Below are 55,787 nucleotides of genomic sequence, written 5' to 3' on the forward strand. Positions count from 1 at the left end.
GTGCGGACGCTGTCGAACAGGCCGCCCGCCCAGGACGGCGGCGCGGCGGCGAGGAAGCCGTCGCCCCAGCGGGCGACGCGTTCGAGGGCGCGGGGCTGGAAGCCGCCGAAGAGCGCCGAGTCGGTCGTGCTGTCCGGGTCGGTCCGCAACCCGAGCGACGGCGACTGCCCCGCCCTCCTGAAGATGACCAAGGTGACCGTGACGCTCGCGCGGCCGCTCGGCGACCGGGTGCTGCTGGACCCGGTCACCGGCCGCCCGTTGCCGTACCACAACGGGCCCGGCGCGCAGCCGGGCTGGGACTGATGCGTCTCAATCCGCCTCGCGGGCCCGGGCGATGAGCAGCGCCACGTCGTCGTGGTTGTCGGGGTGGTGCAGGGTGCGCACCAGCAGGTCGCACACCTCGTCCAGCGGGCGGGTCGGGCCGTGCAGCAGGGCGAGCAGGGTGTCCAGGCGCTCGTCGAGGGAGTGGCGGCGGGTCTCCACCAAGCCGTCGGTGTACAGCACCAGTTCGTCGCCCGGGCGGAAGTCGACGGTGGTCGTCGTGAACGCCACGCCGCCCACGCCGAGGGGCGCCCCGGTGGGCAGGTCCAGCAGGACGGGGTCGACTCCCCGGCGCACCAGCGCGGGCGGCAGGTGGCCCGCGTTGGCGATCCTCAACTGCCGGAGCGCCGGGTCGTGGACGGCGTACTGGCAGGTGGCGATCGCCTGGTCCAGGCCCGCGGTGATGCGGTCGAGGTGCTCCAGCAGCAGCGCGGGGTCCAGGTCGAGTGCGGCGAGCGTGGTGGTGGCGGTGCGCAGCCGGCCCATCGTCGCGGCGGCCGAGATGCCGCTGCCCATCACATCGCCCACCACGAGGGCGGTCTTGCCGCCGTCCAGCGGGATGACGTCGAACCAGTCGCCGCCGACCTCGGTGGTGGCGCCCGCCGGCTGGTAGCGCGAGGCGACCTGGAGGCCTCCCGTGACCGGCGGATGGCTGGGCAGCAGGCTGCGCTGGAGGGTGAGCGCGGTGTCGCGGGCGTTCTGGTACCAGCGGGCGTTGTCGATCTGCACGGCAGCGCGGGCCGCCAGTTCCCGGGCGAGCAGCACGTCGTCCTCGGTGAACGGCAGTGGGTTGCGGGTGCGTTTGAGGTCCAGGGCGCCCAGCACCTCGCCGCGGGCGATGAGCGGCACGGCGAGGTAGGAGTGGACGCCGGCGCGGGCGAGCAGCACGGCCGCCTCGGGGGAGCGGGCGATCCGGGGCAGGTCGGCGGCCTCCACGTGCGGCAGCAGCACGGGACGCCCTGAGCGGACGCACTCGGTGACCAGCCGGTCGGGGCCGTAGCGGGCCACCTGCCCGGGCGGGTCGGCCGCCTCCAGGGCCAGCGGTGAGCGGTCGGCGCGCACGGCCAGCGCCCGGATCACGGCGGGCTGGGCCGGGCCGAGACTGGTGCGCCGGCCCGCCACCACCGCGTCCAGCAGATCCACCGCCGCGACATCGGCCAGCTCCGGCACGGCCACGTCCGCCAGCTCGCCCGCCGTGCGGTCCAGCTCCAGTGTGGTGCCGATCCGGGCCGAGGCGTCCGCGATGAGGGCCAGCCTCCGCCGGGCCGCCTCCGCCTCTACCCCCGCCCGGTGCTGCTCGGTGGTGTCGACCACCGACACGGCGACGCCGAGGACCGTGCCCAGGGCGTCCTCCAGCCGGTACAGGGACACGGACAGGACGTGCTCCTCCTCCGGGTCGGCGGGGATCCGGCCCACGACCGAGCGGTCCACCACGGGCCGCCCGGTCTCCAGCACCTCCCGCGCCGCGCTGTGCAGGCCCTCCACGTCGATGTGCGGCAGCACCTCGCGGGCCGTGCGGCCCAGGTGCCGCTCGGCGGGCACACCGTGGATGCGCTCCAGCGCCGGGTTGACGGAGACGTACCGCAGGGACGTGTCGAGCACCGCCAGACCGATGGGGGACTGGGCGACCATACGGGTGGACAGCGCCACGTCCCGCTCCAGCCGGCGCACCGTCGACTGGTCGGCGCACAGGCCCAGCGCGTAGACGTCGCCCCGGTCGTCCAGCAGCCGCATGTTGCGGAACTCCACCAGCCGGGTCGAGCCGTCCTTGTGGCGCACGGGGAAGGCCCCCGCCCAGCCCTGGCCGGTGGCCATGACGTCGGCGAACAGCTTCACGACCACGTCCATGTGCTGCTCGTGCACCATGATCTGGGCCGCGTACCGGCCGAGCGCCTCCTCGGCCGTGTAGCCGAACAACTCCTCGGCCTGCGGGCTCCAGAGCACGATGCGGCCCGCGTCGTCCAGGACGATCGAGGCCACACCGATGACGTCCAGCAGTCCGCTGGGCCGCACCGGACCGCGGGCCGGTTCGCCGCCCGATGTCACGGGAGGTCCGGCTGCACCCATCGCACGCACCGCCTTCGCCCGTCCTCACGGCACGCCGTCCCCCGTGCCGACTCCCCATGCCGTACCACGCTCAACCATCTCTCTTACGCCACCGCGTCCCATACCACCATCCCTCAGGACCGGTGGAGTCGTCCTGGTCTGGGATCCGGCGCGTCGGTCGTTTTGGTCTGTACATGACCATCAGCTCGGTTCACACTGTGCGCCGAGCGGAACTCCACCCCCCTACCGAGGAGCCGACGCGATGCGCCCGTGTGCCCGGCAACGCCGTCTCGCCCTGCTGTCCGCACTCGTAGCCCTCACCACCGCAGTCGTCATGTCCGCCGCCCCGCCGGCCGCGGCCGCGGACACCTGGACGGAGGCCGGCTCCGACCGCGCCCGTCCGCTGACCGAGAGCCAGGGCCTGACGTCCGTCGAGGTCCCCGCCGGCAGCCCCAACCGCTACACCGGCATCGGCACCATCCCGATGGGCGTCTCCAGCCGCGGCTGGAACCACGTCGGCGACCCCGACGCCTCCTACGACGGCTTCTACGTCGAGCCGTACCAGCGCGATTCCGGCGGCGCGAAGATGTTCCGCGTGCAGGCGCCCGGCGGCGCCTGGTCGGAGTACGTGCACACGCTCGCCCCCGGCGAGGCGGCGAACAACTCCTGGGTGGCCGTCTCCCCGGACGGCCGGTGGATGCTGGCGGGGGAGTGGGGCACCATGACCCGCCTCCTGGTCTTCCCGACCCCCGGCGTCAACCCGGCCACCTCCCCCTCGGCCGACCTCCGGCTGGTGGCCACCGTCCACCTCGACCACGCCATACGCGACCTGCAGGGCTGCGACTTCTCCGGCCCCACCACCCTGCTCTGCTCCTCCGACGACCCCGAGGGCACCCTCTTCGGCCTCACCAAACCGCTCCTGCAGATCGACCTCTCCGCCCAGGCCGGCCCCTCGGACGTCACCGGCCACGTCACGGCCCTCAGGCAGCTGCCCCTGCGCAGCGGCTGCTCCGGCTCCTTCGAGACGGAGGGCGTCGACTACGACCGCCGTACCGGAACCCTCCGGGTGATCGTGATGTCCCCGGGCTTCTGCATCCTCACGGACAGCAAGACCTACCGATTCGTGCGCGGCTGAGCGGGGTACCCCGAGTGCGGGCTGCGCCGCGGGGCGCGAGCTGTCACGGCGCGCCCGCGGCGCGGGGCGGAAGAATCAGGGCGGCTCGGGGGCGCATCTCTCGCGCTCAAGAGGGAAATCGGTGCTTTTCTAGGGATGTGCCCCGCACGAGAGGAGCGACCATGATGGACCGCGAGCGACCGCACGAGGAGTCCGTCTCCGTCGAGATCAGCGGCTGCAGCAAGGAGGACGCCCGCATCGTCTTCGACGCGCTCAGCACCTGCTTCGAGTCGGACCGCGGCAGCGACGAGGTGCCGCAGCAGCTCCACGAGACCCGCCCCATGGTCTGGCTCGGCACCTTCGAGGTCACGGACGCCCGCACCTGCCCGCCTCCCGCCCGGCTGTCGTCCACCGTCGAGGTCGACGCCCAGGGCGGCTACTGGGCGATCGACCGGCTCCGCAAGACCCTGGACCCCCTGTTCACCGTGCGCGACCTGTCCACCGCCTCCGGCGACCAGGAGCGCGAACTGCACGTCCTGCTCGAAGGGCGGTGACCTCGGCCACAACACCCCCGGGCCTCTTCTGCAACTAGTTGCATAATCCGTGCGCGGTCCTCTACAACTACGAGGACGACACCGCGCACGGAGGGTCCGATGAGCCGTTTCCCCCATCTGCTGAGCCCGCTCGACCTGGGCTTCACCACGCTGCCCAACCGCGTCCTGATGGGCTCGATGCACGTCGGCCTCGAAGAGGCCGAGAACGGCTTCGAGCGCATGGCGGCGTTCTACGCCGAGCGCGCCCGCGGCGGCGTCGGCCTCATCGTGACCGGCGGCATCGCCCCCAACGAGGAGGGCCGCCCCTGGGGCGGCGGCGCCAAGCTCACCACCGAGGCCGAGGCCGGGGAGCACCGGGTCATCACGGACGCCGTGCACCGCGAGGGCGGCCGCATCGCGATGCAGATCCTGCACTTCGGCCGGTACGCCTACCACGAGGACCTGGTCGCGCCCAGCCCCCTCCAGGCGCCCATCAGCCCCTTCCCGCCCCGCGAGCTGACCGACGCCGAGGTCGAGCGGACCATCGACGACTACGCCCGCACCGCCCGCCTCGCCCAGCAGGCCGGCTACGACGGCGTGGAGATCATGGGCTCCGAGGGCTACCTGATCAACGAGTTCATCGCGCAGCAGACCAACCGGCGCACCGACCGCTGGGGCGGCTCGTACGAGAACCGCATGCGCTTCCCGGTGGAGATCGTGCGGCGCGTGCGCGAGGCCGTCGGCGAGAACTTCATCCTGATCTACCGGCTGTCGATGCTGGACCTCGTCCCCGGCGGCTCCACCCTCGACGAGGTGATCACCCTCGCCAAGGCCGTCGAGGAGGCCGGCGCCACGATCATCAACACCGGCATCGGCTGGCACGAGGCCCGCATCCCCACCATCGCCACCTCCGTGCCGCGCGGCGCCTACACCTGGGTCACCAAGCGGCTGATGGGCGAGGTGTCCGTCCCGCTGGTCACCACCAACCGCATCAACACCCCCGAGCTGGCCGAGCGGTTGCTCGCCGACGGCACCGCGGACATGGTGTCGATGGCCCGCCCGATGCTCGCCGACGCCGAGTTCGTGAAGAAGGCCGCCGAGGACCGCTCCGCGGCCATCAACACCTGCATCGGCTGCAACCAGGCCTGTCTGGACCACACCTTCAGCGGCAAGATCACCTCCTGCCTGGTCAACCCGCGCGCCTGCCACGAGACCGAGCTGGTGCTGTCCCCGACCCGGCGGCGCAAGCGCGTCGCCGTCGTCGGCGCCGGCCCCGCGGGCCTGGCCTGCGCGGTGTCCGCCGCCGAACGCGGCCACGACGTCACGCTGTTCGACGCCGCGAGCGAGATCGGCGGGCAGCTCAACGTGGCCCGCCAGGTCCCCGGCAAGCAGGAGTTCGACGAGACGCTGCGCTACTTCCGCCACCGCCTCGCCGAGGAGAAGGTGGACGTACGCCTCGACACCCCCGTCTCGGCGGCCGACCTGGACGGCTACGACGAGGTCGTCGTCGCCACCGGTGTCACCCCCCGCACGCCCGACATCCCCGGCGTCGACCACCCCAAGGTCGTGGGCTACCTCGACGTCCTGCGCGACCGGGTGCCCGTCGGCGAGAAGGTCGCCGTCCTCGGCGCGGGAGGCATCGGCTTCGACGTGGCCGAGTTCCTCACCGACGGCGGCGACAAGGCGAGCGAGGACCCGGAGACCTACTTCCGGCACTGGGGAGTCGACATGGACTACCAGGCCCCCGGCGGCCTCGCCGCCCCCGAACGGCCCGCCCCGCCCCGCCAGGTCCACCTCCTGCAGCGCAAGCCCAGCAAGGTCGGCGCCGGACTCGGCAAGACCACCGGCTGGATCCACCGCGCCGAGCTCAAGCACCGCGGTGTGACCATGGTCCCGGGCGTCCGCTACGACCGTATCGACGACGCCGGACTGCACATCACGGTCGGCGAGGAGAGCACGGTCCTGGACGTCGACACCGTCGTGCTGTGCACCGGCCAGGAGCCCCGCCGCGACCTGTACGAGGAGCTGGTCGCGGCCGGCCGCAGCGTCCACCTGGTCGGCGGCGCGGACGTGGCCGCGGAACTGGACGCCAAGCGCGCCATCAAGCAGGGCACCGAGGTCGCGGCCGCCCTCTAGAACCGGCCTACCCGGCAAGGGGGCGGGACGAGGGGATGCCTTGCGCTCGGGCGGGCCGGGGCCGCGGGACTCCCGCGCAAGGGGGGGTCGGGCCCGGTTCGGCCGGCCCTCACGTGCGCGGCGCGGAAAACGCCTCGCATGTGCTCGCCGGCCCCGAGGGCAACGAGTTCTGCCTGCCCAAGGCCCGCCTCGACCCGCCTCGACCCGCTCTGACGGCTCCGTGCACCCCCGTGCGGCCCTAGGGCGCGTCCCCGTGAGACCCGTCCCTAGGATGACCCCATGTCACTCCCGCACGCGATCCTGACCGCCCTGCTGGAAAAGCCGTCGTCGGGGCTCGAGCTGACCCGCCGGTTCGACCGGTCGATCGGCTACTTCTGGTCCGCGACACACCAGCAGATCTATCGCGAGCTGGGAAAGCTGGAGGCCGAGGGGTACATCCGGGCCCTGCCGAGCGATCAGCCGGCCCGCGGGCAGAAGAAGGCGTACGAGGTCCTGCCGGCGGGCCGCGCCGAACTGGCCCGCTGGACCGCCGCGCCGCAGGGGCCGAAGGCGCAGCGCGATCCGCTGCTGCTCAGGCTGCGCGCCGCGGCGGTCGTCGGCACCGAGGGCATCGAGGCGGACCTGCGGCACCATCTGGACCTGCACCGGGAGCAGTTGGCCCAGTACGAGAAGATCGAGAAGCGTGACTTCCCGCCCGGGAAGGACAGCCCGCAGGACCGTCTCCAGCATCTGGTGCTGCGGGCCGGCATCGAGCTGGAGACCTTCTGGACGCGGTGGCTCGCCCACGCCCTGGAGGAGTTCGAGCGGCTGCCCGAGGCGGACTGAGGCGGCCTCAGAGGCGGTACGGCTTCGAACGGCGGCGCAGGAACCACACCGTGGCCCCGGCACCCGCCGCGACGAGCATGCCGCCGCCGACGAGGGTGATCGTGCCGTAGTCCCGGGAGCCGCCGCCCAGACCGCCCATCACACCGCGCGACGGGGACGCCGTGGCGGAGATGGTCGGCGTGGAGGCGGCCGAGACGATCACGGACTGGGTGCCCGCGGTGGAGCCGTTGGCGCACACCACGATCACCGTGTAGGTGCCCGGGCTGACGCCCGACCACGCGGCCGACTGCAGGGCGCTGCTGCCCGACAGTGCCACCTGCCGGCCCTGGGCGAAGTTGGCCTGGCTGCCGGTGAGCAGCGAGGCGTTGCCCCAGCTGCCGTTGATCTGCTGGGCACACGCGCTGGTGGTGACCGACACCGTCGAGCCGCTGGTGCTCACCGAGATGCCGGTGGCCGCCTCGGCGGGCCCGGCGGCGAGGGCGAGCGGCAGCGCGGCGGCGGCTGCCGCGGTCAGACCGCGCAGAAGGGGCGTTGATTTCGGCATGGAAGTGTCCTCCAGCGGCACGGTTGGCGGTACATCCCTTGCGCCGCCGGGGGTCGGGGAACGCCCGTGCTGCCTCAGGGTCAGCCAATGCCGCCGCTGCCCCCACCGCACTCCGAACGCCGCCAGGCAGGTGACGGGTTGACCCGTCCGGGTCACCTGCCCGCCGCTGAGCGGGCCGCCCCCGTGGTCACCGTGCGCTCCGCCGACAGCGCCCCCCACGTCCCGTCGGGCAGCCGGGCCCGCAGACGGACCCGGTGGGTCACGCCCGCCGTACGGCCGACGTAGAAGCTGTAGGAGGCCCGGTCGCTCGGCGGCCGGCCGCCGAAGACGAGGGAGGTGGCCGCGCGGCCGTCCAGCCGGACCTCGTACTCCGTGACCAGCCCGTCGGTGCGCGGCGGCAGCCAGGACAGGTCGAGGTAGTACGCCCCGTCCTTCGCGCGGTGCGTCACGGCACGGAAGCCGGCCGGGGCGGTCGCGGCACCGCCGTCGGCGCCCGGCGCGGTGGTGAGCCGTACGGCCTCGCTCGCGGGCGAGAGGTTGTCGGCGGCGTCCCGGGCCCGGACGGTGAAGGTGTAGCGGGTGCCGGGCCGCAGCCCGGTGAGCACCGTGGCGGTCTGGTCCCCGCCGACGCTGTGGATCTTCGCCCCCGACTGGTAGACGTCGTACGACACCACCTCCCGGTCGTCCGTCGAGGCGCCCCACGACAGCTGGGCCGCGCGCCCGCCGACGGCCTTCGCGCGCGGGGAGCCCGGCCGGGACGGAGCGGAGGTGTCGGCCGCGACGGCGGCGGGGGTCGTCGCCCGCACCGCGCGGCTGCTCGGGCCGAGCCGCCCGTCGCCGTGGCGGGCGCGCACCGTGAAGACGTAGGACGTGCCCGGCCGCAGCCGCGTGACGTCCACCATGTGCCGGTCGCCGGGTACCTCCTGGACCTTGCTGCGGCCCCGGTACACCTCGTACGCCGTGACCGGCGGCTCACCGGCGACCCGGTTCCACATCACATGCACGCTGGTCGCGCTGCCGGCCTGCGCGGTGACGCCCGTCGGCACCCCCGGCGGCCGTTCCGCGCCGGTGCCCTGCGCACAGGCGCTCACCAGGGCCAGCGTGGCGCACACCAGCGCGGCGGGAACGGGAACGCGTCGCACGGCTCTGCCTCCAGGGACCGGCACGGCGGCAATGGTACGGACCAATATGGCCCGACTGGCGCGCTCACATCAAGAGGGGTGTTGGCGGGCCCGCCCGGCGATTACGTATGCTGTGCCTTCTTGCGCCCGAACTCTCCGCACAGGAACGGGAGTTCGGGCCTGTGGCGCGGAGCCGCTGTCGTCGCTGATCCCCGCGCCGGCGGCCGGGGCCCGCGGCCGTTTCAGGGTCGCGGGCGCCCGGTTCCCCGCCGGACCCGCCGGACCCCGTGCCGTGCGCCCCGTCCGGCCCCCTCGGAATGGCCGCGTATCCGAAACGGCATCAGATTGGGCTGAGTGCCCGTCAGGCCGTCCAGGAAGAGGGACCCTTATCGTGCGTGTCCAGTCGCTGACGCTGGCCGCGGCGAGCGCCGCTCTGCTCGCCCCGACGACGCAGCCCACCGCAGCCACCGTCACCGCCCCCGCGCCCGTCGGCCTGCCCGGACCGCCGGGGGTGCACGCCGACGCCCCCGTGCGGGCCGCCGACCTGCTGGACCGGGTGCGCGGCTGCGAGCCCGTCTCCCGCGGCCGCTACCGCACCGACAGCGGCGCGCCCGCCACGGTGCCCGTGTGCGGCACGAAGGAGGCCGTCTTCTGGAAGGCGGACATGGACATCGACTGCGACGGACGCCCCACCAGCCGCTGCAACAGCCGCACCGACCCCTACTTCTCGCCCGGCACCGCCTACCCGCAGTCCGACGGCCGCCCGCTGGACGCCGAGCGGCTGCCGTACGTCGTGGTGCCGGCGCCCAGCCGCATCTGGGACCACCGCGACCACGGGGTGCGCGGCGGCGCGGTGGCCGCGGTGATCTACCGCGGCCGGGTGCAGTACGCCGTCGTCGGCGACGCGGGCCCCCACGACCTCATCGGCGAGGCGTCCTACGCCACCGCCGAGGCCCTCGGCATCGACCCCGACCCGCACGGCGGCGGCACGCCATCCGGCGTCACCTACATCGTCTTCAAGGACTCCCGCGCGACCCCCGTCGAGAGCCGGAAGGCGGCCGAGGAGACGGGGGAGCGGCTGGCCCGGCAGTTCGTGCGCGGGGCCGGGGACCGGGAGTGATCCCGGCCCCCCGCCCGCGTGCGCACCTCACGCCTTGCGGTAGTCGTACGCCTCCCCGGCCGCCGCCGCGACCGCGTCCAGGCCGGCCCCCGTCGAGGCCGTGACCACCGCCGCGACCGCGCCCTCCACGAACGGGGCGTCCACCAGCCGCGTGCCCTCGGGCAGTTCGTCGCCCTCGGCGAGCAGCGCCTTGACCGTCAGCACGGCGCTGCCCAGGTCGGTGAGCACGGCGACCCCGGCGCCCCGGTCCACCGAGGCGGCCGCGGCGGCGATCAGCTCGGCACTGGTGCCGAGGCCGCCGTCCTCGGTGCCGCCCGCCGCGGCGAGCGGCACCTCCGCGCCACCGCCGGCCAGGCCCCGGGCCAGCTCGGCCACCGACGCGGCCACCTGCGCACTGTGCGAGACCAGCACGATCCCCACCAGTCCGTCGTCACTCACCGGCCGCCTCCACGAGCTCCGCGATCAGCAGGGACGCCGAGGTCGCCCCCGGGTCCTGGTGCCCGATGCTGCGCTCCCCGAGATAGCTGGCCCGGCCCTTGCGGGCCTGGAGCGGGGTCGTCGCCTCCGCACCCTGCTCGGCGGCCGTGCGCGCCGCGGCGAACGACTCACCGAGCGCGTCCACCGCCGGCAGCAGCGCGTCGATCATCGTCTTGTCGCCCGGCGCGGCACCCCCGAGCTGCATCACCGCCTCCACGCCCGCACGCAGGGCGTCGGCGAACTCCTTCTCACCGACCTCCGGCGCGTCCCCGAGCGCCTTGCCGGTGCGCCGCAGCAGCGTGCCGTACAGCGGTCCCGAGGCGCCACCGACCGTCGAGATGAGCTGCCGCCCGGCCAGGATCAGCACCGCCCCGGGCGTACCGGGCGCTTCCTGCTCCAGGGCGTTGGCCACGGCCCGGAAGCCGCGCTGCAGATTGCTGCCGTGGTCGGCGTCCCCGATCGGGGAGTCGAGGGCCGTGAGCCGCTCCGCCTCCCGGTCGACGGACACGGCCGTCGCCGTCATCCAACGGCGGAAGAAATCGGCGTCGAGCACTTGATCTCCTTGCCTGATAGGTACGTTGTCCGCTAGCTACGTTGTCCGCGTCTCACATGCCCCAGCGCAGCGCGGCCGTGCTGACCGGCGCGTCCCACAACCGCAGCAGCTCCTCGTCGATCTGGCACAGCGTCACCGAGGCGCCGGCCATGTCGAGCGAGGTCACGTAGTTGCCGACGAGCGTGCGCGCCACGGCGACACCCCGTTCGCCGAGCACCCGCTGCACCTCGGCGTTGAAGCCGTACAGCTCCAGCAGCGGCGTGGCGCCCATGCCGTTGACCAGCACCAGCACGGGATTGCGCGGCCGGAGATCCTCCAGCACGGCATGCACCGCGAAGTCGGCGATCTCCCCGGAGGTCATCATCGCCCGCCGCTCGCGGCCCGGCTCGCCGTGGATGCCGATGCCCAACTCCAGCTCGCCCGGCGGGAGGTCGAAGGTGGGACTGCCCTTGGCGGGCGTGGTGCACGCGCTGAGCGCCACACCGAAACTGCGGGAACTCTCGTTCACCCGGCGGGCGATCGCCTCCACCCGCTCCAGCGGCTGCCCCTCCTCGGCGGCCGCGCCCGCGATCTTCTCCACGAACAGCGTGGCACCGGTGCCGCGCCGGCCGGCCGTGTACAGGCTGTCGGTGACCGCCACATCGTCGTCGACGAGCACCTTGACCACCTGGACGCCCTCGTCCTCGGCGAGTTCGGCCGCCATGTCGAAGTTCAGCACGTCACCGGTGTAGTTCTTCACCACGAACAGCACGCCCGCCCCGCTGTCCACGGCCGCCGCCGCCCGCACCATCTGGTCCGGCACCGGCGAGGTGAACACCTCCCCGGGACAGGCCGCCGACAACATCCCCGGCCCCACGAACCCCCCGTGCAGCGGCTCGTGCCCCGACCCGCCCCCGGACACCAGCGCCACCTTCCCGGCCACCGGGGCGTCGCGTCGTACGATCACGCGGTTCTCCACGTCCACGGCCAGCTCGGGATGCGCGGCGGCCACACCCCGCAGCGCGTCGGCGACTACTGTCTCGGGGACGTTGATGAGCATCCTCACGGGTACCTCCTGAAGCGATGGCAGGCAGGCCCTGCACCTGTGTTTTTCCAGGTCAGAGCGTATAAGGTCAGTTTTCGATCGTGGCGGTTCGTGGCGGTCCGGGGCGGTTCCTGACGGTACTGATGCCGACCCGATGCCGACTTCGGCGACGGGCCGCCAGGTCCTGCGGGTGATCGGTCGTGTGGCGACTGCAGCTCCTGTTGACGGCAGTATCGGCCTCGCGGCAGCGAAGGTCACGCGGCTGGTGCCCGGGCGGCGACGGAAGGCCGATCAACAGTGGTCCGGCCTCGTTTCCACCCGTGGGTCATGACGATCGTCCTGGGGTCTGTGTGAAAGCCGCGCACAACTGGGTTGTTTGAGGCGGCTTTTCATGCCTGCGCCTGGAGGGGGGCTGCACGGCATTGAGCGGTCGCTGCCGGAGCCGGCCGTGCGGATCGCGGTGCAGGAGGCCGGGCGCCTCGGCCATGCGCTCGACGTGGCGCCGAGGGGCGCTGGTGGACCGAGTGGCATCGGCGGACGCTGCCGACGACGACGCCCGCTTGGGCACATCGCCCTGCCGGTGTTGCCCGAGGCCGCCGTGACGGCCTGCGTGGCGGCCACCGGATCCGTCGTCGTCGGGCTCCTCGGCAAGACCGTCCTTGCTGTGCCGGGCGGTCCCCTTGCGCCCTGAGTGACACGCGGCGCGGCACCCCGTAACCGGCGGAAGGCCGTCGTGTGACGTGAGTGGCGGACGTGTGCCAAGTGACTTAGTAGTATCCCAAGAGGCCGAGCAGGGAGATCAGGTTGAGCACGAGCGGGCGGCTGCGGGCAGGCGGGGCCTTCGGGTATCTGCTGCTCGTCATCATGCTCACGCTGGGCGTGTTCGCCATGCACACGCTGGGCCACCCGGAGGAGTCGTCCGGACACGCCATGGGCGGCGGCGCAGCCGTTGCGCACCAGGACGGTACGGCTCACCACGCCTCGACCGAGAAGGCTCCGGCACAGCACGACCGGATGGCCCAGCGGGAACCCGTTGCTCCGGCTGCCGCGCTGCCGGTGCACGAGCTTCCGGGCGGCATGGACCCGATGTCCGTGTGCGTGGCGGTGCTCGCGGCAGGGCTGCTCGCTCTGTTCCTGAAGGCGGCGGTGCTCCGTCGGTGGGTGGAGCGGTCGACCGCCCTGCTCGCGCGATCGATCGCCCTGGCCCGCCCTGTCGGCCCACCTCCCAGGCCCCTTCTGGCCCAGTCGTCAGTACTGCGGATATAGGCGCGCCGCCGCGCGGCCCGTTCAGTGCCGCCGCGCAACCGCGTACGCCACCGCACAGAACTGACACATGAGGTGTTTCGCACATGACTGCCCACAAGCACGCCCTGAACCGCTCCTTCCGCCGCCGTCTCGCGATCGTCGGTGTCGTCACGGCCGGCGGGCTGCTGCTCGCCGCCTGCGGCGGGGACGACATGGAAGGCATGGACCACGGGAGCGGCAGCTCCTCCTCCGCCGCGTCGACCCAGGAGGCGAAGGACAACCCGGCGCCCGGCGCGTTCAACGCCGCGGACGTCGCCTTCGCGCAGGGGATGATCCCGCACCACGAGCAGGCACTGGAGATGTCCCGGCTCGCGGACGGCCGCGCCTCCGACGCGGAGGTCAAGACCCTGGTCGCCGCCATCCAGAAGGCCCAGGACCCCGAGATCCAGACCATGAAGTCCTGGCTGAAGGCCTGGGGCAAGCCGGAGTCGGCCGAGGAGATGCCCGGCATGCACCACGGCTCCGAAGGCGCGGACCACTCGGGCATGGCCGGAATGATGTCCGGCGAGGACATGAAGAAGCTCGAAGCCGCCCGGGGCACCGAGTTCGACCGGATGTTCGCCGAGATGATGATCGCCCACCACAAGGGCGCCATCACCATGGCCGAGGACGAGCAGAAGAACGGCCGGAACGCGACGGCGCAGCAGCTCGCCGCCGACGTGGTGAAGAACCAGTCCGCCGAGGTCGAGAAGTTCGAGAAGATCCTCGACCGCCTCTGATCCGCAGCGCCCGCTGACCGCCAGGGCTCCCCGGTACACACCCGAGGGGCCCTGGTGGTCCTCTCCCCATGCCGCCGACGCCGTGAGCCGCAGTCGCCGCTCCGGCGCATCCGTACGTCCTCGAGGAATCATGAACAAGCGCCCCGCCGCCGTGGCAGCCACGGCCCTCGCTCTCGCCCTCGCCCTGGCCGCATGCTCCGACAGCGGAGACCCGACCGGCTCTTCCGCCGTCTCCGGGACGACGGTGAGCCACATCCACGGGCTCGGCCTCGACTCCGCCGACCAGCGCCTCTACGTCGCCACACACGAGGGTGTCTACACCCCTGACGCGCAGGGAGAACCAGAGCTGGTGGGCGACAGCAAGGACGACTTCATGGGCTTCACGGTGGCCGGCGACAAGACGTTCTACGCCAGCGGCCACCCCACCTCCGGCGGTGACAAGGGGCTCGTCCGCAGCACCGACGCAGGCAGGACCTGGACCTCCCTGTCCCTGTCCGGCGAGTCCGACTTCCACGCCCTGGACTTCGCCGGCGGCACCGTCTACGGCTACGACGCCGGCCAGGGTCTGCTGCGCACGACCGAAGACGGCGTGTCGTGGAAGGACGGGGCGCGGCTGGAAGCCCTCGACATAGCGGTCGGCCCCACCGACCCGGACGTCGTCCTGGCCACCACCGCTGAGGGAGTCGCCCGGAGCGTCGATGGAGGAAGGACGTTCACCACGGGACGGAGGCCGGTGATGGCCTTGCTCTCCTGGCCCGCGAAGGATGCCCTCTACGGCATCGACGTCTCCGGCGGCCTGAACCGCAGCGCGGATGGCGGCACCACGTGGAAGAAGGTCTCCACCGTGCCTGGCGGCCAGCCACAGGCACTCACCGCGGTCGGCGCCGAGCACGTCCTCGCCGCGACGCAGACCGGGGTGTTCGAGTCGCAGGACGGGGGCAGGACCTTCAAGCAGCGCATGGCCGTCACGTCGAGCGGCGGCCACTGATCCACGGCGGCCTCTCAGGCGGCCATCGTCATCAGCATGGCCCCCATCGTGCCGCTCATGCCGATGTGGGCGGTAAGGGCGGCGGCCGACGATGTGCCGGGCGGACGGCGGCGGCTCCTCGCGCCGCCAGGTCCGTGTCGTGATGGCCGTGGACCCCTGGGTGATGAGGGCGTAGGTCTCGCGTACCGCCTCGAGCCGCGCACGCGCCCCCGTCGGTCCGGTCCCGAACCTCCGCGAGCCGGGCGAGGTGGCCGGTGATCTCACGGCGTGCCACGCACCATGGCCCGCAGGGCCGCCAACCCGGCGGCCGAACCGTGGTCCGTGCGCAGCCTCTCTCCTGTGCTGCACTCCGTCCTGGCGCTGACCGTGCTGGTGCCGGCCATGATCCTCGCGGTGTGCAAGCCGCGGGGGGTCACTCCGTACGGCAGCGCCGGTGGCGGGCGGACCGAGCGGGAGGCAGGACGCCGGGGGCGGTGCCGGTGTCTCGGAGGTGAGTGCACTTTCGGATCGTCCCGCGTTCCGGCCGGACGCCCGCGAGGATCATCCGACGGTGGGGAGGCAGCCGAACAGCAGCGGGATCACCGGCACCACCGCAGCTGCGGCGGCCATCGATCCTCGGATCGCAGGATGCGGCCGCCGCGGCGGATCGAGCACGCGCCGCAGCCGGAGCAACGTGCTGGGGCCGCCCACCGCGAAGGCGCCTGCGGGGGCGGCCTTGGCTGCCGCCATCTCGTACATGGCCGTCGCGAGCACCTCGCGGGACTGGCGGCGCAGCGCCCGGTCGTCGGCGATCATCTCCAGCAGCACGCCGGCCTGTTCCCTGGCGTGACGGGCGAGTGGCAGACGCGGAAAGGCGCGGGCGAACGCCTGAGTGGCCGCCAGCGCCAGGTGGTGGCGACCGGTGATGTGCGCCCGCTCGTGTTCGAGTACGGCCTCCAGCTGGTCCGGGGACAGCAGCCGCACAGCACCGACGCTGACCACGACGCGCGGCCTGTGTCCGGGCAGGCAGTAGGCGGCGGGCAGATCGTGGTCGAGGACGGTGGCGCACAGACGGGTGGAACGTCGGCCCACCATGTCCAGGATCGTTCGGTGTCGAGAGCGAGCGCGCCGGCCGCGGAGCACTTCGAGGGCGAAGCGGCCGAGGACGAGGAACACCACGGCGAGTGGAAGGACGATCGCCAAGCGGTCGGCCGTCGTGGGGTGGGACGTGGCGAGGCCGCAGGTACGGAGCACGCCGATCAAACCGATATGGAGGTGCCGGGTGGGGGCGGCGAGATGATGCGCGGCGAGTGCGGCGGCAAGGGTGAAGGAAACGGTCAGCCCGAGCCACACCGTCAGGGCCAGGACCGGCGCACGATGCGGCCAGGCGCTGCGCAGCAGCAGTTGCGGTGCGAGGAGACCGACTCCCGCCGCGTAGCCGAGCAGCGCGGGCACCGCGTTCACGACTCGCCCCGCCGTCCCGCGGCGCGCAATGCCTTGCGCAGCGCATCGATCTCGTCGGGACCCATCTGCCGGACGAAGTGGGTGAGAGCCACAGGGCGGTCCTCACTCGCGCCGAGCGCGTCCTCCATGAGCGCCGCCGCGTACTGTTCGCGGCTGCGGACCGGTGTGTACACCCAGGCGCGGCCTTGCTTGCTGCGGACCAGCCAGCCCTTGTTGTAGAGGATCGTCGCGACCGTCATCACGGTCGTATAGGCGAGCGGCCGTTCTCTGTTGATGTCGTCGACGATCTCGCGCACCGTCGTCGGCCGCTGCCACCGCCAGAGGCGGTCCATGATCTCCGCCTCCAGGTCCCCCAGCCGCCGCATGATCGCTCCCTCTCAGCCCCAGTACGCTGCGCCATAGTAGGTCGTGTCGGCCCCGGGTTCTCAAGCCGGAGCAGGGACGTACGGCATCCGCCTGAGCGGAGGGTGCGTTTCTGCGGGGGCGACAGCGGAGAGGCCGGCGTATCCGGCCCCCGTTCGGGCCGAGCCGACGAGTCGTAGCCCGCCTCGTCGACAGCAGCCCGAACGGTCTCTTCGCCGAGCGGGGCGAGGGAGGTGACGGTCACCTCGCCGGTCTTGGCGACGGCCTTCACGGAGGTGACCCCTCCTGCGCGGAGATCTCCCCGGAGACCGAGCCCTCGCAGTGGCCGCAGGTCATGCCGGACACCTTGTGGACGACCGTCGTCCCAGTGCCCTCGGTGTCGGCCGCGGCGCCGGAGCGGCAGGAGCCGTCGGTGGAGCAGCAGGAGCCGGAGTTGTTCCGGTCGGTCATGGCTTCTTCCTCAGTTGTCGATGCGCGGGACACTGGCGACCGCTCGTTCTTCGAGCGCCCTGCCCTGGGCGGCTATGCACCCCCGGGGGGTACCTGGGTGTAGACCGGCAAAGCGCTCGACTCGCCCCGCACCGTCAGCCTGTGCGGCGGCCCGCGAACGGGCTCGGGCCGGTCGGACCCACTGGCCGGCGACCGGGGTCGCACGCGACGCGCGGTTTCGGCCAGGTGCGCACTCACCCGGGACGGGCACGAAGCTGGTCCGTCTCTCGGATGCCAGGGCGGTGTGAGGCTGCTCTGTCGTGGTCGGCCTGTCCGGCTCGTCAGCTCTCCGGCAGCACGAGCGTGCATGTCTCTCCGGGCGCGACGGTCACGGCCCGGTCGGCCAGCACCACGCGGATCGGTGACTCCTCGGAGTCGGGCACGTGGATCTCCAGCTGTCCGCTCCGCCGCTGTATGCCGACGCCCCAGTGGCCGCGGTAGCGCAGGGAGAACCCGTACTCCGACAGCGCGGGCAGGGGAACCGGATCCACGCGCAGGGCGTCCCCGCGCGTCTCCAGCCCGGTCAGGCCGCGCTGCACCAGATCCAGGGTCCCGGCCATGGCACCCAGGTGGATGCCTTCACCGGTCGTGCCGCCCTGGATGTCGGCGATGTCCGCGTCCAGGGCCTCGTGGACATAGCTCCACGCCTCCGCTCGTCTGGCCCGGGCCAGGACGAGGCCGTGGACGAGGCCGCTGAGTGTGGAGCCGTGGCTGGTGCGCCGAAGGTAGTAGTCGACGGTCCCGCGCCAGACCTCGTCGTCGACGTCGTAGCCGAGGCGATGGAACAGGGCCCGCAGCTCGCCGGGCGAGAAGAGGTGACCGAGCATCAGGACGTCGGCCTGTTTGGAGGCCTGGTAGCGGTTCACCGAGTCACCCTCGGCCTCCAGGATCCGGTCCAGCCGCCGGATGCTTGCGTAGCGGGTGCGGTAGGCGTCCCAGTCCAGTTCGGTGAGGTCGCCGTAGCCGTCGAACTGGCTGATGACGCCCTGGTGGAACGGCACCCGCAGCCGCCGGGAGACCTCGTCCCACTTCGGGAGTTCGCCGCTGTCCAGTTCGATGCGATCGAACAGCTCCTGCCGGCGCCATGCCGGCATACGCCGCACCAGGTCCAGGGCGCGGCTGAGGACCCAGGCGGCCGTGACGTTCGTGTACGCGTTGTCGTCCAGGCCGGGCCGGGCGGCGTCGGGGTAGCCGTCGTGGTACTCGTCGGGGCCGACCACGCCGCGGATACGGTAGCGGCCGAGGCCGGGGGCGAATTCCGCGCTGTCCGCCCAGAAACGGGCGATCTGCAGCAGCATCTCCGCGCCCTTGGTGTGGAGGTACTCGGTGTCGCCGGTCGCTTCGCAGTACTGCCACACGTTGTAGGCGATCGCCGAGCCGACGTGGTGCTGGAGCCGGGAGTTGTCCGGCAGCCAGCGGCCCGAACGGGGGTTGAGGTGCAGTTCCTGGGTCTCCTCACGGCCGTCGCTACCGGACTGCCACGGGTACATCGCCCCGGCCCGGCCCGCGGCACGGGCCGCGCGGCACGCCTGTGGCAGGCGCCTGTGACGGTAGTTGAGCAGGGCCCGCGAGACCTCCGGGAGATGCAGGTTCAGATACGGCAGCACGAACAGCTCGTCCCAGAAGACATGGCCCCGGTACGCCTCGCCGTGCAGCCCACGGGCCGGCACGCCCACGTCGAGGTCCGCGGTGTGCGGGGACAACGTCTGCAGCACATGGAACAGATGCAGTCGCAGGACACGGCCCGCCTCGCCGGGCACCTGGACGTCCGCGCCCCGCCACAGGCGGGCCCAGGCCGCGGCATGGGAGTCCATCAGCGCCGGGAAGCCCGGGGCCGTGGCCACCCGGTCCAGCGCCGCGCCGAGCGGGTCACTGATCGCCGGGTCACGGGAGGTGTGCACGGCCACGGTCTTGTCGACGACGGCGGGCCGGCCCGGCCCGACCGGTACCACCAACCGGTGTACGGCACGGCGGTGAGACGGACGAAGCTCCGACGACGTGGGCGGCTGCCCGACGGCGACCGTACGGGCCGCCATGCCGATCCCGATGTCGGACGTGCTGGTGCGGCAGCTCAGCCACGTCACGTCGGCCGTGGACGCGCCCGTCCGCACATGGAGCAGGTGGCGCCGGTTGAGAGACCGGTAACGGTGCACGTTGCCGTTGATCACGTCCCCGTCGAGGACGGACTCCAGCTCGAGCTCGCCGGACCACTCCTCGGCCGTGACAACGGTCCGCAGTGCGGCCAGATGAGGATCCGCCATGTGCACCAGCCGGACCTGCTCCACACTCACCGTCCCCGCCTCGTCGTCCCGGAACCGGAACGTGCGCGTGAGCGTGCCCCGGCGCAGATCCAGGATGTGCCGGTGGTCGAGCGGCTGCCGCCTGTCGGGCGAGAACCACGGGCCCGCCGATCCGTCCGCGAAGCGCAGACGGAAGCGCAGGAGCAGCCAGTTCGGGAGATTCACCAGGTCCTCGTTCACCACCCGCCGCCCCGCAACCGTGGACTCGAGGCGGTTGTAGACCCCGGCCGCATAGGTGGCCGGGTAGTGCACCAGGCCCGCCCTGCTCTCGGGTACGGCTCCGCGGGTGGCGAAGTAGCCGTTGCCGAGCGTGCACAACGACTCGCGCAGGCGCTCCCCGTCCGCGTCGTAACCCTCGTACTCCCAGGTCCACTCCGACATCCGCCGGCCCCTCCTCTGTCCGCTCACGCTACGGGCGGGCGTACGGGGTCATGCCCGTTGCGGGACCACGGCCACCGGACACTCGGCGGGATGCAGCGGGGTGTGCGCGACCCGGCCGAGCGGCGGACCGGCACGGCCATGACGCCTGCGCGCACCCACGACCCCCGGGTCGGCGCCGCCGGACGCGTCCAGGAGGACCTCGTGGGCGGGGCCTTCGAGACCACGATCACCGGGCACACGGCACGGGCGGCCACCGCGAGGCTGACCGATCCCAGCAGCATCCCGGCCATCTCTCCGCGGCCACGGGAGCCGGTGGACAGGGCGAAGGACTCCGCAGCCGCGTGCAGCAGCACGGACACGGCGTCCTCGGGCAGGACGTCGCTCGACACCTTCACCTCCCGGTTGCGCCTCCGGGCGCGTTCCACGCAGGAGGCGGTGATGCGCTCGGCCACGACCTCCTCGGCCGGACGGCCGGTGCCGAGCGACGGGCGGCCTCCCTCGTACCGCTCCCGCAAAGAGGCGTGGACGAGCCGCAGAGACAGCCCTGGGGCGCGCCGCCTCGTCCACCGCCTGCACGCCGGAATCCGATCCGTCGACCCCCGCGACCAGCAAGAGCTCCACGGTCACCACCACCTTCCGGCCCGGCCACTGCCGCAGGCCCCTGCCCATACCGTCGCACCGCTCGGCTTCCGTCGCGACATCGAGGCACAGTCGAGCGCCGCGGGCGAACGAGCCCTCGGCCCAGGTTGCCTCGCGTCGATCTGCGACGATCGTGCTTGCCGGGGCCGGTGTCCTCCCGAGGCCTGACGACAAGGATCGCGGTGCCTGAGCCCCCGCACATCGGCAGCGATGTGATGACTCGGACGGTCGTGGCCGTCGGACGCGACGCCCCCTTCAAGGACGCGCACACCATGGGACCAGTGGAAGGTCGGTGCGATGCCGGTCCTGGAGGGTGAAGGGCGTGTCATCGGCGTCGTCTCCCAGGCCGGTCACACTGCGCGGGCACATCCATGACACCTCGCTCATCTCGGTCGCCGTGCGCCTCGTACGCGCCGTCGAGGGCGTCGTCGACGTCGAGCCCCACCTCACCGCCCCTGGCCTGTGGACGCCTACTCCTCGGCCGGGACGATGCGCCGGCCCGTGAGGCGCGTGGGCCGGATCGAGACCCACATCTCGCGTGCACCGCCCGCCCATGGTTCGGTGTGGGCGCGCTGGGCGAGCCTGCGCACGGCGTCGGGCTCGGTGACGACGCTCGCGGGGCCGACGGCGAGCACACTCCAGCCCTGGCTCATCGCCTCGTCCACATGGTCGACCTCGAAGGCGACCTCCGTTCCGACGGCCGCCGCGGGCACGGAGTCGGGTGCGGTCCGGAAGACGATCGCGTCGTCCATCACCTCGTAGTTGACCGGGACGACGGCAGGGTGGCCGTCGGGCGCCGACACGGCGATACGTCCCACGCCGTGGGTGGACAGCAGGCGGCGGCACTCCTGCGGGCCGAGGTCCACCAGCTGGGGATGCAGCAGCGCGTGGCCCTGACCGGGCGGCAGGTCGACTCCCGCCCCGCGCAGCGCCGTGACGGTGGTGCCCAGCGCGGCTGCCAGGCCGAGGAGAGTCGCCAGGGTCGGGTCGGCCGGCTGTTCCTCCAGGTACGCGAGATAGTCCGGCGAGATGCGGGCGCGGTGTGCCGTTTCGCTCCGGCTCAGCCCGCGCCTTCGGCGTTCGGCGGCCACGCGCCGGCCGATGTCGCCGGGGTTGGGTGTCCCGGTCGCCGGAGCCACCGCGGGACCGGCCCCTGCCTCACCCGGGTCCGGCCGGGAAGACCCGCGGGTGGTCATCCGCCGCTGCTCATGCTCCACATGCCGGATGTGTGCGTCGGGCCCGGGGAACACCAGCGTCACTTCGTCGGTGTCCGACCAGCGCACGTCGTAGGGGGGCGTTCCGTCGTCGTGGTGAAGTCCGACGATCTCGCCGTCGCGCCTGGTGGCGCCGGTCGCCGGGCTTTCGATGACGAGCTGGTCGCCGAGGTGAGCTCGCATGGTCGCCGCCCTCTCCTCAGAATGGTGCTGTACCCAACGTGCCACGCGCGGCACGCCGCCGCACGGGACGACCGGCCCCTTCCCGGGCCCGGGCCGAACCGGCCGGATGTCGAGCGGTCACACCCTGGACGGGAGAGGCGCCATGCATCACCGAACGGTCGCGGAGCTCATGACCCGGGACGTCGTCAAGGCGCGGCCCGACCTGCCGTTCAAGGAGATCGTCAGGCTGCTGGCGGACAACGACGTCACCGCCGTACCCGTCGTGGACGAACTGGACCGCCCGGTCGGTGTGGTGTCCGAGGCGGACCTGCTGCGCAAGAGCGCGGACCAGGCCGACCCGTCGAGCAGGATCCCCGCTGCGCACCTGGAGGCACGGGAGCGGGCCAAGGCCGAGGGTTCCCGCGCCGAGGAGCTGATGTCGGCTCCCGCCGTGTGCGCACGTCCGGAGTTCAGTGTGGTGGAGGCCGCGCGCCTGATGGAGGCCCATCAGGTCAAGCGACTGCCCGTCGTGGACGAGACGGACAGACTCCTGGGCATCGTCAGCCGCAGCGACCTGCTGCGGGTCTTCCTGCGCCGTGACGACGCCATCCGCGACGAGATCACCGAGGATGTGCTGCGGCGCACGGTGAGACTTGCTCCCTCGGAGGTGACGGTCGAGGTGCGCGACGGGCGGGTCGACCTCAGAGGCTCGGTCGAGTACAGGAGTCTGATCCCCGTCATCGAGCGACTGTGCCGGGGCGTCGACGGCGTGGTCTCGGTCGCCGAGCACCTGGCCTACCGGACCGACGACGCCCGGCCCTCCCCCACCTCCGCCTACTGAAAGGGCCCTCGTTCCGTGTCGCCGCGCCGAGGAGGCAGGTCGCGGACGAAGAGGCTGAACGTCGCGGGGCCGCCCCCCCTCGGAGGCAGCACACGGCCGTCGTCACTTCGTACAGGTCGGTGGCCGTCACGTCGTCCCACCACCGGACGGCGACGGGCCGCGGCGGGCACAGGGCCCGAAGGTCCCTGCGGGGACGACTTCCGGCCCCGCCGGCCGACGTCGGCCTGGTCCGTCTCCGCGCCCGTCGGGTCATATCCGGGGGACGACCGCGATCGGACAGGGCGCGTGATGCAGTACCGCGTGGTTGATCAGTCCCAGTTGCAGTCCCAGGTGCCCCTGTCGTCTGCGGGCACCGACGACCAGCAGGTCCGCGTCGGAGGCCGCCTCCAGGAGAGCCTGGCGTGCCGGTCCCTGGATCACCCGCCTGCTCACCGGGACGTCGCCGTACCGCTCCGACGCGCCCCGCAGGGCGTCGTCCAGCACCTGCGTCGGCGGGCGCCGGTGTGCCTCCAGCGCGAACCTCGACGGGGCCTGAGGCGTGGTGAAGGCGCCGAACGGTGCGCTCCAGGCGTGCACCGCCACCAGCCGGCAGCGCCGCACCTGGGCCTCACGGAAGGCGAACTGCACGGCCGTGTCGCTGCCTTCTCCCTCCTCGACACCGACGACGACGTTCCCGAACCGGGCATCCCGGTGCTCAGCAGCGCCGCGCACCACGACGACCGGGCAGTCCGCTCGTGCCGCCACCGCGAGACTGACCGACCCCAGGAGCATTCCGGCGAGGTCGCCGAGCCCTCTCGATCCCAGCACCAGCGCGAAAGCGTTGCGCCCTTTGTCGACCAGCGCGGCGGTCGCGTCCTCGGGCAGCACCTCGCTCGACAGGCGCACCGTGGGGGCGCCTTCCCTGACACGTCGGGAGGCCGCGTCGATGACCTCGGACGCCTCCCGGTCCCGCGCCGCCGCGTGCAGGAGGTGGAGCGGCACGTCATGCCGAGCGGCTTCCCCGGCGGCCCAGTCCACCGCCTCCAGGCTCGCCTCGGACCCGTCGATGCCGACCACCAGGGGAATCGCCACCGCCCCTCTCCTCTCGACCGGATCCCGCATCTGCGGCCCCCTCACGAGCACTGACCACGCGGACGTCTCCCGCCCATGCTGCGCGGACGCGGCTCCCTGTCGTAGGTCTCACTCGATGTCGAGTACCTCGCGCACGGGGCGGCGCGGCGTTCGAGGACCCGAGGGGCCGTATCCGAGCCGGAGCACGATCTGTACGAAACCCATCGCGGACCGCGGATCGCGCACGGCCCAGCGGATGTCCGGCCATTCGAGCGCGTGCGAGGTGAGGGAGGTGGCCAGCCCGTCCACGGTGGCCCGGAGCAGGACGCGTTCCAGGGCCTGGCCGGCCCGCAGCCAGTCCCGCGGCCGGTCCTCGGCGGTGCCCAGCAGGGCGAGCTGGGGCACGTTCTCGAACGTGGCGGCGTCGCGGCCGGGCACGGCATGCCGGTCGGCGAAGTCCCGCACGGGCGCCCTGCCGCCGTACTTGCGCGGTCCGAAGGCGTAGTCCGGGATCCCGTCCGTCGCCGCGTCCACGGCTTCGACACCGATACGGGTCCAGCGCCGCAGTTCCTTCGAGGCGGCGGGGTCCCTGGCGTCGTGCCCCTCCGCGTCGTGGACCAGGTCCAGAAGTGTCTGCACGTGCCATGCGTCGGGGAAGGTCAGCCGCGCTCCCTCCAGGAGTGCGGCTGCGCTGAGGGCGTCCTTGATGGGCTGGGGTATCTCCTCGTCCGTGAACGGGTGACGGCTGGTGTGACGCCGGTGGACCGCCGGATACAGCGCGGCGAGGTCGGTGTCGTAGGAGGCAGGGCCGGCCAGCCGCACTGTGGCGAGCAGGTGCGGGTCCGCGGGGTCGGGCAGCAGGTCGACGACCGGCTGCCGGCCGGCGTGAGCGGCGGCGACCCGCAGATTGAACAGGGCGGCGCCGCAGCCCAGGTGGAGGCCGCGGGTGGTGGGGTCGGCGCGCGGAATGGCACGCTCCAGGTCCGCGCACAGGTGGAAGGTGCCGTCGGCGCGACGGAAGCGGAACTTCCACGGCTGTGCGTTGTACATGGACGGGGCGGCCGTGGCGTCCTCGACCAGTGCCGTCACGGTCCTCATGTCGAGTGCGGGTACTGACACCGAGGCCTCCCTCCGGGAGCTGTCCGGCCGGTCACGCGACGCGATGTCCGCCCCCTACCACTATTCCACCGGGCGTGAGGAGCGCACGTCCGCCGGAGGGGAAGAGGCGTCCTGTGGCCGCTCGCGCGCACCCCGTGCACCATGGCGTCACCGGTCGCATCATGGTCTCGGGCGGCCCTGCCCGCGCACGGCAGGGACCTTCGGAACACCACGGTCGACCGTCGGGCCCCTGCCCACAGCCGTTTCGCCGTCCTTCCTTCCCCTCGCCCTCGCACGGGCACACACGAAACGCACAGGGAGGTGGGCGATGAGCTTCACGGACCGCGAACTGTGGGGACTGGTCCACGGCATGGTCCTCGGTGCGGTGTTCCTGCTGGCCTTCGCCGGCGGACTGGCCGACCTCTACGGGCTCAGGACGGCGCTTGTCACCGGCGCCGGTGTCGTCGAGCGCATGCGCCGGCTGAGGATCGGGGTCACGGCGATGGCGGTGGCCGCCTGGGGAACCGTGATCACCGGCACCTGGGTGGTCTACCCGTGGTACCGGGAGAAGACGCCGGACAGCCCCAAGTCGCAGTTGCTGGCCGATCCGGAGACCGCGGACTGGCACGAGTTCGGCATGGAGTGGAAGGAACACCTTGCCTGGCTCAGTCCGATCCTCGCCACCACGGTCGCCTTCATCGTCCTCTACTACGGCAACACCCTCGTCCGCCACAACCGAGTACGGCGCACCACGATGCTGCTGTACGTGCTCGCCTTCGCCTTCGCCGCGATCGCAGGGGCGTTCGGCGCCCTCATCACCAAAGTCGCACCGGTCGAGTGAGCCGGGGAGTGATCGAGATGACCCAGCACGAGGGAAGCGCACGACACGACGACCAGCCTCCACCGGCCCCGGAGACCGAGGACACGGGCCTCGCGGACGTCGACCGGCCGGAGGGACCGATCTCCGCCGCCATCATCGCCGCCGGCATCGGAGCTTTCGCTCTGGGCCTGTTCACCACCCTTGCCGAGGCCAGCACGGACGTCGCGGACTGGCTGCAGTGGAACGACCGGGTCGGCCCGCTGTCCGGCAAAACCCTCATGGCGGTGATCGTCTGGCTGGTCTCCTGGGCGGTCCTGCACCTGGCCCTGAGGAACAAGCCACGGGAGACGGGACGCGCGCTCACCGTGGCTCTGGTCCTGATCGCGCTCGGAGTGCTCGGCACCTTCCCGACGTTCTTCCAGCTCTTCGCGCCCGAGTAGAGACCCGGGCCCGGCGAGGGACGGCGGCGTCCGGTGCAGTGACGGAACCGATACCGAGGCGGTGGCCCGCACTGCCGTGACTCGCGTCGCCGGCCGGGGTGTTCGGCCGCGACAGCCGATGCCCGCCAGGGTCAGCGCCCCGACGAGCGAGGCGATCACAGCCGCCATGGCACTCACCCCCGACCCGGGCCGGGCCGGTCAGGGCCTGCCGGGCCCGGTGTGGTGGTCGTGCTTGCGCGGCGGGTCCAAGTCCCGGTCGTCGCGGTGCCGGTCGTGGCCGCCGTGCATGTCCTGGCCGTGCATGCCGCGCATCATGAAGAACATCATCAGCGGGCAGGCCGCGACGAGGGCGAGCCAGACGAGGCTTTGCAGGGACGCGCCGACGATCAGGGCGCCGACGACGACGATCGCGGCGGCGAGGGCGTACATGCCGTAGTTGCGCTTGTCGTTCATCACGGGCCTCCGTCGGCGGAGGGCAGAGGCCGCGACCAGGCGGCCGGGTTTCAGGTTCTGGTGAGAGGGCCGGCGTGCAGCGTGCTCAGGCGCCGCCGGTACTCCTCTTCGTCGATCTCCCCGCGGGCGAACCGCTCATCGAGGATCTGCTGCGGTGTGGGTGCGGCGGGGGTGTGAGTGTGTTCGTGGGGCTGGCTGGCGGCGCGGAAGACCAGCACGAGGGCTGTGACGATCAGCGCCCAGAATGCGACCATGCCGACCGACATCCCGAACCAGCCCCACCCGTTCATGCTGTGGGCGTACCAGAACATCATCGCCACTCACCTGCTTCGGATGTGTCGGCGACCGGGCGCTGGACGGGCTCCCGGGACGTCGTGTCGCCTTCGCCTCCATCGTCCCTCCGTCCGGTGGGGCGGTCTGGGGCCGGACGGTCCAGGACCAGTGGGGCGGTCTGGGGCCGGACGGTCCAGGACCAGTGGGCCGTTCGACCCCTGCCCGGCAGGGGTGGCCGGGTCGGAGAGCGACCCGCCGAGGGAGGCGAGAAGCCCATGGGTGCCGTCGCTTTCGGCATCATGGCCACCGAGGCCGCCGACATCACCCTGATCTCCGGCTCGCTGAGCGGTGTCGTCACCGCGATCCGTCGCCGTCACGGCAGGCCACGGGCACCACCGCCCCGCCTCTCACGACGGTGGCCACGTAGTGACGGACCCGGTGCGCGGGATGCAGGTGGACAAGGCGACCGCCACGGAGCACCGGCAGAAGACCGTCCGGCGGAGCACCGGCAGACCGTCCGGCGACCGGGTGGGCAGCGGCTCGGCCGCCCAGGTCACGGCCTCGACCAGAGCGCTGCGCTGGATCCGGGACTCCATACGCGCCATTCCCCGTCGTGTCGCACCAGCTGGTGACTCCTGCCTCGCCGCCAGGGCGAAGGGGGCTCAGCGGCCCGTGAGCCGCCCGATGACCTCCTCGCACCACTCGTGGCTGACCAGCGCGTCCCCCGCGTCGAGGCGCTCGCCCGTCCGTACCGCGTCCAGGAAGCGCCGGCACATGCCCTCGAAGCCGCGGCGCCGTCCCACGGGCTCCCAGTCGGAGCCGCGGTGCAGGGCGGGGGTGCCGTCGTGGCGGATGACGTCGGTGAGGTTGACGACGTCCAGGCGGCGGTCGGCGCCGGCCGTCTGGAGCACCTCGCCCGCGGAGCCGCCGGCCCGGTTCATGACGGCGAGTCCGGTGAAGCCGGGAGCCGTGGCGCGCAGGACCACGTGGTGCAGCAGGCCGTCCTCGACCTTGCCGTGCGTGTCGAGGGCGACGCCGTCGGGCGCGAGCATGCGCAGGGTGTCGACGAGGTGGATGAAGTCGTCCAGCACGACGGTGCGGACGTCGCCGGTCCGGGCGCGTCGGTCCTTCTGCAGGACGACCAGGTCGCGCGGTCCGTCGAGGGCCTCCAGGTAGGCGGGGGCGTGGCGGCGGTTGAAGCCGACCATCAGGGACCTGCCACGCTCGCGGGCCAGTTCCACCAGGCGGCGGCTCTCGTCCAGCCGGTACGACAGCGGCTTGTCCACGAGGACGTCCACACCCGCGTCCAGAAGCCGCCCGACGATGGCGTGGTGCTGTTCCGTGGGCGCGTGCACGAAGGCGGCCCGTACGCCCGAGGCGATGACGGCGTCGAGGTCGGTGAAGAGGTGCCGGACCCGGTAGGCGCGGCCGAGCCGGGCGAGCTTCTCGGGGTCCCGGGTCATGAAGCGCAGGTCGACGTCCGGCAGCGCCCCCAGCACCGGCAGGTAGGCCTTCTGCGCGATGCTGCCGAGGCCGATCACCGCCACCGGCAGCCCGTCCCGCGGCCCGGTGCCCGGCTGCCCGGTCTCCGCCGGCTCCTGTGCCCTGGCTGCCACTGCGCACCCCTCCGTCGACATGTCTAGACCACTGACCCGGCTCAGCCTATCGCCTGGTGCCCCGGGGAGCGGCGGCCGGTCGTGGGTGACGTGACCCGGCCGGCAGGGACGGCCGGGACGGACGTCCCGCGGGTGCTCGACGGCCGTCAGGGCGTGCGCGCCGAGACCGGTGAGGCGGTAGTCCCGGCGACGCGGACCCTGGCCGGTGCGGCCCAGTCGCGGCGCCCGTCCCGCACCGGCGCCCGGCCGTCACCGAGCATCTGCGGCGCCGCCCGGCACACACACGCGGTCGAGCCGGTCGAGCCGGTCCCGCGCCGCGGCAAGGCCCCCCGCGTGGTCAGCTCGCCCGCGGGTGCCCGAAGAGCAGGTCGTAGTCCGGCGGGAGCTGGAACAGGACGCGGTCCATCAGGCCGTCGCCCGCGACCTCGGCCACCACACTGAGCACCGCGCTGACATCCCAGGCGGCGGTCTTCTCCGTGGCGCCCTCGATCCAGGCCGCGGTCGCCCGGACGAACCGCTCGGGCGGCAGGGGTTCGTGCGCCTGGAGGGGGTTGAGCAGGATCAGCGCCGACGTCTCCGGCAGCCGGGCGGCCAGTTCGGCGCGCACCTCGCCGACCAGATGAGCGCCGAGCAGCGCCAGGACGACCCGGGCGGCTCGTTCCGCCTCATGGCGCGACTCATATGCGCCGCGCTCCTGGACCGCGGCGACGAAGGCGTCCCAGTGCATACGCATCACGTCCTCCTGGTGACCGTTGCTCCACGGGCCTCAACGCGAGGGCGGTTCCCACCGGACGGGCCCCGCCCGCAGCGGCGGGTCCCACCGGACGGGGCCGGGGTACCGCCGGCCGGGCGCGGCGCGCCGCGCGGAGCCGGTGCCGGGGTCGTGCGCCGACTGGGGCGTCCGCCGCTGCCCCTCGCCGTGCGTCCGCCGACGTTCGCGCTCGTGCGTCCGGTCGTGGGCCGCGCGCCGGACCGGATCGCGGAGCGTCTCGTACGCCACCCGCAGCTCGACGAACCGCGCGGCTGTGGCCGCGTCCACGCGGGTGTCGGGGCGCAGCTCGCGCACCCGGGCCCGGAAGGCCGACGTGATCCCCCGGACGGTGGCCGAGCGCTCGACTCCCAGCACCGCGTACAGGTCGGCGTCGGCGGCGTCCGCTCCGGTCCTTCGCGCCCGCATCCCCGTCACTTCCTCGCCCACAGCCCTGAGATAGAACGAGAGCCCCGCATTGTCAAGGTCTGCCCTGGTGGCGGGGGCATCCCGTACGGGGGGACCGCAGGGCGCACGGGCGATGCGGACGGCGCAAGGGCGGGAGCAGGGAGTCCGGGCGCGTGCGCCCTGCCACGGCCGCCGTACGGGCGCCTACAGTGTGGCTCCCCACAGCCCTGGCGACCGCTGCCAGGGCGTGGCCCACCTCTTCGGTCACCGGCCGCCCGGGCCGGCTTGGACGCCCGAGCCGATGACCGCCCGCGTTCAGGCACCACCCGTGAGACCGCCCGGTCCGCGCCGGCCAGTACGCGCGGCCCGGCGCGGCGACGACCGCTGGAGGCCGCTGTGTCCCGACCCCGCATCGCCCTGATCGCCGACCCCACCTCCACCGAAGGCTGCGCGGACGTCCTCGCGCAGGCGGTGGACCTGCTCACCGGCGCACCGCCGGTCCGCGTCGACTCCCGGCACCTCGCCACCGGCGGCGGCGGACGCGCCGTACCGGAGGGGGAGCGCTTACGCCTGGTCGTGCCCGGGCAGGGGCTCGACCTGGTGCCCGACATCGTCGTGCTGTACGAGATCCCGCCGCACCGCAGGAGCGCCCTCGCCGCGTTCCAGCTCGCACTGGCCCGGCACGACGTGGTCACCCTCGCCGCGGGACCCGAGGCCTGGCGGGCGGCCACGCGGAAGGACCTGACCGTCGAACGGCTGCGCAGGGACGGCATCCCCCACATGGAGACCCTCCTGCTGTCCCGGCCCGCCCCGGAGGAGGCACGGGCCGCCCTGGACAAGCTCGGCGGCGACGCCTGGGCCCGCCCCGTCGTCGGCACCGGCGGCAACGACACCTTCCACGTCACCGGCCCCGAGGCGGTGCTGCGCGCCGCGGACTTCTACGCCCGGCAGGGCACCGACTGGCTGCTGTCCCGCGACGCCGGGAACTTCACCGCCACGGGCGCCCGGCACCAGTACCGGGTCTTCGTCCTCGGCGGCCGGGTCGTCCACGCCCGTGAGCACGTCCAGTCCTCACCGGACACCCCCTGCAACACCTGCCAGGGCGCCGTCCCCACGCACATCGCCCCGCCCGACCTGCCGTCACGCCTCACCGAGCCGGCCGTCGCCGCGACCGCGTCGATGGGGCTGCCCTTCGCCGGGGTCGACCTGGCGATCGAGAACGGCGGGGTCGTCTTCGAGGTGAACGTCCAGCCCGCCTTCGTCGACGGCGAACTCCACACCGTGGCCGTGCCCTACATCAAGGCACACCTCGACGCGTACGCCGCCGCCCGGGGGCAGACCCTGTACGAGGCGTCCCCGAACCCCGGGCCCAGGTGACCGGCCCCCAGTGAGCCGAGCAGGCCGCGCAGGGCGCCGACCCGCCCCTGCGCGGGTACGCTCGCAGCCATGCGGATCTCCGTCTCCTCCGACATGGACGAACCCGTCGCCCGGCGGCTGATAGAGGAACTTCGCGAGCGCGGTCACGAGGTCGGCGCGCACGGCGCGCTGCGCCCCGGCGACGATCCGCAGTGGGCGGTGTGCTCGGCGGCGGCCGCCCGCGAGGTGGCCGACGGCACCGCCGAGCAGGCCGTCGTGTGCTGCTGGACCGGTACGGGCGCGTCGATCGCGGCGAACAAGGTACCCGGCGTGCGCGCGGCCCTGTGCACGGACGCCGGCACCGCGGACGGGGCCCGCCGCTGGAACGACGCCAACGTGCTGGCGCTGAGCCTGCGTCTGACCTCGGAGCCGCTGCTGAAGGAGATTTTGGACGCCTGGTTCGCCGCGGTGCCCAGCGAGGACGCCGAGGACCGGGAGAACGTGGCGCACGTCGCCCGGCTCGACGGCACCGGAGGAACGCCCGGCTGATCCGCGGGCGAGGGGGGTCACGACCGTACGCAAGCCACCGGCAAGGAGGCGCGGTGACGGACTGGACCTGGGAGTACAAGGGCTACGAGCCCACGGAGGAGCGGCTGCGCGAGTCGCTGTGCACGCTCGGCAACGGCTACTTCGCCACCCGGGGCGCGCTGCCCGAGTGCGTCGCCGACGATGTGCACTACCCCGGCACCTATGTGGCCGGCTGCTACAACCGGCTGACCTCACGGGTGGCGGGCCGCTCGGTCGAGAACGAGGACATGGTCAACGTCCCCAACTGGCTGCCGCTGCGCTTCCGCCCGCACGGCGGCGCCTGGCTGACCCCGGACACCGCCGAGGTGCTGGAACACGCCCTGGTGCTCCACCCGTCCTGCGGCGTGCTGGAACGCCACACCCGCTACGTGCTGCCCGGCGGGGGCACCCTCGCCGTGCGGCAGCTGCGCCTGGTGCACATGGCCGATCCGCATCTGGCCGCCCTGCGCACCGAGTTCACCGCCGAGGGCCACACCGGGGAACTGGAGGTCGAGGCGGCCCTGGACGGCGGGGTGAGCAACGCCGGAGTGGCCCGCTACCGGGACCTGGACGGCCACCACCTCACCCATGTGCACACCGGCACCTTCGACACCGACACGGTCTGGCTGCGCTGCCGCACCCGCACCTCGGACATCCGCGTCGGCATGGCCTGCCGCCTCGACTGCGAGGCACCCGTGGCCGTGCGGCACACCCGGCCGCGCACCGTCCAGTGCGTCCGCCTGGCGCTGACACCGGGCGAACCTGTCACGATCGACAAGATCGTCGCACTGCACACCTCCCGCGACCAGGCCATCAGCGACCCGCTGTTCGCGGCGGTCGCCCGCGTGGAGCGCGCCCCCGGCTTCGACGCGCTGCTCGCCTCGCACCGCACCGCCTGGGCCCAGCTGTGGCGGCGCGCCGACCTGGAGGTTCCCGGCGAGGCCGGCCGCATCCTGCGCCTGCACATGTTCCACGTCCTGCAGACACTGTCCCCGCACACCGCCGACCTGGACGTCGGCGTCCCCGCCAGGGGCCTGCACGGGGAGGCGTACCGCGGGCACGTCTTCTGGGACGAGCTGTTCGTGCTGCCCTACCTGGACCTGCACTTCCCCGAGACGGCCCGGGCCCTGCTGCGCTACCGGCACCGCCGGCTGGAGCAGGCCTGCACCGCGGCCCGGGCCGCCAGCCGGCGGGGCGCGATGTATCCGTGGCAGAGCGGCAGCGACGGCCGCGAGGAGACCCAGCAGCTGCATCTCAACCCCCGCTCGGGCCGCTGGCTGCCCGACCGCTCGCACCGGCAGTACCACGTGGGCTCGGCCATCGCCTACAACGTGCTCCGCTACTGCGAGGCCAGCGACGACGCGGAGTTCCTGCACACCAAGGGCGCCGAGATGCTGCTGCAGATCGCCCGCTTCTGGGCGGACGCCGCCACCTGGGACGCCGGTCTCGCCCGGCACCGCATCAAGGGCGTCATGGGCCCCGACGAGTACCACGACGCCTACCCGGACGCCACCGAGGCGGGCCTGGACGACAACGCGTACACCAACGTCACCGCCGCCTGGGTGCTCGCCCGCACCCTGGAGGTGCTGCGCACCCTGCCCGAGCCGCGCCGCCGCGAGCTGGGTGAGCGCACCGGACTCGACGAAGGCGAGCTCGACCGCTGGGAGGAGGTCTCGCGCACCCTGTACGTGCCGTTCCACGAGGGCGTCATCAGCCAGTTCCACGGCTACGGCGACCTCGCCGAGCTCGACTGGAGCGGCTACCGCGCCCGCTACGGCGACATCCGGCGCCTCGACCGCATCCTGGAGGCCGAGGGCGACACGGTGAACCGCTACCGGGCGTCGAAACAGGCCGACGTGCTGATGCTCGGCTACCTCTTCTCGCCGCCCGCGCTGAAGAACCTGTTCGCCCGGCTCGGCGTGCAGCTGAACGACGACCTCTGGCGGCGTACGGTCGACCACTATCTGCACCGCACCAGCCACGGCTCCACGCTCAGCGGCCTGGTCCACGGCTGGGTGCTGGCGCGCGACCGGCGCGCCGAGGCCTGGGAATTCGTCCAGGAGGCCCTGCGCGGCGACATCGCCGACGTCCAGGGCGGTACCACCGGCGAGGGCATCCACCTGGGCGCCATGGCCGGCACCCTCGACCTGGTGCAGCGCGGCCTGACCGGCCTGGAGATCCGCGACGGCGCCCTGTGCCTGGACCCCGTCCCGCTGCCCGAGCTGTCCTCCTACGGCTTCTCCCTGCGCATCGACGGCCTGTGGGGCGTCCGGCTGCGGCTGCGGCACGGCCGCCTGGAGATCACCGTCCCGCCCTCCGACGCCGACCCCATCGACGTACGACTGCCCGGCCGCGAGGTCCGGGTCCAGCCGGGGGAGACGGTGCAGCTGGCGCTGCCGGACTGAGCCCCCATGAGCGGAAAGCAGACGCAGAGAGGGGCAAGAGGGGCCCGGCGAGCGAAGTCGCCGGGCCCCTCGGACGTTCGGTCCTCGGATCAGTCCTCGGATCGGTCCTGGCCGGTCTCAGGTGCGGTCTCCCTTCGGCTTCCCGCGCTGGTCGGGTGTGCCGTGCGGCGGTGGACCGAAGGGCTGCGGCGACGTCGCGGGCGTCACCGGCGAGCCGGCCCGGTGCCCGCCCTGCTCGGGGCGCAGCGCGGACGGGTCGCCGGAGGTCGGCCGTGCGCCGGAGCGCAGCTGGTCCAGCCGGTGGGAGAGCAGTTCGTTCACGGCGAGGCGGTCGGCGTGCTCGTGCTCGTAGGTGAGGAGCACCTCCACCTCCTCGGCGTTCAGTGACCGTACCCGGCTCTCCAGGCCGCCGATCGGCAGATGGTCGTAGTCGGGCAGCGGCAGCGTGCTGCGGCCGGACTCGGCCATGGATCTCACATCCTCTCAGTGGGCGCCCAGGCCACCCCCGCCGAAGGAGCCGCTGCTGCCCCGGCTCCATCGCGGGCGTTCCTTCTTGTCGCTGGTCCGGGTCTGCAGATTGCTCAGCTCGTAGGGGGTGAGCGGGCGGCCGTCCTTGGGGATCAGCGGCACCTCGTCGGGTTCGCGGTTCTCGCGGACCTCGCGGACGGGGCCGCCCGGCGGCATCTTGGGCTGCTCCTCCGGCGTGGGCCGGGGCAGTTCTCGGTTCCGGATGCGGGCGCCGAGCCAGAAACTGCCGGCCAGCAGGACGAACACACCTGCTGCGGCCGCGAACAGTCCCAGACTGAGGAGACCGCTCTGCTCGGCAAGCTGCATGGATGCGGTACTCATACCTGGCGAATACCCGCGAATCGGACGTCGAACCTGTTCGGCGGAACCTGCCCGCGGAACCCGTCCGGGCGAGGGTTTGGCGCGCCCGGCCCCGGCTACCCGCCCGGTGTGACTTCGACGCCAACCCAGCAGGAGCTCATCCGGTTCCTGGAGGACCGGTTCGCATGCGCCCAGGCGTGCACGGAGTGTGCGAGGGTGTGCGCGCTGCGCGCGAGCCTGGTGACCCCCGACGGAACCGCGGAGCAGGAACGACTGCGCCGTAAAGGCATCATGTGCGCGGAGGTGTGCGACGCCACCTGCCGCCTGCTGTCCGAGGAGAACCGGGTGGACGAGGAGAGCATCCTGGTCCAGCTGGAGTGGTGCCGCTCCATCTGCCTGGAGTGCGCCCACGCCTTCGAGGCGTGCGGCGGTTCCGAGGAGAGCGTGGCCGCGTGCCGCGCCTGCGCCCGGGCGTGCTCGGACTTCATGGCGAGCCTGCGCTGACCTCGACCGGAGCCGGCCGACCGGAGCCGGCGCCGGATCATCTCCCGGACCGGTCCGGGGACGCCCCGGGTGCGGCGGCGACGGAGCCTTCGCCGTGCGCCCGGGAGCGCTCAGCCGGCAGGCCCTGTTCGGCCCAGATGACCTTGCCCTCGCGGCCGTGCCGGGTGCCCCAGCGTTCGGCGAGCTGGGCGACCAGGAGCAGCCCGCGGCCGCCCTCGTCGAAGGTGCGGGCGCGGCGCAGATGGGGGGCGGTGCTGCTGGCGTCGAAGACCTCGCAGGTCAGCGTGGACTCCAGGATCAGCCGCAGCTGGACGGGGCTCTTGCCGTAGCGGATCGCGTTGGTCACCAGCTCGCTGACCATGAGCTCGGTGGTGAAGGCCAGCTCCTGAAGCCCCCAGTCGGCGAGCCGGTCGTCGGTGAAGCGGCGGGCCCCCGACACGGCAGCCGGGTCCGACGGCAGCTCCAGGGTGGCCACATGGCCGGGGTCGAGCGCCCGGGTCCTGGCCACCAGCAGCGCGACGTCGTCGGCGGGGCTGGGCAGCAGCGCCTTCAGGAGCCGGTCGCAGATCTCGTCCGGCGACCCCGGTGCCCGGGCGAGGACCTCGCCCAGCAGGGTGCGCGCGCTGTCCACGTCCCGCGTACGGCTGCGGATGAGCCCGTCGGTGAACAGGGCCAGCACACTGCCCTCCGGCAGGGCGAACTGGGCCGTCTCGAACGGGAGCCCGCCCAGCCCCAGGGGCGGCCCGATCGGCGCCTCCGGGAAGTCGACCGCCCTGACCGCGGGGCCGGCGTCGGCACCGGTCAGCGGGGTCGCCACCGCCGGGAGCACATGTCCGGCACTGGCCAGCGAGCACACCCGGGACACCGGATCGTAGACCGCGTACAGACAGGTGGCGCCGGTCTCGCCGTCGTCCCCGATCTCCTCGCGCTGGAGCCGGATGACCACGTCGTCCAGGTGCGTCAGCAGCTCGTCGGGCATCAGGTCGATGTCCGCGAAGGCCCGCACGGCCGTGCGCAGCCGGCCCATGGTGGCGGCCGCGTGCAGCCCCCGGCCCACGACGTCGCCGACCACCAGCGCCACCCGTGCCCCCGACAGCGGGATCACGTCGTACCAGTCGCCGCCCACACCCGTGCGCGAGCCGCTCGGCAGATAGCGGGACGCCGTCTCCACCGCCGACTGCTCGGCCGGCCGCCGCGGCAGCAGACTGCGCTGGAGGGCCAGCGCGATGGAACGCTCCTGGGTGTAGCGGCGGGCGTTGTCGATGGACAGCGCCGCTCTGGCCGCTATCTCCCGGGCCAGCAGCAGGTCGTCCTCGTCGAAGGGCACGGCGGTGCGGTGCCGGAAGAACTGTGCGAGGCCCAGCGTGGTGCCGCGGGCCTGGAGCGGCAGCAGCATCGCCGAGTGCACGCCCAGGGCGTCCAGGCCGTCGCCGGACGACGTCCTGCGCAGCACCGGCTGCCCGGTGGCCAGCGCCTGGGCCGGTTCGGACCTCAGCGGGTAGGTGTGTATCCGGCCCGTGGCGACCATGTGGTCCGCGCCGCCGTCCAGGACGGACCGCTGGGCCACGCGGCGCAGCGTCGGCGGCGGCGGGCCGTCCTCCCGCAGGACGTACTCGAACAGGTCGACGGTGACCAGGTCCGCGAAACCGTCGGTGCAGACCTCCGCCAGCTCCTGGGCGGTGCGGACGGTGTCCAGGGTCGTGCCGATCCGCCGGTCCGCCTCGTGCGTGAGCAGGAGCCGCCGCTGCAGCCGCCGGTCGCGCTCCTCCTGGTAGGCGGCGACGACCACTTCCGAGCCGCGGTCGACGTACTCGAACCCCCGGGAGATCAGCCGGTCGCCCGCGGCGTTGATCAGCTCCCAGTCGTCCGTGAGCCGCGCGGCCTCGGCCTGGAGCAGCTGGAGCAGGTTGACGTGGCCCAGGCGGTAGGCCCGCAGCAGCTTGCTCACCGGTACGCCCCGGCGGGCGTAGCGCCGGGCCACGTCCACGGCGACGGGAAGCGTCCCGATCCGGGACGGGTCGAGGCCGTGCTCCACCACGTCGAGAAAGGCGGTGACGTGCGCGGTCGTCTCGGCCAGCGCCAGCGGGGAAAGGTCCTCCTCCCTCCACAGCTCGGGCATCTCGTCGCGCAGGCGCTCCATCAGCACCTCGGCCGCCTGGGGCGCCCGTGGCCTCAGTGCTCTGGCCAGGTGCCGGAGGAAGGCGTCGACATCGGTCGCCATATCCGAAACGTACCGAAGGCCCCGCTGGGCCGCCCGTCAGGACGGGGCCGTACCGGTGTCACGGCCGTGCGGTCGGGAGCCGGTGGCCGGACCCTGGCCGACCGTGATCACCTCGTGCTACCAAGAACCATGTCCGCACACGAGGAAGCCCCCGAGGCCCCCACAGCCCGCTCCTACGACGCCGTGATCGTCGGTGGCGGTCACAACGGCCTGGTCGCCGCCGCCTACCTGGCCCGCGCCGGCCGGTCCGTGCTGGTGCTGGAGCGGCTCGGCCACACCGGCGGGGCGGCCGTGTCAACCCGTCCGTTCGCGGGCGTCGACGCGCGGCTGTCGCGCTACTCGTACCTGGTCAGCCTGCTGCCGGAGAAGATCCTCCGGGACCTGGGACTGCGCTTTGCGCTGCGGACCCGCGCCATCTCCTCGTACACCCCCGTCGAGCGTGCCGGACGGCCCACGGGACTGCTCGTCGGCGGCGGCGAGCAGCGCACCCGGGAGGCCTTCGCGCGGCTCACCGGCGGCGAGCGCGAGTACGAGGCCTGGCGGCGGTTCTACGACCTGACGGGCCGGGTCGCCCGGGCGGTGTTCCCCACGCTCACCGAGCCGCTGCCCAGCCGCGGGGAGCTGCGCCGCAGGGTCGGCGACGAGGAGGCCTGGCGGGCGCTGTTCGAGGAGCCGATCGGCGTCGCGATCGAGGACCGCTTCAGCGACGACCTGGTCCGGGGGGTGGTCCTCACCGACGCGCTCATCGGCACCTTCGCGGACGCCCACGACCCGGACCTGGCCCAGAACCGGTGCTTCCTGTACCACGTGATCGGCGGCGGCACCGGCGCCTGGGACGTGCCCGTCGGCGGCATGGGCGCGCTGACCGACGCGCTCGCGGCCGCCGCCCGGGAGGCCGGGGCGGTCCTCGCCACCGGCCATGAGGCGGTACGGATCGATACCGACGGCCGGACCGCGGAGGTCACCTACCGCACCGCCGACGGCGAGGGCGTCGCCGCCGCCCGGCACGTCCTCGTGGGCGCCTCCCCGCAGGCGCTGGCGGCCCTGACCGGCGATGAGCCGCCCGCCCCCGCCGAGGGCGCCCAGCTGAAGGTGAACATGCTGCTCAAGCGGCTGCCCCGGCTGCGCGACGGCGGCGTCGACCCGCGCGAGGCGTTCTCCGGCACCTTCCACATCGCCGAGGGCTACGACCAGCTGGCCGCCGCCCACCGGCAGGCCTCGGCAGGCGAGCTGCCCGCCGCGCCGCCCTCGGAGATCTACTGCCACTCGCTGACCGACCCGACGATCCTGGGCCCCGAGCTCGCCGCGCAGGGCTGTCAGACGCTCACCCTGTTCGGCCTGCACACCCCCGCTCGGCTGTTCGAGCGGGACAACGACCGGGTGCGCGAGGAACTGCTGAAGCTCACCCTCGCCCAGCTCGACGCCCACCTCGCCGAACCGCTCGCCGACTGCCTGGCAACCGACGCCGAGGGCCGCCCCTGCATCGAGGCGAGGACCCCGCTGGACCTGGAGCGCGACCTGCGGCTGCCCGGCGGCAACATCTTCCACCGGGCGCTGACCTGGCCGTACGCCCAGGACGGTACGGGACGCTGGGGCGTGGAGACCCGGCACGCCAACGTCCTACTGTGCGGGGCGGGCGCGGTGCGCGGGGGAGGGGTGAGCGGGGTGCCGGGGCACAACGCGGCGATGGCGGTGCTGGAGGCACAGCTGCAGTCACAGCCCCTTTAGCGCCCTCCAGGGTGCTGGTTGGCCCTTTGTCGCCCCTGCCACGTGGCCCTTTGGCGCCCCTCCCGAGCCCGGCTAGTCGGCCGACGCCGTCCAGCCCGAGGCTGCCAGACGCGCCCGGTCCGCCGGGCGGGTCTCGGAGAACAGGACCTCGTCCCCGGTCTCGACCCGCAGCCCGTCGACGTAGACCCCGCGGCCGACGTACAGCCGGTCCGTCGTGTACCGCCAGCGCACGATCAGGGCCCGCTCGGCGGGCAGCGCGGCCGTCAGCCGGTGCCAGACGCGGCCCGACCAGCCGGAGACCGAACCTGCGGGGTGCTCCACCGTCTCCTCGCCGGGGCGCGCCGTGCCGAACGGCACCCGTCGCCAGGTCGTGCCCCCGTCCGCGGACGCCTCCAGCACCAGCGGGTCCGCCTGCGGCTCGGTGTCCCACCACAGCGCGCAGCGCAGGACCGCTCCGCCGCCGGAGGTGTCCAGGGCGGGCAGGGCGAGTGTGGCCGTCGTCGCGTTCGCCATTCCCGAGAACCAGGCCGTACGACCGTGCCGCGGGTGTACCGCGACAGCTCGGGCGAGGTTGTTCGCGGCCGCCACCCGGGGCGCCGAGCCGGACCGCCAACCGCGCACCGGGTGCACGGAGTTGCCGAGCACGATCAGGAAGGAGTCGGTCGTCGGGTCCAGGACCAGCGAGGTGCCGGTGAATCCGGTGTGGCCCGCGGTGCGGGGCGTGGCCATCGCGCCCATGTACCAGTGCTGGTACAGCTCGAAGCCGAGGCCGTGCTCGTCGCCGGGGAAGGCCGTGTTGAAGTCGGTGAACATCAGCTCCACCGACTCCGGCCGCAGGATGCGCGCCTTGCCGTAGGAGCCGCCGTCGAGCAGGGTGCGCCCGAGGACGGCCAGGTCCCACGCGCAGGAGAACACCCCGGCGTGTCCGGCCACCCCGCCCAGGGCGAACGCGTTCTCGTCGTGCACCTCGCCCCACACCAGCCCCCGGTCCAGCCCCGACCAGGGCCTGCGGGCGACCTCGGTGGCCGCGATCCGGGGCCGCCAGGAGGCGGGCGGGTTGTAGCGGGTGCGGTGCATGCCGAGCGGCGCGGTGATCTCGTCGTGGAGCAGCGCGTCCAGCGGGCGGCCGGTGATCCGCTCCAGGACCAGCTGGAGGGAGATCAGGTTGAGGTCCGAGTACAGATACCGGGTGCCCGGCGGGTTGAGCGGCGCCTCGTTCCAGACGAGCCGCAGCTTCTCCTCGTACGTCGGTGCGTTGTACAGCGGGATCCAGGCCCGGAAACCCGAGGTGTGGGTGAGGAGTTGGCGAACGGTGACGTCCTGCTTGCCCGCCGCCCCGAACTCCGGCAGATACGAGGCGACCTTCGCCTCCAGCTCCAGCGTGCCCCGCTCGATCTGCTGCACGGCCAGGATCGAGGTGAACAGCTTGGACACGGAAGCGAGGTCGAAGACGGTGTCCTCGGCCATGTCGATCTGCCGTTCGGGCGGGAACTCCACGCCGGTGTCGGTCGTGGCGTCGTAGTCCGCGTACCGCACCGCTTTCCCGATCGGCTGGTGCAGCGCCACGGTCCCGCCCCGGCCGGCGAGCAGGACCGCGCCCGCGTACCAGGGCCGCCGGGGCGAGGGCCCGAGGAACGCCTCGGCGTCGGTGACGAGTCGCCGCAGATGCGCGGGCAGCAGCCCGGCCCGCTCGGGTGAGCCGTGCCGCAGTGTCGTGCGCCCGGGGGCGGCCGCCGCCGGGCCCGCGGGGAGAGGTGCCAACGTCAGGGCGCCGCCGAGGACCAGTGCGCCCCTGCCGAACTGACGTCTCGTCATGCCGTACCTCATCACGAGCCCCTCCCGTCGATCCGCCCGGACGTCCTCGCCAGTATGTCCACCGAACGGACATCGGTGTCTGTCCGTGCCGTACCGTAAATCTGACGGTCCGTCAGTCGGTGTTCCTCCTGGGGGAGACCTGCCCGTAGGTACGCGACCGACCCCGGGATGCTTGACCTCGATCGGCGGCGGGCCGAGGATCCTGTGCCATGACGCCCGGACACGGCAGCAGCACGGCGACGCCCGGACACGGCAGCACGGTCGACGGGGTGCTGCGCCGCAGCGCCCGCCGCACCCCGGCGCGCGTCGCGGTCGAACACCGCGACCGCACCTGGACGTACGAGGCGCTCGACGACGCCGTCTCACGCGCGGCGGCCGTCCTGCTCGCCGAAGGGCTCACCCCCGGCGACCGGGTCGCCGCCTACGGCCACAACTCCGACGCCTACCTCATCGCGTTCCTGGCGTGCGCCCGCGCGGGCCTGGTCCACGTGCCGGTCAACCAGAACCTCACCGGGGACGACCTGGCGTATCCGATCGGCCAGTCCGGCAGCGCCGTGGTGCTCGCCGACCCGGACCTGGCCCACCGGCTCCCGTCCGGAGCGCGCGTGCTGCCCCTGCGGGACGCCGAGGACTCGCTGCTCGCCCGGCTGGCCGGGACGGCGCCGTACGACGGGCCGGAGGCGCGGGGCGAGGAACTGGTGCAGCTGCTGTACACCTCGGGGACCACGGCGCTGCCCAAGGGCGCGATGATGACGCACCGGGCGCTGGTGCACGAGTACCTCAGCGCGATCACCGCCCTCGATCTGAGCGCGGGCGACCGGCCCGTGCACGCGCTGCCGCTGTACCACTCGGCGCAGATGCACGTCTTCCTGCTGCCCTACCTCGCGGTCGGCGCGACGAACATCGTCCTCGACGCCCCCGACGGCGACACCCTCCTCGACCTCATCGAACAGGGCCGGGTGGACAGCCTGTTCGCCCCGCCGACCGTGTGGATCGGCCTGTCCCACCGCCCCGACTTCGCCACCCGCGACCTCGGCGGGCTGCGCAAGGCGTACTACGGCGCCTCGATCATGCCGGTGCCCGTGCTGGAGCGGCTGCGCGAACGGCTGCCCGAGCTGGCCTTCTACAACTGCTTCGGGCAGAGCGAGATCGGCCCGCTGGCCACGGTCCTCGGCCCCGACGAGCACCGGGACCGGCCCGCCTCCTGCGGCCGGCCCGTGCTGTTCGTCGACGCACGGGTCGTGGACGAGAAGGGCGACGACGTCCCCGACGGCACGCCGGGCGAGATCGTCTACCGCTCACCGCAGCTGTGCGAGGGCTACTGGGACAAGCCCGAGGAGACGGAACAGGCCTTCCGCGACGGCTGGTTCCACTCCGGCGACCTCGCCGTCCGCGACGCCGACGGCTACCTCACGATCGTCGACCGGGTGAAGGACGTCATCAACTCCGGGGGTGTCCTGGTCGCCTCCCGCCAGGTGGAGGACGTGCTGTACACCCATGAGGCCGTGGCCGAGGTCGCGGTGATCGGGCTGCCCGACGAGAAGTGGATCGAGGCGGTCACCGCGGTCGTCGTCCCCCGCGGCGAGGTCGGCGAGGCCGAACTCATCGCCCACGCCCGCGAACACCTCACCGCATTCAAGGCACCCAAGCGGATCGTCTTCACCGACTCCCTGCCCCGCAACGCCAGCGGCAAGATCCTCAAGCGGGAACTCCGGGACCGGCTGGGTGCTGGCTGAATCCGGACGATCGTCTGCCGTCCGCGCTCAGCCCGCTTTGAGAAGCGGCGCAGCGGGGATACCGCCAGTGGACCACCGCACCGGACGGCCGGCATCTGATCGGAGGCTGACCATGCGCCATGACCCGTGCCCCGAGAGCCCGTCGTGAGGGCGGGACCCCAGCGCTATCCCGGCGCCTCGACCACCTACTGGTACCAGGACAACTATCCGGGCTCCCCGATGGAGACCAACGTCGTCCTGTGGCACTCGACCGAGGGCACCTCGCTGCCCTCCTACGGCGGCGGCGCGTCCGCGCCGAACCTCACCGCACGGCCCGACTTCGCCAAGAAGCGGATCGTCTGGTATCAGCACTTCGACTTCGACGTCTCCAGCCGCGCCCTGCGCAACCTGCCGGGAGGGGTGGAGACCAACACCCTGAACGTGTGCCAGGTGGAGATCGTCGGCACCTGCGACCCCGCGACCCACCGGCGCTGGGGGAGCACCCCGCACCTGTACATGCCTCAGCTGCCGCAGTGGGTGATCCGCGACCTGGGCGCCTTCGCCCGCTGGGCGTGGACCGAGCACCGTGTGCCGCTGACCTCGGGGCTCACCTTCAAGCCGTACCCCAGCTCCTACGGCGACAACGGCGTCCGGATGTCCGCCGCCCGGTGGAACGCCTTCACCGGCCACTGCGGCCACCAGCACGCACCCGAGAACGACCACGGCGACCCCGGCAGCTTCCCGATGAACGCCGTCCTGGCCGCAGCCAAGGGAGACACCATGGACCTCACCCCGGCCGATCTGAGGGCCATCGCCGTCGCGGTCCTCACCGCCGACAACATCATCGACAACCCCAACCCGGCCACCGCCGACGCCAACCCGTACGTCGCGCTGGAGACCGTCGTCCGCAACCTGGAGATCATCGCCCGCCGCACCGAGAAGCGGATCGCCGCCCTGGAGGCCGCGGCGCTGACCGACGCGCAGGTGTCGGCCATCGCCGACCGGCTCGCCGCGCACCCCGCACTCGCCGGGGCCATCGCCGAGAAACTGGCGGACCGGCTCGCCGCCCGCGACAACTCCTGACCGGCGGGCCGGGCGCCTCAGCGCGGCCGCTCGTCCACGATCCGGCGGATCTTGCCCACCGACCGCTCCAGCGTCTCCGGGTCGACGATCTCGACACCGACCGAGACGCCGATGCCGTCCTTGACGGCGGCGGCGATGGAGCGGGCGGCCGCCTCCCTGGCCTGCGGGGGTGCGTCCGCGCGGGCCTCCGCCCGGATCGTGAGGGCGTCCAGCCGGCCCTCGCGGGTGAGGCGGAGCTGGAAGTGCGGGGCGATTCCCGGGGTGCGCAGGACGATCTCCTCGACCTGCGTGGGAAAGAGGTTCACCCCGCGCAGGATGACCATGTCGTCGCTGCGGCCGGTCACCTTGCGCATACGGCGGAACACCCGTGCCGTGCCCGGCAGGAGACGGGTCAGGTCACGGGTGCGGTAGCGCACGACCGGCATGGCCTGCTTGGTGAGGGAGGTGAAGACCAGTTCGCCCTCCTCGCCCTCCGGCAGCACCTCCCCGGTGACCGGGTCGACGACCTCGGGGTAGAAGTGGTCCTCCCAGATGTGCAGGCCGTCCTTGGTCTCGACGCACTCCTGCGCGACTCCCGGGCCGATCACCTCCGACAGGCCGTAGATGTCGACCGCGTCGATCCCGAACCGCTCCTCGATCTCCCGCCGCATCTCCTCCGTCCACGGCTCCGCGCCGAACACGCCGACCTCCAGCGAGGTGGAGCGCGGATCGACGCCCTGACGTTCGAACTCGTCCAGCAGGGTGAGCATGTAGGACGGCGTCACCATGATGATGCGCGGCCTCAGGTCCTGGATCAGCTGGACCTGACGCGACGTCATGCCGCCGGACGCCGGGACTACCGTGCAGCCGAGCCGCTCGGCGCCGTAGTGCGCGCCCAGACCGCCGGTGAACAGGCCGTAGCCGTAGGCGACATGGACGGTGTCGCCGGGCCGGCCGCCCGCCGCGCGGATCGAACGGGCCACCATGTCCGACCACATGGACAGGTCGTCGTCCGTGTAGCCGACCACCGTCGGACGGCCCGTCGTCCCGCTGGAGGCGTGGATGCGGCGGATGCGCTCACGCGGCACGGCGAACATCCCGTACGGGTAGTTCTCGCGCAGGTCCGCCTTGGTGGTGAAGGGGAAACGCGCCAGGTCCGCCGGCGAGCGGCAGTCGTCCGGGTGGACGCCCGCCTTGTCGAAGGCCGCACGGTAGAACGGCACGTGCGCGTACGCGTGGCGCAGAGAGCCGCGCAGCCGCTCCAGTTGCAGCGCCCGCAGCCCGTCCGTGTCCAGGCGCTCGCCCGCGTCCAGCAGCTCCGTCGTGTCCGCCATGGGGACGTCTCCCTCACCAACCGCAGCATTCCGGGCGACCGATCATTCGGTCGAGGTGTCCGGAGATCAGTAATCCAGGCCGCCGGGGGCGAGGCAAGGGGTCGGCGCCGACTTTCTCGGCCGTGTCCCCGGCGGTATCTCCGTTGCGCCCCCCGACGCCGTACCTCCATGATCGACCGCATGCCGACCTTCACCGCACCCGACGGGACCGCACTCGCCTGTCACGCGCTCGGTGAGCGCGGCGAGCCCGTGGTCGTCCTGCCAGGGGGCCCGATGCTGGCCTCCGCCTACCTCGGCGACCTCGGCGGGCTCGCCGGCCACCGGCGGCTGATCCTGCTCGACCTGCGCGGCACCGGTGACTCCGCCGCGCCCGCCGATCCGGCGACCTACCGCTGCGACCGGCAGGTGGACGACGTCGAGGCGCTGCGGGCCCACCTCGGCCTGGAGCGGATCGACCTGCTCGGGCATTCGGCGGGGGCGAGTCTGGCCATGCTCTACGCCGCCCGGTACCCGGCCAGGGTGCGGCGGCTGGCGCTGATCACCGCCATCCCCCGGGCGCTCGGACTCGCCGCCACGACCGAGGACCGGCTCGCGGCGGCCCGGCTGCGGGAGGGCGAGCCGTGGTTCGCCGAGGCTTTCCCGGCGTTCCGGAGGTGGCTCGACGGCGGCGAGTTCGACGACGCCGTCCTGCCGTTCTTCTACGGTCGCTGGGACGAGGCCGCCGCCGCGCACGCCGCCGCCGCCGACGGCGACACCGACGAGGCCGCCGGCATCTACGTCTCCGAGGGCGCCTGGGACCCGCCCGCGACCCGCGCCGCGCTCGCCACGCTCCCCGCCCCGGTGCTGGTGTACGCGGGTGAACTCGACGGCGGCCCCCGGCCGGAGCTGGCCCGCCGGGCCGCGGACGTCTTCCCGCACGCCGAGTTCGTGGTGCAGCCGGGCGCCGGGCACTACCCGTGGCTGGACGACCCGGACGGATTCGCCACGCGCGTCGCCGCGTTCCTCGACGGCAGGGCCCCCGCCCCGTCCCTCAGCCGCCCGGCCGGTGACCGGGCCCGTACGCCGTCATGAAGCGGTCCCGGAAGCGGTCCATGCCCCACACCGGGGCCGTCGGGGCGGGCTTGAGGCCCTCCGTCCAGCCCCAGTCGGCGATCCGTTCCAGCACGCGCGGGTCGCGGGCGACGATCGTGACCGGCACGTCCCGGCTGGTGCTGCCGGCGGTGACGGTGGGCACCGGCTGGTGGTCGCCGAGGAAGACCACGACCGTGTCGTCGTCGCCGTAGCGCTCCAGCCAACCGGTCAGGCTGCGCAGCGAGTACTCGATGGCGTGCCGGTACTCGGTGCGGACGCTGTCCGCGTCCTTCCAGACCTCCTCGGGGTCCTTGCCCCGCTGCTCGATGCCGTGGAAGACCGAGCCGTCGCCGAGGTCCTCCCAGTCGATCATGTGGGCGACCGGGGCCCACGGGTTGTGGCTGGACGCGAGGATGATCTCCGCCATGATCGGCTCGCGCTTCCCGCGGCCGTGCTCCAGCCGCTCGAAGGCCTCCAGGCTGAACTGGTCCGGCACCGGCGTCCAGCTGAAGTACGGCCCGTGATAGCCGAGATGCTCGGAGTCGTAGATGTGGTCGAGGCCGAAGAACGCCCCCTCCGGCCAGGCCCGGCGCACCCCCGGGACGATGCCGACCGTGCGCCAGGCGCCGGACTTGCGGAAGTAGTTGGTCAGGGTCATGCGGTCGCTGGTGGTCAGGCTGCGGTAGCGCTGCTGGTTCTTGATCCACAGCCCGGACAGGAAGGTCGAGTGGGCCAGCCAGCTGCCCGCCCCCGTCACGGGGGAGCGCAGCCAGCCGCTGCGCGCCTGGAACCCCGCCTCGCCCAGGGAACGGGTGCCCTGCGCCAGCACCGCGCCGACCTGTGCCGCCATGTCGGGGTCCTCGATCGCCGTACGGCCGTAGCTCTCGACGAAGGTGAGCAGCACGTCCTTGCCGCGCAGGCCGGTGAGCAGTTCGTCGGGCGGGGTCGCGGCGAACGCGTCGACGGCCGCCTCCTTCTCGAAGACGCGAGCGTCCCTCAGCCCGTCCCGCACCATCGCCACGCGGTTGCCGAGCATCTCGGCGGTGCCCTTCGTGGCCAGCGGCGCGCCGATGCCCGGCACCCCGAAGGTGACGCACACGATCCACGCGGTGCCCAGCACCAGCGTCGTACGGGCGGCCACCGGGCGGTGAAGGACCATCAGCCGCGTCACCCGCAGCATGGAGAGCGTCGTCAGCACCAGGACGACCACGCCCAGCACCAGCACCCCCGCCACGGCCAGCACCTGCCCGGTCCGCCCGAAGGACTCGCCCACGAAGTCGACGGCGTCGTCCAGCAGGATCCAGTCCAGGACCAGGTCGAAGGGGCGGGCCAGCACCTGGTGGAAGCCCATGTCCAGGCACTTCAGGACGGTCAGCAGCCCCAGGAACACCCCCGTGGCGGCCGCCGCGGTCCGCCGCGGCCGCGGCGGCAGCACGAGCAGCAGACCCGCCAGCAGCACACCCTCGGCGGGGATCCGCAGGAACGCGCCGAACGACAGCCGCTCCACGCGGTTCGGCAGCAGGAGCACGCCCAGCACCAGCAGCCCGGCCGCCGCACTCGTGCCGGCGGTGACCCCGCGTGCCGCACGCGGGAAGCGGTGCCGCCACCCGAACAGGCCCCCGCCGCTCCCCGCCGGCTCCGGCTCCCCCTCGTCGGCTTCGGGCGGCCGGGTGGAGGAGCTGGTGAGCGACACGTGGGGGTCCTTCCGTGCGGCCGTGCGGCGGGCGGGGCCGGGTCTGCCCTTCCCAGTACGGTCGCACGCCGGCCGGGGTTCAACGGACGCGGCCCGCGATCCACCCGGCCGGCGCCCTGCCCCTGAAGTCCTGGAAGTCCTCCTCACGTGGCCTGTCGGGGGCGGGGGACGATCGATAGTCTGGCCGCGGACGACACGAACCGGGAGGAGCACGGACGTGGCCGAGAGCACCATCCAGCAGCAGCCGCTCAGGGGCTGGGACAAGCCCGAGCTGGACCTCAGCAACGCCGAGTGGCAGTCCAGCAGCCGGGGGCTGGGGGATGTCCAGATCGCCTTCGTCGAAGGCTTCATCGCGATGCGGAACAGCGGCCGGCCCGAGGGCCCTTCCCTGATCTTCACGCCCGCCGAGTGGGGCGCCTTCGTGTCCAACGCACGCGAGGGCGAGTTCGACCTGACGTGAGACGGTGACAGGGGAACGAACCCGGGAACGACGGCCCGGGACCGGTGACAGAAGACGGGTGACACGGGACCGCTGACCCGGCCCCCGCGCCCCCGGCGCCTCAGGGCGGGCCGAACCGGGGGTGTTCCCGCCTCTTTCGTGGACACGCGACCGCACACCCGCCCCAGGGGCCGATGCCTGCGCCAGGCTGGCCCCAGCAAGCGGAAGGTCGCACTCCCGAGGTGAGGAACCCATGAGCACCCTGCCGGTCATCGCGGCGGTCGACGGTTCGGACGACAGCCTGCGCGCCCTCGACTGGGCCCACGACGCCGCCCGGCGCCGCGAGGCGCCGCTCACCGTGGTCCATGTACGGCACGAGACGGCCTGGACCCAGCCCGGCGCCCCGGTCGTCCTGCCCCCGCCGGCCGAGGACGACCCGGTGCTCGCCGAGGCCCGCACCCGGCTCGCCGGGCACGGCGAAGGGGTGGGCACGCAGTACGCCGCCCTCGACGGAGCCCCGAGCGTCCTGCTGCCCGAACTGGGCGCCGAGGCGCAGCTGTTGGTGCTCGGCTCACGCGGCCGCGGCGGCTTCGCCAGCCTGCTGATGGGCTCCAACGGCATCGCGGCCGCCCGGGACGCCGAGTGCCCGGTGGTCGTGGTGACCAGGCCCGGCCGCGAGGTCGTGGACGCCCTGCCGCAGGAGCCGGGGCCGCGGGTCGTCGTCGGCCTGAAGGTGGAGGGCCCCGACGAGGCCGCGCTCGACTTCGCCTTCACCGAGGCCGCCCTGCGCGGTGCCCGCGTCCAGGCGGTCGCCGCCTACCCCTGGCCGGTCCAGGACTGGTCGATGGCCGCCGAGCTCGCTCCCGTCATGATCGACCGGACACCGGTCGAGTCCGAGACCCGCACGCTCGCCGAGGGCTTCCTCGCCCCGCACCGCGACCGCCACCCCGACGTCGTCGCCGAGGCCCTCCCGGTCCCCGGCGACGCGGCCGGGGCCCTGGTCTCCGCCTCCCCGGGCGCCGAGCTCACGGTCGTCGGCCGCCATCGCCGCCGCCTTCTGGCCCCCGCCCGCATGCTGGGCTCCGTCACCCACGCCGTCCTGCTGCACGCGGCGAGCCCGGTCGCGGTGGTCCCGCCGGCCCCCGACCCCACCACTAATGCCTGAGGTCCCGCCTATCATTAGCGCATGCAGGACGCGCAGCTCATCCTCGACCTCGCCCTCACCCTCCGCCACGACGGCAACGGCGGCGTGGCCGACGACCTGACCGACCTCGCCGGCCTGACCGCCTGGCTCCACGCCCACCCCGGCCTCACCCCGGCCGGCCACACCGCCGACGCCACCGTCCTGACCGCGGTGCGGGAACTGCGCACCGCCGTACGCACCCTCTTCGCCCACGCCGTACCGGGAGAGCCGAGCCGGGCGGACAAGGGCCGGCTGATGACGCTGGAGGAGGCGGTGGCCCGCGTCAACGGGGCCGCGGCCCGCACCCCGACCGTGCCCGTCCTGCGCTGGACCGGGGACGGCGGGCCCGACGTGCGGCACCGTCCCGCCCAGGGGGAGGGCGACCTCACCGCCGTACTGGCCGGAGCCGCCATCGCCTTCCTGGCGAGCCCCGCCCGCGAGAAGCTCCGCGCCTGCCACGCCCCCCGCTGCGTCCGCTACTTCCTCAAGGACCACCCCCGCCAGGAGTGGTGCAAACCGTCCTGCGGGAACCGGGCGAGGGTGGCCCGCCACCATGAACGCCACCGGGGTGAGTGACACCCGGCCGGCAACCCGAGCCCCCCGGACGCCTACCCGCCCGCACCGGCATACCATTGCGGCATGTCGTTCCTCCGCCGCCGCAGCGCCACCCCCGCCGGCCCCGATTTCGACGTACTGGCCATGGACCCGGGCGACTGGCCCGGCAACCTGGGCGCCGGGCTGCTGCCCGCACCCGACGGCACCTGCCAGGGCGTGTTCCTGCGCTACGACCTCTTCGGCGGCCGCGGCCCCGCGATGATCATCGGCAACCTCCCCGAGGGCTCCCCGGCCCGCGAGGTCGCCGAGGGCCAGGTCCCCTTCGAGGTGGCCCAGCTCCTTCTCGCGCTGGAGAACGACGAGGAGGTCACCGTCGTCGGCATGGAGGACGTGCCGGTGATGCAGGGCGACAACCTCCTGATCGTGCGCCGCCTCAAGCTGTCCGAGAGCCGCATCTCCTGCGTTCAGTTCGACCGCAGCGACAACGTCCTGGTGACCATCGCCGCCTGGGACCGCCCCATCACCGACGACCTGTACGCGCTGCTGAAGCCGCTGCCCGCCGAGCTGTTCCAGCAGGGCTGACCGGGGAACCCGGGAAACTGCGAGCCCGCGAGGGGCCAGGCCGGGTCACCCACCGGGTGGCCCGGCCCGTCCCTGTCAGGACCCCGACGCGGCGACGGTCACATCGGCGGCCCGCACGAAGGCCACCCGGTGCCCGAACTGGATCTCGTAGTAGAGGTCGTCGCCCCGCACGACCCGGTGGCCCGCGGTGTCGAAGGTGACCGCGTAGTAGTACTCGCCCGGCACCTTGCCGCCCACCACGTACTTCTGCTTCTCCAGCAGCTTGTACGGCAGCGGGGACACGGCCTGCGCCGGCACCCCGGCCGGGTACGCGCTCGCCTCCGGGTAGGCCCGGCCGTAGACCGGCACGCTCGCGAGACCGGGCCTCGGCGTCACCACCAGGCCCTTGGCGTGCACGGCGGTCGGCTCCTTCGCCGGGTTCCTGAACCAGGCCTTCTGGCCCAGGTACCAGATCGCCGTCCAGTCGCCGGCGCGGTCCGCCACCGCGAACTGCTGGCCCGTGGACACCCGCGACCCGATGTCGTTGACGTCGATCGTCGACGGCCCGCCGTCCGGCCGCAGTCCGATGTCCTTGATCAGCGGATACGACTCACCCGGCCCGGCGTACAGCCGCACCGCGCTCGACCCGTGCACCGGGCAGCTCTCCCCGCGGCTCGCGCACCCGGTGTACGCCGGCCGGTTCGTCGCGTAGTCGGGCCGGATCGTCACCAGGCCCCCGTTCGGGCCCGCGCTCGGCTCGATCGGGCGGCCCAGCAGCTGGAAGTAGTGCGCCCAGTCCCAGTACGGGCCGGGGTCGGTGTGCATGCCGCGGACCGTCGCCGTGGTCGGCCCGGGCACGGTGTCGTGGCCGAGGACGTGCTGCCGGTCCAGCGGGATGCCGTACTTCTGCGCCAGGTAGCGCACCAGCCGGGCCGAGGAGCGGTACATCGCCTCCGTGTACCAGGAGTCGGGGTACGCGAGGAACCCCTCGTGCTCCAGGCCGATCGACTTGGCGTTGACGTACCAGTTGCCCGCGTGCCAGGCCACGTCCTTCGCCTTGACGTGCTGGGCGATGTGACCGTCGGTGGAGCGCAGCGAGTACTGCCAGGACACGTACGTCGGGTCCTGCACCAGGTCCAGGACGCCCTCCCAGCCGCCCTCGGTGTCATGGACGACGATGTACTCGATCCGCTGGGAGGCCGGGCGGTCGCCCAGGTCGTGGTTGCCGTAGTCGTTGTCGCCGAACTCCTCGTACGGCGCCGGGATCCACTCGCAGGACACCGTCGGAGGGCACTCGGTGCCGGCCGCCGGGCGCGGGGTCCGCTCCTCGGCGGGGGCGAGTCCGGGCTGGGCGGCCAGGGCGATCCGCTGGCCGTCGTCGGTGAAACGCTCCTCGCCGGTGCGCAGCACGTCGTACACGTCGTGGGCGTACGACATCCCCGTCGCCGTGTCACCCTCGCCCGCCTCGGCGAACCGGGCCACCGCCTCGTACCAGTCGGCCGGGTCCTCGCTCAGCGGCCGGCCCAGCTCCCGCTGCGCGGCGGCCAGCAGGGCGGCGCCGCCCTCCACGTTGGCGGCCGGGTCGGTGCGCAGTGCCTCCGGCGAGAGCCCGGTGAGTTCGGCCGCGCGCGGCAGGGTGCGCAGCCGGGCCGGGAGTTCGGCGGGCGCGGGCAGGTCCGTCGCGGGCAGCAGGGGCGTACGGGCCTCGTCGCCGCGGGCGTCCTCGGTGCCCTCGCTGTGGTGCGGGGCCCCGGCCAGTGCCGTACGGGCGTCGGTGAGGTGCATGGGGCCGTAGCCGCCGGTCACGCTGGGCGCTCCGCCGTGCGTGTCCCAGCGGGACTGCAGATAGGAGACGCCGAGCAGCACGCTCTGCGGTACGTGGTACTCGGCGGCCGCGGCGGCGAACGCCCGTTGCAGTCCGCCGTCCTCGGAGCCGGACTCCGCGGAAGGGGCCGCGGCCAGCAGCGGCAGCAGCAGCGCGGCCGATGCGACGGCGCGGGCTGATCTTCGAGGATCGGTGACGGGTCGTCGCAAAGCAGCCTCCTGTGACGGTCGGGCGTGATGATCCGTGCGGGGCCGGGCGTGTCAGTGGTACCGGCTGTCCGACGATCCGTCAATCATGCCCACAGGAGTGCGATTTCCCATGTCAGGGCTGGTGGCCGGGGAGTTTCGCGGTGGCGGGCGGCGGGCCTGGGGGGCGTCAGTGGCGTACACCAATGGGGCCCGGCCGGCCTTTCGGGAACACAGCGAGGTCCGTGGTGCGCCGCCCCGTCGTCGGGCGCACCACGGACCGCCGTCCCCGTCAGCGAGTGCCGACCGCCGCTCGGACGGCCCTGCGGGCCATCTGGCAGTCGTCGTGCAGCCGCCTCAGCAGCAGCCGCTGTTCCTCGCCGGACGGCGCAGCACCCGGGTGGGCCGTGCCCGGTGCCGCCGGGGCCGGTTCGTGCATCGAACGCTGCACGGCCGTCTCGTAGGTCCGGATCTCCCGGGTGAGGACCAGCATCAGGTTCACCAGGAAGGCGTCGCGCGAGGCGGGGCCCGCCGACTGCGCGATCTGGCTGATGTGGCGCCGCGCCGCGGGCGCGTCACCGAGCACCGACCACAGCGTCGCGAGGTCGTAGCCCGGCAGGTACCAGCCCGCGTGCTCCCAGTCCACCAGCACCGGACCGGCCGGCGACAGCAGGACGTTGTTCAGCAGCGCGTCGCCGTGGCAGAACTGGCCCATGCCTCCCCGGCCCGCCCCGGCCGCGATGCCGTGCAGCAGCTTCGACAGGTCACCCAGGTCCCGGTCGGTGAGCAGGCCCAGCTCGTGGTAGCGGGCGATACGGGCCGCGTAGTCCATCGGGGCGTCGAAGGTGCCCGCGGGCGGCCGCCAGGAGTTCAGCCGGCAGATCGTGCCCAGCGCCGCCCGGATGTCGGCGCGCGACGGGGCCTCGACGGGGTGGCGCAACAGGGCCGCCGGCCGGCCGGGCATGCGCTCGACGACGAGGGTGCAGTTGTCCGGGTCCGCCGCGATCAGCCGGGGCGCCCGCACCGGCGGGCGGTGCCGGACGAACGAGCGGTATGCGGCTATTTCGTGCCGGATGCGCTCGGCCCAGGCGGGGGATTGGTCCAGTAAACACTTGGCGACGGCGGTGCTGCGCCCGGTCGTGCCGACCAGAAGCACGGAGCGGCCGCTGCGGCGCAGCACCTGCACCGGGGCGAACTCCGGGCAGATCCGGTGCACCGCGGCGATCGCCGCACGCAGCTGGGCGCCCTGGGGGCCGGACAAGTCGAGTCTCCCGCTGAGGGTTTGGTTGCCGAGTGCCGTGCCGCGCCGCGCCCGGCCCGCGCCGAGCACGGGGGCGGCCGGTCGCGCGGGGGCGAGGTACGGGCCGCTGCCCTGTGGGGGGACCTCCCCCACTCGGGCGGAGCCGGGCGCCGGGGGGCGCGGGCGCAGCGACCGGGACGGGGCGGACACGGAGGACGATGCTGCGTACATGGGCGATACAGATCCCTTCGTGAGCCCGACGACAGTGCGCCGCCCGGCCCGGCCGCACAGGTGTGCACCCTGGGGAGTGCACCGGTTCCGGTGAACCGGCGACCGGGTCGGGGTGGCGCGTTCCTACCTGACACCCGGCGTCCCGTGGCACACCATCTGGCGCACCCTGGCGAACCCTGGCGAATAGTCGCCCGGCAAGTCACGAAGGGCTACGGTCAACTCAGCCGAGAACCTGGGGGCTTGACGTGAGCGGACAACCCAACACCCGCCTTGCGGACCTGTTCGGCCTGGCCGGCTGGTCCAAGGGGGAGCTCGCGAGGCTGGTCAACCGGCAGGCGGCGGCCATGGGCCACCCGCAGCTGGCGACCGACACCTCGCGCGTGCGGCGGTGGATCGACACGGGAGAGATCCCGCGCGACCCCGTACCGCGGGTGCTGGCGGCGCTGTTCACCGAGCGTCTCGGCCGTGTCGTGACCATCGAGGATCTCGGTCTGGTCCGGCACGGGCGCGCGGGGAAACGGCAGAGCGGCGGGAGTCAGGAACATCCCGACGGTGTGCCGTGGGCGCCCGAGCGGACCGCTGCGGTCCTCACCGAATTCACGGGAATGGACCTCATGCTCAACCGACGCGGCTTGGTGGGTGCGGGTGTCGCGCTCACCGCGGGCTCCGCACTCAGCAGCGCCATGCACGACTGGCTGCACACCGACCCGGCCCTGGCCGCCGACGCCCCCGTCCTCGACGACCCCCTGCACGCCGACCTCGCTGGGTTCGACCGCTATGAGGCCGCCCCCATCGGGTCGCAGGAGATCGAGGAACTGGAGCGCTCGGTGGAGGTGTTCCGGGCCTGGGACGCCGCCCGCGGCGGCGGCCTCCAGCGCAAGGCGGTCGTGGGCCAGCTCAACGAGGTGGGCGGCATCCTCGCCTACCGCCACCCACCCCACCTCCAGAGGCGCCTGTGGGGCGTCGCCGCGAACCTGGCCGTCCTCGCGGGCTGGATGTCGCACGACGTCGGCCTGGAACCCACGGCCCAGAAGTACTTCATCATCGCCGCCCATGCCGCGCGTGAGGGCGGTGACCGGCCCCGGGCCGGCGAGGCGCTCTCCCGGGCGGCCCGCCAGATGGTCCATCTGGGCCGGCCCGGCGAGGCGCTCGACCTGATGAAGCTCGCCCAGTCCGGCTCCGGCGACCGGCTGCTGCCGCGCACCAAGGCCATGTTCCACACCATCGAGGCCTGGGCACAGGCGTCCATGGGCAAGGGGCAGGCGATGCGCCGCACCCTCGGCCGGGCGGAGGACCTCTTCGTCTCCGACAAGTCCGACGAGGCGCCCCCGGACTGGATGCAGCTGTTCAACGAGGCGGACCTGTACGGCATGCAGGCGCTGGCCTACCGCACGCTGGCCGAGTTCGAGCCGGATGCCGCCGTCCACGCCCGGCACTACGCGGACAAGGCACTGGCCCTGCGGGTCGACGCGCAGGAGCGGTCGAAGATCTTCGACTTCCTGTCGATGGCGTCCGCCTGCTTCATCGCCGACGATCCCGAGCAGGCGGACAGCTTCGCGCGGCTCGCGCTGGTGTCGATGGGCCAGAACTCCTCCCGCCGCACGTGGGACCGGCTGCGCCAGATGTACCGGCTGACCGCCGAGTACGCCGAGTACCCGAAGATCAGCGAGCTGAGGGAGGAGATCCAGCTGGCTCTGCCCAAGGC

50 protein-coding genes and 3 pseudogenes (2 of these 53 cut by a window edge) are annotated in these 55,787 nt (G+C 73.1%); 25 read left to right on the top strand and 28 right to left on the bottom strand.

All coding sequences use genetic code 11. From position 1 onward, the window contains the following. Nucleotides 1–191: the beginning of a hypothetical protein gene (locus tag ACIGXJ_RS14720; RefSeq protein ID WP_399644572.1), read on the bottom strand. Its footprint begins 217 nt before the window's first position; 191 of the gene's 408 nt are visible here — the first part of the coding sequence; it begins with the start codon at nucleotides 189–191; its stop codon lies off the left edge, out of view. A gap of 118 nt (nucleotides 192–309) precedes the next feature. Beyond that, nucleotides 310–2,388 carry a SpoIIE family protein phosphatase gene (locus ACIGXJ_RS14725; RefSeq protein ID WP_399644573.1) on the bottom strand — a complete coding sequence of 693 codons (2,079 nt, stop codon included), beginning with the start codon at nucleotides 2,386–2,388 and terminating at the stop codon, nucleotides 310–312. A gap of 241 nt (nucleotides 2,389–2,629) precedes the next feature. Here ACIGXJ_RS14725 and ACIGXJ_RS14730 point away from each other — a divergent pair, with 241 nt between their 5' ends. From ACIGXJ_RS14730 to ACIGXJ_RS14745, 4 genes are all read left to right on the top strand, one after another. Then, nucleotides 2,630–3,502 carry a hypothetical protein gene (locus ACIGXJ_RS14730; RefSeq protein ID WP_399644575.1) on the top strand — a complete coding sequence of 291 codons (873 nt, stop codon included), beginning with the start codon at nucleotides 2,630–2,632 and terminating at the stop codon, nucleotides 3,500–3,502. 164 nt (nucleotides 3,503–3,666) lie between these two features. Next, nucleotides 3,667–4,035, top strand: coding sequence for a hypothetical protein (locus ACIGXJ_RS14735; RefSeq protein ID WP_399644578.1), 369 nt, complete (start codon nucleotides 3,667–3,669; stop codon nucleotides 4,033–4,035). Nucleotides 4,036–4,134: 99 nt separating this feature from the next. Next, on the top strand, nucleotides 4,135–6,150 hold the full coding sequence (locus ACIGXJ_RS14740) for an FAD-dependent oxidoreductase (RefSeq protein WP_399644581.1): 2,016 nt from the start codon (nucleotides 4,135–4,137) through the stop codon (nucleotides 6,148–6,150). A 279-nt stretch (nucleotides 6,151–6,429) separates the two neighbouring features. After that, nucleotides 6,430–6,975: a PadR family transcriptional regulator gene (locus tag ACIGXJ_RS14745; protein WP_399644583.1), complete on the top strand. Its 546-nt coding sequence runs from the start codon at nucleotides 6,430–6,432 to the stop codon at nucleotides 6,973–6,975. Nucleotides 6,976–6,982: 7 nt separating this feature from the next. Here the strand turns inward: ACIGXJ_RS14745 and ACIGXJ_RS14750 are convergent, their stop codons facing one another. After that, entirely contained in the window at nucleotides 6,983–7,519 is a 537-nt protein-coding gene (locus ACIGXJ_RS14750; RefSeq protein WP_399644586.1) for a hypothetical protein, read from the bottom strand. Nucleotides 7,520–7,671: 152 nt separating this feature from the next. Continuing rightward, a complete protein-coding gene (locus tag ACIGXJ_RS14755) occupies nucleotides 7,672–8,661 on the bottom strand; it encodes a fibronectin type III domain-containing protein (RefSeq protein WP_399644588.1) in 990 nt (329 codons plus the stop codon). A gap of 370 nt (nucleotides 8,662–9,031) precedes the next feature. On the opposite strand from ACIGXJ_RS14755, the gene ACIGXJ_RS14760 reads away from it, so the two are divergent. Beyond that, on the top strand, nucleotides 9,032–9,760 hold the full coding sequence (locus ACIGXJ_RS14760; RefSeq protein WP_399644590.1) for a glycoside hydrolase family 75 protein: 729 nt from the start codon (nucleotides 9,032–9,034) through the stop codon (nucleotides 9,758–9,760). A gap of 27 nt (nucleotides 9,761–9,787) precedes the next feature. On the opposite strand, the gene ACIGXJ_RS14765 is transcribed toward ACIGXJ_RS14760, so the two are convergent. Genes ACIGXJ_RS14765 through dhaK form a run of 3 tightly spaced genes read right to left on the bottom strand, consistent with a single transcriptional unit; the run spans nucleotide 9,788 to nucleotide 11,835 of the window. Next, nucleotides 9,788–10,198, bottom strand: coding sequence for a PTS-dependent dihydroxyacetone kinase phosphotransferase subunit DhaM (locus tag ACIGXJ_RS14765; protein WP_399644592.1), 411 nt, complete (start codon nucleotides 10,196–10,198; stop codon nucleotides 9,788–9,790). After that, entirely contained in the window at nucleotides 10,191–10,790 is a 600-nt protein-coding gene (gene dhaL / locus ACIGXJ_RS14770; protein WP_399644595.1) for a dihydroxyacetone kinase subunit DhaL, read from the bottom strand. Before dhaL ends, ACIGXJ_RS14765 begins: the two co-directional genes overlap by 8 nt. Nucleotides 10,791–10,842: 52 nt before the next feature. Beyond that, nucleotides 10,843–11,835, bottom strand: a complete 993-nt coding sequence (gene dhaK / locus ACIGXJ_RS14775) for a dihydroxyacetone kinase subunit DhaK (RefSeq protein ID WP_399644597.1) — start codon at nucleotides 11,833–11,835, stop codon at nucleotides 10,843–10,845. Between the two features lie 783 nt (nucleotides 11,836–12,618). On the opposite strand from dhaK, the gene ACIGXJ_RS14780 reads away from it, so the two are divergent. The 3 genes from ACIGXJ_RS14780 to ACIGXJ_RS14790 all read left to right on the top strand — a co-directional run bounded on the left by ACIGXJ_RS14780 (nucleotide 12,619) and on the right by ACIGXJ_RS14790 (nucleotide 14,826). After that, on the top strand, nucleotides 12,619–13,080 hold the full coding sequence (locus ACIGXJ_RS14780; protein WP_399644600.1) for a hypothetical protein: 462 nt from the start codon (nucleotides 12,619–12,621) through the stop codon (nucleotides 13,078–13,080). 83 nt (nucleotides 13,081–13,163) lie between these two features. Continuing rightward, the gene (locus tag ACIGXJ_RS14785) at nucleotides 13,164–13,838 is read left to right on the top strand and encodes a DUF305 domain-containing protein (protein WP_399644602.1); all 675 of its coding nucleotides are present in this window, start codon (nucleotides 13,164–13,166) and stop codon (nucleotides 13,836–13,838) included. Between the two features lie 130 nt (nucleotides 13,839–13,968). Next, nucleotides 13,969–14,826, top strand: a complete 858-nt coding sequence (locus ACIGXJ_RS14790) for a F510_1955 family glycosylhydrolase (protein ID WP_399644604.1) — start codon at nucleotides 13,969–13,971, stop codon at nucleotides 14,824–14,826. A gap of 540 nt (nucleotides 14,827–15,366) precedes the next feature. Here the strand turns inward: ACIGXJ_RS14790 and ACIGXJ_RS14795 are convergent. The 5 genes and pseudogenes from ACIGXJ_RS14795 to ACIGXJ_RS14815 form a co-directional block, all read right to left on the bottom strand. Continuing rightward, complete coding sequence (locus tag ACIGXJ_RS14795) at nucleotides 15,367–16,269, bottom strand: M56 family metallopeptidase (protein WP_399644606.1); 903 nt, start codon at nucleotides 16,267–16,269, stop codon at nucleotides 15,367–15,369. Beyond that, nucleotides 16,266–16,634, bottom strand: a complete 369-nt coding sequence (locus tag ACIGXJ_RS14800; protein WP_399644609.1) for a BlaI/MecI/CopY family transcriptional regulator — start codon at nucleotides 16,632–16,634, stop codon at nucleotides 16,266–16,268. The genes ACIGXJ_RS14795 and ACIGXJ_RS14800 overlap by 4 nt, the downstream gene beginning before the upstream one ends. Before the next feature lie 158 nt (nucleotides 16,635–16,792). After that, a pseudogene (locus ACIGXJ_RS14805) lies at nucleotides 16,793–17,082 on the bottom strand (heavy-metal-associated domain-containing protein); the annotation flags it as partial. A 320-nt stretch (nucleotides 17,083–17,402) separates the two neighbouring features. Continuing rightward, the gene (locus ACIGXJ_RS14810) at nucleotides 17,403–19,802 is read right to left on the bottom strand and encodes a glycoside hydrolase family 65 protein (RefSeq protein ID WP_399644611.1); all 2,400 of its coding nucleotides are present in this window, start codon (nucleotides 19,800–19,802) and stop codon (nucleotides 17,403–17,405) included. A 48-nt stretch (nucleotides 19,803–19,850) separates the two neighbouring features. After that, nucleotides 19,851–20,423, bottom strand: a pseudogene (locus tag ACIGXJ_RS14815) (universal stress protein). A 233-nt stretch (nucleotides 20,424–20,656) separates the two neighbouring features. Between ACIGXJ_RS14815 and ACIGXJ_RS14820 the strand changes: the two are divergent. Next, nucleotides 20,657–20,789 (top strand): annotated as a pseudogene (locus ACIGXJ_RS14820) (CBS domain-containing protein); the annotation flags it as partial. A 122-nt stretch (nucleotides 20,790–20,911) separates the two neighbouring features. Here ACIGXJ_RS14820 and ACIGXJ_RS14825 read toward each other — a convergent pair. After that, entirely contained in the window at nucleotides 20,912–21,838 is a 927-nt protein-coding gene (locus tag ACIGXJ_RS14825) for a pyridoxamine 5'-phosphate oxidase family protein (RefSeq protein ID WP_399644613.1), read from the bottom strand. A gap of 142 nt (nucleotides 21,839–21,980) precedes the next feature. On the opposite strand from ACIGXJ_RS14825, the gene ACIGXJ_RS14830 reads away from it, so the two are divergent. Beyond that, the gene (locus tag ACIGXJ_RS14830) at nucleotides 21,981–22,658 is read left to right on the top strand and encodes a CBS domain-containing protein (RefSeq protein WP_399644616.1); all 678 of its coding nucleotides are present in this window, start codon (nucleotides 21,981–21,983) and stop codon (nucleotides 22,656–22,658) included. A gap of 249 nt (nucleotides 22,659–22,907) precedes the next feature. Here the strand turns inward: ACIGXJ_RS14830 and ACIGXJ_RS14835 are convergent, their stop codons facing one another. Then, nucleotides 22,908–23,729 (bottom strand): universal stress protein, encoded by an 822-nt coding sequence (locus ACIGXJ_RS14835; RefSeq protein ID WP_399644618.1) that lies wholly within the window; start codon nucleotides 23,727–23,729, stop codon nucleotides 22,908–22,910. 108 nt (nucleotides 23,730–23,837) lie between these two features. Next, entirely contained in the window at nucleotides 23,838–24,827 is a 990-nt protein-coding gene (locus tag ACIGXJ_RS14840) for an Acg family FMN-binding oxidoreductase (RefSeq protein WP_399644620.1), read from the bottom strand. A 307-nt stretch (nucleotides 24,828–25,134) separates the two neighbouring features. On the opposite strand from ACIGXJ_RS14840, the gene ACIGXJ_RS14845 reads away from it, so the two are divergent. Next, nucleotides 25,135–25,647 carry a hypothetical protein gene (locus tag ACIGXJ_RS14845; RefSeq protein WP_399644623.1) on the top strand — a complete coding sequence of 171 codons (513 nt, stop codon included), beginning with the start codon at nucleotides 25,135–25,137 and terminating at the stop codon, nucleotides 25,645–25,647. Between the two features lie 17 nt (nucleotides 25,648–25,664). After that, on the top strand, nucleotides 25,665–26,066 hold the full coding sequence (locus ACIGXJ_RS14850) for a hypothetical protein (RefSeq protein ID WP_399644626.1): 402 nt from the start codon (nucleotides 25,665–25,667) through the stop codon (nucleotides 26,064–26,066). A 198-nt stretch (nucleotides 26,067–26,264) separates the two neighbouring features. On the opposite strand, the gene ACIGXJ_RS14855 is transcribed toward ACIGXJ_RS14850, so the two are convergent. The 5 genes from ACIGXJ_RS14855 to ACIGXJ_RS14875 form a co-directional block, all read right to left on the bottom strand. After that, on the bottom strand, nucleotides 26,265–26,519 hold the full coding sequence (locus ACIGXJ_RS14855; protein WP_399644628.1) for a DUF2933 domain-containing protein: 255 nt from the start codon (nucleotides 26,517–26,519) through the stop codon (nucleotides 26,265–26,267). 50 nt (nucleotides 26,520–26,569) lie between these two features. Next, nucleotides 26,570–26,833, bottom strand: a complete 264-nt coding sequence (locus ACIGXJ_RS14860; protein ID WP_399644861.1) for an SHOCT domain-containing protein — start codon at nucleotides 26,831–26,833, stop codon at nucleotides 26,570–26,572. A 621-nt stretch (nucleotides 26,834–27,454) separates the two neighbouring features. Beyond that, nucleotides 27,455–28,345 (bottom strand): Gfo/Idh/MocA family protein, encoded by an 891-nt coding sequence (locus ACIGXJ_RS14865; protein WP_399644864.1) that lies wholly within the window; start codon nucleotides 28,343–28,345, stop codon nucleotides 27,455–27,457. A 400-nt stretch (nucleotides 28,346–28,745) separates the two neighbouring features. After that, nucleotides 28,746–29,141: a DUF2267 domain-containing protein gene (locus ACIGXJ_RS14870; RefSeq protein WP_399644630.1), complete on the bottom strand. Its 396-nt coding sequence runs from the start codon at nucleotides 29,139–29,141 to the stop codon at nucleotides 28,746–28,748. A gap of 33 nt (nucleotides 29,142–29,174) precedes the next feature. After that, complete coding sequence (locus ACIGXJ_RS14875; RefSeq protein WP_399644632.1) at nucleotides 29,175–29,585, bottom strand: J domain-containing protein; 411 nt, start codon at nucleotides 29,583–29,585, stop codon at nucleotides 29,175–29,177. Between the two features lie 375 nt (nucleotides 29,586–29,960). On the opposite strand from ACIGXJ_RS14875, the gene ACIGXJ_RS14880 reads away from it, so the two are divergent. From ACIGXJ_RS14880 to ACIGXJ_RS14890, 3 genes are all read left to right on the top strand, one after another. Further along, nucleotides 29,961–30,941, top strand: a complete 981-nt coding sequence (locus tag ACIGXJ_RS14880; RefSeq protein ID WP_399644635.1) for a RimK family alpha-L-glutamate ligase — start codon at nucleotides 29,961–29,963, stop codon at nucleotides 30,939–30,941. 69 nt (nucleotides 30,942–31,010) lie between these two features. Then, entirely contained in the window at nucleotides 31,011–31,469 is a 459-nt protein-coding gene (locus ACIGXJ_RS14885; RefSeq protein WP_399644638.1) for an RpiB/LacA/LacB family sugar-phosphate isomerase, read from the top strand. 53 nt (nucleotides 31,470–31,522) lie between these two features. Continuing rightward, on the top strand, nucleotides 31,523–33,892 hold the full coding sequence (locus ACIGXJ_RS14890; RefSeq protein ID WP_399644640.1) for a glycoside hydrolase family 65 protein: 2,370 nt from the start codon (nucleotides 31,523–31,525) through the stop codon (nucleotides 33,890–33,892). Nucleotides 33,893–34,009: 117 nt separating this feature from the next. Here ACIGXJ_RS14890 and ACIGXJ_RS14895 read toward each other — a convergent pair whose 3' ends face one another. Together ACIGXJ_RS14895 and ACIGXJ_RS14900 are read right to left on the bottom strand one after the other, a co-directional pair. After that, nucleotides 34,010–34,360, bottom strand: coding sequence for a hypothetical protein (locus ACIGXJ_RS14895; protein ID WP_399644643.1), 351 nt, complete (start codon nucleotides 34,358–34,360; stop codon nucleotides 34,010–34,012). Nucleotides 34,361–34,375: 15 nt separating this feature from the next. Beyond that, on the bottom strand, nucleotides 34,376–34,741 hold the full coding sequence (locus ACIGXJ_RS14900) for a DUF6479 family protein (protein ID WP_399644645.1): 366 nt from the start codon (nucleotides 34,739–34,741) through the stop codon (nucleotides 34,376–34,378). A gap of 108 nt (nucleotides 34,742–34,849) precedes the next feature. Between ACIGXJ_RS14900 and ACIGXJ_RS14905 the strand changes: the two genes are divergently transcribed. Beyond that, nucleotides 34,850–35,224 (top strand): ferredoxin, encoded by a 375-nt coding sequence (locus ACIGXJ_RS14905; protein ID WP_399644648.1) that lies wholly within the window; start codon nucleotides 34,850–34,852, stop codon nucleotides 35,222–35,224. A gap of 37 nt (nucleotides 35,225–35,261) precedes the next feature. Here the strand turns inward: ACIGXJ_RS14905 and ACIGXJ_RS14910 are convergent, their stop codons facing one another. Continuing rightward, complete coding sequence (locus tag ACIGXJ_RS14910; protein ID WP_399644650.1) at nucleotides 35,262–37,445, bottom strand: SpoIIE family protein phosphatase; 2,184 nt, start codon at nucleotides 37,443–37,445, stop codon at nucleotides 35,262–35,264. A gap of 129 nt (nucleotides 37,446–37,574) precedes the next feature. Here ACIGXJ_RS14910 and ACIGXJ_RS14915 point away from each other — a divergent pair, with 129 nt between their 5' ends. Beyond that, on the top strand, nucleotides 37,575–39,173 hold the full coding sequence (locus ACIGXJ_RS14915) for a phytoene desaturase family protein (protein ID WP_399644653.1): 1,599 nt from the start codon (nucleotides 37,575–37,577) through the stop codon (nucleotides 39,171–39,173). Between the two features lie 72 nt (nucleotides 39,174–39,245). On the opposite strand, the gene ACIGXJ_RS14920 is transcribed toward ACIGXJ_RS14915, so the two are convergent. After that, nucleotides 39,246–41,000 (bottom strand): serine hydrolase, encoded by a 1,755-nt coding sequence (locus ACIGXJ_RS14920; RefSeq protein ID WP_399644655.1) that lies wholly within the window; start codon nucleotides 40,998–41,000, stop codon nucleotides 39,246–39,248. A 197-nt stretch (nucleotides 41,001–41,197) separates the two neighbouring features. Here ACIGXJ_RS14920 and ACIGXJ_RS14925 point away from each other — a divergent pair, with 197 nt between their 5' ends. Together ACIGXJ_RS14925 and ACIGXJ_RS14930 are read left to right on the top strand one after the other, a co-directional pair. Next, nucleotides 41,198–42,724 (top strand): acyl-CoA synthetase, encoded by a 1,527-nt coding sequence (locus ACIGXJ_RS14925; protein ID WP_399644657.1) that lies wholly within the window; start codon nucleotides 41,198–41,200, stop codon nucleotides 42,722–42,724. Between the two features lie 144 nt (nucleotides 42,725–42,868). Next, nucleotides 42,869–43,786 carry a hypothetical protein gene (locus tag ACIGXJ_RS14930; protein WP_399644659.1) on the top strand — a complete coding sequence of 306 codons (918 nt, stop codon included), beginning with the start codon at nucleotides 42,869–42,871 and terminating at the stop codon, nucleotides 43,784–43,786. A gap of 17 nt (nucleotides 43,787–43,803) precedes the next feature. Here ACIGXJ_RS14930 and paaK read toward each other — a convergent pair whose 3' ends face one another. Continuing rightward, nucleotides 43,804–45,099, bottom strand: a complete 1,296-nt coding sequence (gene paaK / locus ACIGXJ_RS14935) for a phenylacetate--CoA ligase PaaK (RefSeq protein ID WP_399644661.1) — start codon at nucleotides 45,097–45,099, stop codon at nucleotides 43,804–43,806. A 180-nt stretch (nucleotides 45,100–45,279) separates the two neighbouring features. Between paaK and ACIGXJ_RS14940 the strand changes: the two genes are divergently transcribed. Then, nucleotides 45,280–46,170, top strand: coding sequence for an alpha/beta fold hydrolase (locus ACIGXJ_RS14940; RefSeq protein ID WP_399644663.1), 891 nt, complete (start codon nucleotides 45,280–45,282; stop codon nucleotides 46,168–46,170). On the opposite strand, the gene ACIGXJ_RS14945 is transcribed toward ACIGXJ_RS14940, so the two are convergent. Next, the gene (locus ACIGXJ_RS14945) at nucleotides 46,130–47,863 is read right to left on the bottom strand and encodes a sulfatase (protein WP_399644665.1); all 1,734 of its coding nucleotides are present in this window, start codon (nucleotides 47,861–47,863) and stop codon (nucleotides 46,130–46,132) included. The two genes, ACIGXJ_RS14940 and ACIGXJ_RS14945, sit on opposite strands and share 41 nt — an antisense overlap. A 217-nt stretch (nucleotides 47,864–48,080) precedes the next feature. Between ACIGXJ_RS14945 and ACIGXJ_RS14950 the strand changes: the two genes are divergently transcribed. The 4 genes from ACIGXJ_RS14950 (at nucleotide 48,081) to ACIGXJ_RS14965 (ending at nucleotide 50,622) form a co-directional block, all read left to right on the top strand. Next, nucleotides 48,081–48,323, top strand: coding sequence for a DUF397 domain-containing protein (locus ACIGXJ_RS14950; RefSeq protein WP_399644667.1), 243 nt, complete (start codon nucleotides 48,081–48,083; stop codon nucleotides 48,321–48,323). 232 nt (nucleotides 48,324–48,555) lie between these two features. Next, the gene (locus ACIGXJ_RS14955; protein WP_399644669.1) at nucleotides 48,556–49,467 is read left to right on the top strand and encodes a universal stress protein; all 912 of its coding nucleotides are present in this window, start codon (nucleotides 48,556–48,558) and stop codon (nucleotides 49,465–49,467) included. A gap of 21 nt (nucleotides 49,468–49,488) precedes the next feature. Beyond that, nucleotides 49,489–50,061: a CGNR zinc finger domain-containing protein gene (locus ACIGXJ_RS14960; RefSeq protein WP_399644671.1), complete on the top strand. Its 573-nt coding sequence runs from the start codon at nucleotides 49,489–49,491 to the stop codon at nucleotides 50,059–50,061. Between the two features lie 63 nt (nucleotides 50,062–50,124). Next, on the top strand, nucleotides 50,125–50,622 hold the full coding sequence (locus ACIGXJ_RS14965; protein WP_399644673.1) for a hypothetical protein: 498 nt from the start codon (nucleotides 50,125–50,127) through the stop codon (nucleotides 50,620–50,622). Between the two features lie 75 nt (nucleotides 50,623–50,697). On the opposite strand, the gene ACIGXJ_RS14970 is transcribed toward ACIGXJ_RS14965, so the two are convergent. Together ACIGXJ_RS14970 and ACIGXJ_RS14975 are read right to left on the bottom strand one after the other, a co-directional pair. After that, complete coding sequence (locus ACIGXJ_RS14970) at nucleotides 50,698–52,635, bottom strand: N-acetylmuramoyl-L-alanine amidase (protein WP_399644677.1); 1,938 nt, start codon at nucleotides 52,633–52,635, stop codon at nucleotides 50,698–50,700. Nucleotides 52,636–52,903: 268 nt separating this feature from the next. Then, nucleotides 52,904–54,082, bottom strand: coding sequence for an aminoglycoside phosphotransferase family protein (locus ACIGXJ_RS14975; protein WP_399644678.1), 1,179 nt, complete (start codon nucleotides 54,080–54,082; stop codon nucleotides 52,904–52,906). 245 nt (nucleotides 54,083–54,327) lie between these two features. Between ACIGXJ_RS14975 and ACIGXJ_RS14980 the strand changes: the two genes are divergently transcribed. Then, nucleotides 54,328–55,787, top strand: the 5' portion of a protein-coding gene (locus ACIGXJ_RS14980) for a hypothetical protein (protein WP_399644680.1). 34 nt of this gene lie beyond the right edge of the window; the window shows 1,460 of its 1,494 coding nt (coding positions 1–1,460); its start codon is at nucleotides 54,328–54,330; its stop codon lies beyond the right edge, outside the window.

This window comes from Streptomyces sp. NPDC053367, assembly GCF_044545925.1.
In the GTDB taxonomy this organism is placed as follows: Bacteria; Actinomycetota; Actinomycetes; order Streptomycetales; family Streptomycetaceae; genus Streptomyces.

What these genes read in the sequence shown, in the direction of transcription:
- ACIGXJ_RS14870 (WP_399644630.1), bottom strand. Translation starts at nt 29,141, where the DNA reads ATGCGTATGCACTGGGACGCCTTCGTCGCCGCGGTCCAGGAGCGCGGC.
- ACIGXJ_RS14925 (WP_399644657.1), top strand. Translation starts at nt 41,198, where the DNA reads ATGACGCCCGGACACGGCAGCAGCACGGCGACGCCCGGACACGGCAGC.
- ACIGXJ_RS14735 (WP_399644578.1), top strand. Translation starts at nt 3,667, where the DNA reads ATGGACCGCGAGCGACCGCACGAGGAGTCCGTCTCCGTCGAGATCAGC.
- ACIGXJ_RS14725 (WP_399644573.1), bottom strand. Translation starts at nt 2,388, where the DNA reads ATGGGTGCAGCCGGACCTCCCGTGACATCGGGCGGCGAACCGGCCCGC.
- ACIGXJ_RS14790 (WP_399644604.1), top strand. Translation starts at nt 13,969, where the DNA reads ATGAACAAGCGCCCCGCCGCCGTGGCAGCCACGGCCCTCGCTCTCGCC.
- ACIGXJ_RS14855 (WP_399644628.1), bottom strand. Translation starts at nt 26,519, where the DNA reads ATGAACGACAAGCGCAACTACGGCATGTACGCCCTCGCCGCCGCGATC.
- ACIGXJ_RS14900 (WP_399644645.1), bottom strand. Translation starts at nt 34,741, where the DNA reads ATGAGTACCGCATCCATGCAGCTTGCCGAGCAGAGCGGTCTCCTCAGT.
- ACIGXJ_RS14800 (WP_399644609.1), bottom strand. Translation starts at nt 16,634, where the DNA reads ATGCGGCGGCTGGGGGACCTGGAGGCGGAGATCATGGACCGCCTCTGG.
- ACIGXJ_RS14745 (WP_399644583.1), top strand. Translation starts at nt 6,430, where the DNA reads ATGTCACTCCCGCACGCGATCCTGACCGCCCTGCTGGAAAAGCCGTCG.
- ACIGXJ_RS14975 (WP_399644678.1), bottom strand. Translation starts at nt 54,082, where the DNA reads ATGTACGCAGCATCGTCCTCCGTGTCCGCCCCGTCCCGGTCGCTGCGC.
- ACIGXJ_RS14850 (WP_399644626.1), top strand. Translation starts at nt 25,665, where the DNA reads ATGACCCAGCACGAGGGAAGCGCACGACACGACGACCAGCCTCCACCG.
- ACIGXJ_RS14940 (WP_399644663.1), top strand. Translation starts at nt 45,280, where the DNA reads ATGCCGACCTTCACCGCACCCGACGGGACCGCACTCGCCTGTCACGCG.
- ACIGXJ_RS14885 (WP_399644638.1), top strand. Translation starts at nt 31,011, where the DNA reads ATGCGGATCTCCGTCTCCTCCGACATGGACGAACCCGTCGCCCGGCGG.
- ACIGXJ_RS14785 (WP_399644602.1), top strand. Translation starts at nt 13,164, where the DNA reads ATGACTGCCCACAAGCACGCCCTGAACCGCTCCTTCCGCCGCCGTCTC.
- ACIGXJ_RS14740 (WP_399644581.1), top strand. Translation starts at nt 4,135, where the DNA reads ATGAGCCGTTTCCCCCATCTGCTGAGCCCGCTCGACCTGGGCTTCACC.
- ACIGXJ_RS14910 (WP_399644650.1), bottom strand. Translation starts at nt 37,445, where the DNA reads ATGGCGACCGATGTCGACGCCTTCCTCCGGCACCTGGCCAGAGCACTG.
- ACIGXJ_RS14915 (WP_399644653.1), top strand. Translation starts at nt 37,575, where the DNA reads ATGTCCGCACACGAGGAAGCCCCCGAGGCCCCCACAGCCCGCTCCTAC.
- ACIGXJ_RS14845 (WP_399644623.1), top strand. Translation starts at nt 25,135, where the DNA reads ATGAGCTTCACGGACCGCGAACTGTGGGGACTGGTCCACGGCATGGTC.
- ACIGXJ_RS14965 (WP_399644673.1), top strand. Translation starts at nt 50,125, where the DNA reads ATGTCGTTCCTCCGCCGCCGCAGCGCCACCCCCGCCGGCCCCGATTTC.
- ACIGXJ_RS14960 (WP_399644671.1), top strand. Translation starts at nt 49,489, where the DNA reads ATGCAGGACGCGCAGCTCATCCTCGACCTCGCCCTCACCCTCCGCCAC.
- ACIGXJ_RS14750 (WP_399644586.1), bottom strand. Translation starts at nt 7,519, where the DNA reads ATGCCGAAATCAACGCCCCTTCTGCGCGGTCTGACCGCGGCAGCCGCC.
- ACIGXJ_RS14920 (WP_399644655.1), bottom strand. Translation starts at nt 41,000, where the DNA reads ATGAGGTACGGCATGACGAGACGTCAGTTCGGCAGGGGCGCACTGGTC.
- ACIGXJ_RS14825 (WP_399644613.1), bottom strand. Translation starts at nt 21,838, where the DNA reads ATGCGAGCTCACCTCGGCGACCAGCTCGTCATCGAAAGCCCGGCGACC.
- ACIGXJ_RS14875 (WP_399644632.1), bottom strand. Translation starts at nt 29,585, where the DNA reads ATGCGGGCGCGAAGGACCGGAGCGGACGCCGCCGACGCCGACCTGTAC.
- ACIGXJ_RS14955 (WP_399644669.1), top strand. Translation starts at nt 48,556, where the DNA reads ATGAGCACCCTGCCGGTCATCGCGGCGGTCGACGGTTCGGACGACAGC.
- ACIGXJ_RS14810 (WP_399644611.1), bottom strand. Translation starts at nt 19,802, where the DNA reads ATGTCGGAGTGGACCTGGGAGTACGAGGGTTACGACGCGGACGGGGAG.
- ACIGXJ_RS14860 (WP_399644861.1), bottom strand. Translation starts at nt 26,833, where the DNA reads ATGATGTTCTGGTACGCCCACAGCATGAACGGGTGGGGCTGGTTCGGG.
- ACIGXJ_RS14830 (WP_399644616.1), top strand. Translation starts at nt 21,981, where the DNA reads ATGCATCACCGAACGGTCGCGGAGCTCATGACCCGGGACGTCGTCAAG.
- ACIGXJ_RS14895 (WP_399644643.1), bottom strand. Translation starts at nt 34,360, where the DNA reads ATGGCCGAGTCCGGCCGCAGCACGCTGCCGCTGCCCGACTACGACCAT.
- ACIGXJ_RS14730 (WP_399644575.1), top strand. Translation starts at nt 2,630, where the DNA reads ATGCGCCCGTGTGCCCGGCAACGCCGTCTCGCCCTGCTGTCCGCACTC.
- paaK (WP_399644661.1), bottom strand. Translation starts at nt 45,099, where the DNA reads ATGGCGGACACGACGGAGCTGCTGGACGCGGGCGAGCGCCTGGACACG.